Raw genomic sequence first — 57,671 nt, 5'->3', positions numbered from 1 at the left:
GTAAGGTAAATGTTGAATTTTTGACTGTTGAATTGGCATCCGTCGCAATCAGTTCCATATTGGCATCCTGGGTTACCGTGTAACTGTAGGCATACGAAGTAGCAGGCGTAGATGTTGAATTCACTACTGTTCCGTTAGCTTTCAGCTGGAAAGTAGCGTTTACATTCGTTGTTGCCGTAATATTGATTGAATTTCCCGTATTCACCGCCGTCAGGCTGTTGGCCGCAGGATTGGTTAGGGTCAGGTTTAAAACTCCTACATTCACATAGTTGTCAGATGTCTGGTGGGCTCCCGTTTTATCTTTTAATAAAAATCCCAGTCTCCCGATTCCTGTTCTTCCGTAAAAAGCAGTTGGGGTAAATGATAAGGAATACGTATCGGTTGCAGCGTTATAATTAAGCCTATTCAGTTCATTGGAACTGTTCCAGCTTCCGTTGGTAGGGCAATCCTGGCTGTTCTGGTAATTGGTATCCAGAGACCACGACCAGATGTAGATGGCGTTGTTTGAAACACCCCAGGCAGCTTCATCAATCTGATTTCCGGGAACGGTTAAGGTAACCGCATTCGTTTCATTAAAAGGGTTCGGTGCAATTGTATAGCTGATCTGGCCAAATGTAAAGGCGACCATCAGCAATAAAAGACCTGAGTAAAACTTTCTCATATCGTTTCTAATTTTTTTAGTACAGTTGAATAAAGATAATTTATTTTTCATCACTTTTTGATTTCCGTACTAAAAAAATCAATTTAACTGGCTGAAATCCTATGCTTTGAATTGTAAATATCCCTAGCGATTTAATAAAAATGAACCTAAAAAAAAACAACACTTAGAGGTGAAGTTTAATTACAGCACCGAAAGCAGGAGCAATTTTAGATATAAGAAAACAGAAGGCCCTCAAAAAGCCTTCTGTCAATCAACTATTATGAACGAAAAATTTAATCCTTAATTACTTTTTTAGAAATTCTCTGCTGTTTTCCTTTTAATTTCACTTCTATTATATATATTCCCTTCGGCAGCCCCTGCATATTGATCTGGTTTTCTGAGAACCGGGCCTCTAATTTCTGCCCTGATGCATTTGTTATGCGTACAGCCTCAATTGATGAATCCGATTTAATATATAAAATTCCATGGGTGGGGTTAGGATATACCTGATCAGGTTTTATAGTAAGGCTGATGTCGGAAGTGGCCAATGCTGAAAAATCTTTTATGCATCTTACCGATTCCCCCTGTCCTCTCGGGCCTCCGGACGCCGGCGTTACGATCGCCGATCCGATATATAAATAGCGGCCTCCCGTATTGGCGGTTCCGGAGCTCCAGAAATATCCGCGCTGCCCGACGAAGGTAAAGGCTCCGGTAGTATTGCTTCTGTATCCTCCTGCCGGCAGTTTCAGAGAACTGGAATAAGCAGTTGCCGGATTACTGATTCCTTCCGCACCAACCAAAGTTACCCATTCTGCCGAAGTAGGAAGCCTCCACCCCTGACCTGCCGCTTTACAGGGATCTGCTCCTGCTGCTGAGGTTACTGCAGATGAGGAATCTGCATTCCACTGATCACTGCCCGCGTTCGTCGCCCACCAGGAAGCGCTGCCAGTGCCGATGATGAAAGCATTGGTGCCGGCCAATCCGTCCGGCGAGTTTGCCGAAGGAGCCGCTGCTGCGGCGGAATTCCTCACCTGATGACCATCATCCCACCTCCCCCACTGGAAAAGATCCCCGTAAGAATTGGCATCATCGAAAGAGACGGCAACTTGGCTGCTGCCCAGATTCTGCTGAAGCCAGACTTTTCCGTCTGCAGCCCTTACCGTAGTATAACTTACCGTCTGCCCTCTGTAGTTGAATTTTACACAACCCAGATCTCCGGGATTGGTTCCCGGATCCGTATTATGACAGACCGGACTTAGGGAAATCCTTTTTACTTTTGTTCCGTTCTGCGAATAGGCAAGAACAAGGTAATTGTTCATGCTATCATAAGCCAGATCATTATACGCCGCCTGTCCGTCGGAGATAAAGCTTCCCCCGAATGGTGCCCATGTATGGCTCAGCTCATCAAGTTTATAAACCGTATTTTTTGAGAAATCGTCATTTTCCCAACGGCTGGCTACAACGTAAGGCGTTCCCGTCTGGGTAACGGCAATAGCGACGTGCTGCACCCTGCCACTGGAAAAATTGGCATTGCCTACCTGCACCCAGGCTGTCCCGTTAAACTTTTTAACGTTTAATTTCTGCCCGTTGGCAGAATTGGAAACATAAGCCACATAGAGATTATTATCGGCATCAATCACAATATCCGAATTGTACTGTTCCCCGGAGGATGAGGCGTCTACGATACTTCCGCCTGCCAGAGTCCAGCTATCGAAGGCGTTGGCTGTTGTGGTATTTTCATATACTTTTACGCCTCCGGATATATTGCAGGTATAGACCTTATTGTTACTCCCGATTACCATTTCCGCAAAAGCAGCTCCTCCGGAAAAGCCGTTGTTTCCTACCTGTTCCCATGCGCCGTTTACATACCTCTGAACGGTTCCCGAGTTCTGTCCGGAAAAGGTAAACAGGGTATTTGCAGGAGAAACGGCCGAAGCATGATAATTGATGGCAGTATTTACAGCATCCGGGAGCCGGCTCCATGAGGTTCCGTCAAATTTACGGACTTCCATGCCGGCACCGGGCCATCCGATCTGGTTGGTATAATACAGATTACCCAGACCATCCGCAGATAGGGAATTATAGGTAGCCGTACCTGTAGTGATTCCTGCAGTACCTCCTGCATAAGACCATGAAGTTCCATTGAACACCTGTACCGAACCTTTGCCTGCCGGAACATCGTAATATGAAACATAATACTTCCCGTTGCTGATGTGTAAATTATTATAGGCCGTTCCGCCGGCAGATATAGTTTCAGCCACGCCTACCGTCTCCCATTGCTGAGCATATCCGTAACCTCCTGCTGCAAACAGCAACCCTAATCCGGCACCGATTTTACGCGTTATAAAATATAATCTTTCAATCATGAGTAATTTTATTTTTATTTATTCTAAATTATAATTAATTTTACGCAAAAGTATCAGACATATTTAACACCGGCTTATCATTAACGAACTTTTTGTTATCCGTCCGGTTGATGAAACCACTGTACCTATTTGTAAAATCATCCGTATGACGAAGCAACCTGTAAAAGGATTATTATTCGGTTCAGAAAATATTAAGATTTATCTGCAAGAAGATTTGCATCCGGGAAAATCCAGGATAACCGAAAGTAAATCAAGTTTTAACCTGCTTTTTATCCTAAGCGGTCATGTCGTTCTGGAAGCGGAGGACTGCGGAACGGATTTTTTATTTGATAAAAACCAATACATCCTGCATTACTCCCGGAAAAAAAGTACGGCAGAACTCTGGTCAGAACGCTGTGAACTTCTGAAATACATTCATATCCAGATCAACTATGCGTATATTTCCAACCTCATCCGTCCGGAAGAAAATAAGGAAAATGCGGATATTCTGGAAGGCATGATGCAAAACCAATATATGTTCCTGCATCAGCAGACGCCTCCTCTTATGACCGTGGAAATGCACATCATTCTAAAGGAGATTATCAGCTATTCCAAAAAAGGAATTCTTCAGAAATTATTTGTTGAAGCTGAAATAATCAGGCTGCTGTTCCTGATTTTTGAACAGTTCAGTGAAAACAGTACAGCAGACAAAATTCCGAAAACCCCTTTAATGATTAAAAAATTTATAGATGAAAATTACTGCCGAAATATAAAAGCAGAGGATATCGGGAGATCGATCGGCATTAACCAGAACAAAATACGGAAGGAATTTAAAGCACATTACCACCGGACGGTAAGTAATTATATGGCCGAACTGAGAATGCTGAAGGCCAAAAAGATGATTACGGATCAGGAAATTATGATTAAAGAAATCGCAATAGAATGCGGATATGAATATGTACAGAATTTCACCCGGGCTTTCAAGAAAAAATTCAGTGTTTCACCTGAAAAACTTAGAATGGGTCATTCAACCAAAAAAACCACTTAAAAAATTAAGTGGTTTTCATATATGTTGTTTTGCTTTGATATTGCTCTTTCAGAATTTAGGTGAAAAAGCAATGACAATCATTAATGATGTCCTTTTCCGTGAACGTCGTGGCCATGACCATGATCATGAATAAACGGACCGTGGCCTTTTGGCTCGTTGTAAATCACCTCTACACCTTCCTGCTCATACACCATTTTGCTTCTGATGTCTTCGGGATTGAAAGGCTTTACTTTTCCGAAGTACTCTTTCAGACCTTCCGTTAGCCATAACGGGATAACAAATCCGAAGAACATGAAGATACACCAGAACCCCACAAGGAACATAATGATGAAAAATACGGTCCAAAGGAACTGATAAAACGGCCAAAATGCTGATAAAATCGTTATCATTTTTCTTAAAGATTTTAGGCAAAAATAGGACTTTTTATTTTTTTACACAAAAGATAAGCGTCCTATTTTATTATTTATTTTGATTTTAAACTAACTAATGCGCGAGGTTTGCAAAAAAATCATTCCCTTTATCATCCGTAATGATGAATGCCGGGAAATCCTTCACTTCGATCTTCCGTACTGCTTCCATCCCCAGTTCAGGGAAATCCACCACCTCAACGGAAAGGATATTGTCTTTCGCCAGGATGGCAGCCGGACCTCCGATAGAACCTAAATAGAACCCGCCGTATTTCCCGCAGGCATTGGTAACATCCTTGCTTCTGTTCCCTTTCGCCAGCATGATCATGCTTCCGCCGTGGCTCTGGAATTCGTCCACATATACGTCCATTCTTCCTGCTGTAGTAGGCCCGAAACTTCCTGATGCCATACCATCCGGTGTTTTTGCAGGCCCTGCGTAATAAATCGGATGATTTTTGAAATATTCCGGCATCGGCTGCCCGCTGTCTAGGATTTCCTTGATTTTTGCATGGGCAATATCCCGTGCTACAATCAGTGTTCCGTTCAGTTTGAGCCGGGTCTTGATCGGGTATTTGGAAAGTTCGGCTAATATTTCCGGCATCGGCTTGTTCAGGTCGATCTCTACAGCTTCTTCCAGGTGCGGCGGTGTTGCCGGCAGGAACCTTTTCGGATTTTCTTCAAGCTGCTCCAGGAAAATTCCGTCTCGGGTAATCTTTCCTTTGATGTTCCGGTCTGCCGAACAGGAAACCCCCATTCCCACAGGGCAGGAGGCTGCGTGACGCGGAAGCCTGATTACCCGGACGTCATGCGTCAGGTACTTTCCTCCGAACTGTGCCCCGATGGCACTTTCCTGGCAGATCTTCTGTACTTTTGCCTCCCATTCCAGGTCTCTGAAAGCCTGTCCCGCTTCATTTCCTTCCGTCGGAAGGTTATCGTAATATTTTGCGGATGCTTTTTTTACCGCAGCCAGGTTCGCTTCAGCGGAAGTCCCTCCGATGACCAAAGCCAGGTGGTAAGGCGGACAAGCCGCAGTGCCCAGATCTGAAATTTTTTCTTTAATGAATTCTTCCAGCGATTTTTCATTCAGTAATGATTTGGTCTTCTGATACAGAAAGGTCTTGTTGGCTGAGCCTCCGCCTTTCGTTAAGAATAAAAAGTCGTAATAATCTCCTTTCTTCGCATAAATATCAATCTGTGCCGGAAGGTTGGAACCGGAATTCTTTTCATCAAACATCGTCAAAGGTACTACCTGCGAATACCTTAAGTTTCTTTTCTGGTAGGTATTGTAGATTCCTTTGCTCAGATATTCACCGTCATCCACTCCTGTATACACGTTCTCCCCTTTTTTACCCATCACGATCGCCGTTCCGGTATCCTGGCAGGAAGGTAAAGCCCCTTCTGCCGCCACCGCTGCGTTCTGCAACAGATTGTAGGCCACAAAACGGTCGTTATCCGTTGCTTCAGGATCATCAATAATTCTTCTCAGGCTTTCCAGGTGAGAAGAACGGAGCATGAAAGAAACGTCTGCCATCGCCTCTTCCGCCAGTAATTCCAGCCCTTTGGGATCGACGATTAAAATTTCGCGGTCTCCCAATTGTTCAACCTTTACATAGTCTGAAGTAAGTTTCTTATATACCGTATCATCCTTCTGAATCGGGTACGGATCCTGATATCTAAATTCCATTCTCTTTTCTTTGGCTGCAAAAATAAAACATCGCGAAAAAAGCATGAGCAAAATCAGCGACCTGAAATGATATTTATAATGATTATAAATTGCGAATGTTTGAGGCAATGATTAACTTTAGGAAAACTTTTTAAACCGCAAAAGCCGCAAAAGTTTTTTTCTTTTTTTTAAGTTTAATGAAATAGTATCCGGAAGAGTACATGAATTTTTAAAATCTCCGATTTTAATTTTTGTGAACTTTACCGGTTTTATTATCAATCTTAAAATTCAAGCTGAATCTTTTGTTCTTTTTGTGGTTAAATTAAATCTATCCACACAATGAATTACAGAATAGAAAAAGACACCATGGGTGAAGTGCGGGTTCCTGCCGACAAATTCTGGGGCGCGCAGACCGAACGTTCCAGAAACAATTTCAAAATCGGACCCGAAGGCTCCATGCCGCATGAAATCATCGAAGCTTTTGCGTATTTAAAGAAAGCCGCTGCTTTTACCAATACGGACCTGGGCGTCCTGCCGGCAGAAAAAAGAGACATGATCGCCAAAGTATGTGATGAAATCCTGGAAGGAAAACTGAATGACCAGTTCCCTCTGGTGATCTGGCAGACCGGATCCGGAACCCAGTCGAATATGAATGTGAACGAAGTCATCTCCAACCGGTCACATGTAAACAACGGCGGTACATTGGGAGAAAAAGCAGAAGTTCACCCGAATGATGACGTTAATAAATCCCAGTCGTCCAACGATACCTACCCTACTGCCATGCACATCGCCGCTTATAAGAAAGTGACGGAAGTGACGGTTCCTGCAGTTGAAAAATTACGGGATACCCTGGCTCAGAAATCTCAGGCTTTCAAAGACATCGTGAAAATCGGAAGAACCCACCTGATGGATGCTACCCCATTGACCTTAGGACAGGAATTCTCCGGGTACGTAGCCCAACTGAATTACGGGATTAAAGCATTAAAAAATACACTACCTCACCTTTCTGAACTGGCTTTAGGAGGAACCGCAGTGGGAACAGGTTTAAATACACCTAAGGGCTATGACGTAAAAGTAGCGGAATATATTTCCACATTTACCGGACTCCCTTTTGTAACGGCAGAAAACAAATTCGAGGCGCTGGCTGCCCATGATGCCCTTGTGGAATCCCACGGGGCTCTGAAACAACTGGCGGTTTCCCTTTTTAAGATTGCTCAGGACATCCGTTTGCTGGCTTCCGGTCCGCGTTCCGGAATCGGGGAAATCCACATTCCGGAAAATGAACCCGGATCTTCCATCATGCCGGGGAAAGTGAATCCGACGCAGAATGAAGCCATGACCATGGTCTGCGCGCAGGTATTAGGAAACGACACGACGATTTCATTCGCCGGAACCCAGGGGAATTATGAACTGAATGTTTTCAAGCCGGTGATGGCATACAACTTCCTGCAGTCGGCCCAGCTGATTGCCGATGCCTGTATTTCCTTCAACGACCACTGCGCCGCAGGCATTGAACCGAATCATGAAAGAATCAAAGAGCTTGTGGATAAATCTTTAATGCTGGTTACCGCCCTGAATACCCATATCGGATATGAAAATGCCGCTAAAATAGCAAAGACAGCTCACAAAAACGGAACCACTTTAAAAGAGGAAGCCGTAAATCTCGGCCTTCTGACTGCTGAACAGTTTGATGAGTGGGTGAAACCTGAGGATATGGTGGGAAGCCTGAAATAATAAATCAGATTAAATAATTAATATAAACCTACTTAAAATTTTAACCACAAAAGAGACAAAAGATATTCATGCCTGATCAAAGAATCTGAATACTTTATGCTTAAAAAAGTACTCAAAAGTCTTTAAAAATCTTTGATTTTTAATTTTTTGGAAACTTTGAAACTAAGGATATCTTCTTCAACCTTTGTCGTATAATAAAACTCACATCAATTATAAAAAACGCCGGAAAAGAAATTTTTCCGGCGTTTATCATTTAAATATGAAGAATCAGACCCTTTTACCACCAAAGCGCTACTCCGAAGATCAAGGCTTTATCGTTTTCAAAAGTTGTGTTTTTAAAGAAATTTCCGAAATCTTTCTTTACAAAAATGCTGAAATCGTTATAAGAAACAGTGAACTGTCCTCCGTAAATGAATGGGCTCACCTGATAATCGCCGCGCTCCCGGTTGCTGACTCCTTCACCTTTGATGATGTTGTTGGTCGACATTTTTACCCCTCCGTAGACATTTGCTCCTACTCTGAAGCCTTTGGAATAATCCAGATACTGAACATCCATCCCGGCATTTTTCAGCTTTGAAAAATTATATTGCACTCCCAGCGGAACCATAATATAGCCGGTTCTCAGCTTGCTTTTGCTCAAACCTTTATCATAATTTTCCAGGTATACATTGGAATTGGAATCTTTTGCAACAAACATATTGTTGTCAATGCTCAGTGTCCGCCACGAAAAACCGATTCCGGAGATCAATCCCCATGGGCTTGTTCTGCCGAACTGGTAATTGAATTTAAAACCAAATTCAAAGTTTCCGGCATAGCGCAGATTATGATCCAGGGCATTGTCCGGCCTGTCATTCGTAAGGTTCATGATTCCGTAAGAAATATAGGGAGAAAGATCTTTTGTAGGCCTGAATTTTTTCAGAAGTTTCTCCTTCAGCTCCTCATTGGAGGTTACATCTGAATTCAGAAGGGAAAAGCGGACCTGTTTCTGGATCACGGCATCCATATCGAATCCCAGCGCTTCAATCCGCTGATCTATCTTTTCAGAATAACGGTCAGCTACCAACGCCTTTTGTTTATCAAATTCTGTTTTATCCAGGTTTTTCGCCTGAAGCTCCTTGAGTTCCGCCTCCATCATTTTTTTCTCTTCCTGGATAATGACATCGATTTTTTTTGCATAATCATCTACTTTTTCTTTTACGATCGGGCTTACGCCGGTATCTTCTTTCGGCTGAAGGTTCAGAACCGGTTTTCTCTGTGCATTTGCTGCTGTAGATAAAAGGCATACGAAGCCCATCATGATAAATTTCTTGATCATATTATACGTTTTAATTGTTAAAAAATAAAGGGTTAGTTTCCGTTCAGGTCGATTGTAGCGACATTGCTTTTTCCTTTGGTCTTCTCAATGACATCTTTGTGCTCCACCGAAAAAAGCAGCGTGGAAGGATCTACATACCGCTTCTTTGTCACCGGTAGCTTGGCAGAATCTGCCTGTGCCATGGTTTTTCCCGGATCCATGCTTGAAATTTCCGATATGATCTGCGCTGAATTCTGTCTGATAACAGGCACTTCTTCCTGTCCGGCAGATGCTTTGATTTCCTTTTCCTGCGCCTCACTTTTCATTCCTGCTGAAATATTTTCCGTAGCCGTATCCTGCCTGCGGTTTTCAGCAATTGATCCTGTATGCTGTTCCCGGGCAATAGGTTCTGCAGCACTCCGGGTGGCAGGCTTTGTAATGGTCTGAACGATATGTTCGGATGTTGCGCCAGGCTTTCTTTCCTGGTTAAAAAAGAGCACCGCCCCTAAGCTAAACGTTAAAATAAAGCAGGCCGCTATCAAAAGCCAGTTGTAGGACGGTTTCGGCATGCCTGCTGTGGATTGGCTTTTTATTTCAGACCACAGATCCCTTGAAGGAGCGATTTCCCTTGCTTCGATCTGTTGTTTGATCTGCTGTTCTATAGTGTTTCTAATAGTTTTCATTTTGCAGTGTTTTTTGTTGTTCGAAATAAATTTTTCTCATTTTTTCTTTAGCCCGGAACAGCTGGGTTTTGCTGACGGCCGTGGAGATTTGTAGGGCATCCGCGATTTCCTGGTGCGAATAGTCTTCAAAAACATACAGGTTAAAGACCATCCGGTAAGCATCCGGAAGCTGGTCCAGCAACTCCTGGGCATTGAAATTAAAACTCAGGTCTTCTTCGTACATTTCTTCAAGATATGCCGGATTGATATCATCCAGGTAAAAAACCGTTTTGTGGCTCTTGATAAAATTAAGGCATTCATTTACCACGATTCTTCTTGCCCAGCCTTCGAAACTCCCCTCATTCCTGAAGCTTTCCATGTTTTTAAAGATCTTGCAGAATGCTTTGATAACGCAGTCTTCCGCCTGGTATAGATCGGTAATATAACTCCTGCTGATGCTCAGGAACTTTTTCACATGCTGATCATAAAAAATTTTCTGTGCTGCCGGCTCCTGCTTTTTCAGGCGGTTCAGCAAATCATCTTTTTTATTTCCAAACAGAAGCTTCATAATTATTTTGTTTCTAATAGTAAGACAGTGAAAAACCGAAAAGGTTACAGTATCCGGAAAAATTTTATTTATTTAAACCACAAAATTAAAATAATAAATTGAAAACCAGCATTTTAAATAATTATTAAAATAAAAAAGGCCAGAAAAAAATCCTGACCGCTGATATGATATTTAATACTATTCTTAACCAAGCATCTTTTGTGCTTTTTTCACACCTTCCACCAATACATCAATTTCATTAAAAGTATTATAGACGGCAAAGCTCGCGCGTACAGTTCCTGCAATGTTAAAGAAGTTCATGATCGGCTGGGTACAGTGGTGGCCTGTTCGCACTGCGATTCCCAGTTTATCAAGAATCATCCCTACGTCCGAGGCGATTCCGATGCCTTCCAGATTGAAGGAAACAACCCCCGTCCGGTTTGCTTTCTCACCATACACTTTTAATCCTTCAATTTCCAGAAGCTGTCTCTGGGCATATTCCAGCAAGGCATTTTCATGGGTTCTGATGTTTTCGTGTCCCGTTTCCAGGATAAAGTCCACGGCAGCACCCAGCGCAATATTTCCACCGACGTTCGGGGTTCCCGCTTCATACTTGAACGGTAATCCGGCATAGGTAGTTTCTTCAAAAGAGCAGGTGGCAATCATTTCCCCGCCTCCGTGGAACGGCGGCAGTTCTTCAAGAATTTCCTGTTTCCCATATAAAATCCCCGTTCCCATCGGGGCATACATCTTATGGCCGGAAAACACAAAAAAGTCACAGTCCATTGCCTGGACATCAATGGTGAAGTGCGGTACCGACTGAGCGCCGTCGATCACGATATACGCATCGGTATTCTTACGCGTTTTTGCGATAATCTCTTCTACCGGATTGATCACTCCCAAGGCATTGGAGACCTGATTCATGGAAACGATCTTTGTTCTTTCATTCAACAACGTATCGAAAACGTCCATCTGAAGAACTCCGTTTTCATCCATCGGGATTACTTTCAATCTGGCTCCCGTCCTTTCGCAGAGGAGTTGCCACGGTACAATATTAGAGTGGTGCTCCAGATAAGAAATGATGATCTCGTCATCCTTTTTTAATTTCCGGGTTAAAATATAAGAGATAAGGTTCAATCCTTCGGTCGTCCCTTTGGTAAAGATGACTTCAAAATCGTATTTTGCATTGATGAATTTCTGGATCTTTCTTCTGGAAAGTTCCATTTCTTCCGTGGCCAGCTGGCTTAAAGTATGGATTCCCCGGTGTACATTCGCATTAAGCTCTTTGTAATAGGCATCCCAAACCTTCAGTACCGAATCCGGTTTTTGGGAAGTTGCTGCATTGTCCAGGTAAACCAACGGCTTACCGTTCACCTTGCGGTTTAATATAGAAAACTGACTTCTGATTTCCTGAATGTCAAACATTTATTAAATTTTAAATTAAAACGCTCTTATTTAGAACTCTTCAAATTTACGGCTTTTTTTCCAAAAGGAAACTGACGGTTGTTAGCAATAAACTGGATACCAATAGAAAGATTCAATGGATTCAATGTAAATCCTTTGGTACTAAATACCGGAAGAAGGATGTTTTTTTGGTGAGAATTATTAATTTAATTTCGAACACAAAGATCATAAAGATTTTTTAATACTACTTGTTTTGACGTTTCACAAAGCCGTTCTGCTTATAAAAGAATATAAAGATTTAAAAGAATATAAAGATTTTTAAAATTAATCAGGTTCATTAATTTTCTTTCTATTTTTAACAAAAAAACCTGCCAAAAATTGACAGGTTTCCATATTTTTAGATAAGAAATTCTTATTCTGCTGCAGTTTCGTCAGCTGCCGGAGCTGCTCCTTCTTCTGCTGCAACTTCTTCTTCATCTTCATCATCCATTGCTGCTGCACCTCCTTTCATTGCATTTCTAGACATCTTCACAGCAACTACTACTGCGTTGTCAGGATGCATGAAAGAGTATCCTTCCGCTTTGATACCTCCTACATAAAGTTTGTTACCGATTCTTAACGGCGTAACATCCACAACGATTTCGTCCGGTAAGTTAGCAGGGATTGCTTTTACTTTCAGTTTTCTGAAAGACTGACGAAGAACACCACCGGAAACAACACCTTTGGAACGACCTGTAATTCTTACAGGAACTTCCATAACTACAGGCTTGTCTTCTGCCAGCTGATAGAAATCAGCATGAAGGATTTTATCTGTAATCGGGTGAAACTGAATATCCTGAAGAACAGCCGGGATTGTCTGACCATCAACCTCAATAGATACCGTGTGTGCTTCAGGAGTGTACACCAAACCTTTGAAAGATTTCTCTGTAGCAGAGAAGTTCAAAGGAGCTCCACCTCCGTAAACAACACAAGGAACTAATTCAGCATCACGTAAAGCTTTTGTAGACTTTTTGCCCACGCTTTCTCTTTTTGTACCTTGAATTGTAATAGATTTCATTTATAAAAATTTAAAAAATTGTTTCAAAATTTAATTTGCAAACATTTAATTATCAATTAGATAATAAATTTACTGCTAATCGATTGGTGCTCATGGACCATCTTCATAACGTCTGCAAATAATGGGGCGCAAGATAGCACTTTTATTTTAGATGACAAATTATTTTTCACAGGAATTGAGTCAGTTACAATCACTTCCAGCAATTTTGAGTTTTCAATATTGTCATAGGCTTTGCCTGAAAGTACGCCGTGTGTAGCCATCGCTCTTACGGATTTTGCTCCTTTTTCCATCAGGATGTCTGCCGCTTTGCAGAGCGTTCCCGCCGTATCAATCATGTCGTCGATGAGGATTACATTTTTTCCCACCACGTCTCCGATCAGGAACATTTCTTCCACTACATTTGCTTTTTTTCTTTCCTTGTAGGCAATTACCACATCTGCCCCCAGGTGGCCTGCATAGTTTTTCGCTCTTTTAGCACCACCCATATCCGGAGAAGCAATGGTAAGGTTTTCCAGGTTCAGATCCCTGATGTAGTCTACGAAAATAGTGGATGCATATAAATGATCTACCGGAATTTCGAAGAATCCCTGAATCTGGTCTGCGTGAAGATCCATGGTCATGATTCTTGTGGCACCGGCTGCAGTCAGGAGATTGGCAACCAATTTGGCACCGATCGGCGCTCTCGGTTTGTCTTTCCGGTCCTGTCTTGCCAGTCCGAAATAAGGAAGCACTACGGTAATGCTTTTGGCAGAAGCTCTTTTCGCGGCATCAATAATGAGAAGAAGCTCTAATAAATTGTCTGCCGGCGGGAAGGTGGATGCAATCAGGAAAACCCTTCCTCCTCTTACGGATTCGTCCAGAACAGGCTCGAATTCCCCGTCGCTGAACGTCTGAAAGTTGATTTTCCCTAGTTCCTTCCCATAATATTGGGCAATTTTTTCTGCCAGGTCCCTGCTGGTCCTTGTGCAAAATAGATAACTTAACTGATCGGCCATTTTTACTTTTTAAAGATTTGCAAATTTAAAAAAAAACCACAAGAATTACTCCTGTGGCTTCTAAGTTTTTATTTTACCTGTTATTAAGGGAATTTAACTCCTGAATAATTGTTCGGGTTTACCTGTGGTAAAGTAGATTTGTACTTATCATTAATTGCTTTGATAAATTCATTGGCAATTAAGGCATATCCTCTTCCGGTAAGGTGTACCCCATCCAGTGAGAATGTTCCTCCGGTTACGAATTTTGCGGAATACTTTACCCCATCCCATGAAATTCCGGACTGTCCGTTCAGTTCCACCATTTTTTTATTGGCATCTACGAAAGCCAGGCCGTAAGCATCTGCCAGCCCTTTAATGGACGAATTATAAGCATCAACGGCTGTTTTTACTGTAGCTGCTTCGGTTTTCGTTAAAATATGCTGGTTCTGTAAAGGGTAAGAAATTCCGTATACATTCAATCCTGCAGGAACTCCCGTAGCTGTAGTTCCGATTACTGCCCTGGTCGTCAGAAGCACAAAATCATCAGCAGTCGCCTGTCTTGCCTGACCGTAAATCTGACCATAGGCCGTAGCCGCTGCCAGACCGATGGCCGGAGTAAGTGCAGCTCTGATCTGATCATTATAATCGGTCAGCGTTGCATCTTTAATTAAAACAGGATTTGCAGAGGTTGCAGAAAGCAGATTAAGCCTGGACCCTGCCCCCAAAGCGGTAAGCACCTGCTTCAAAGGACCGTAAATATTGGTGTTTAAGGCCGTAATATTTGAACCCAGCAATGTTGGAGTCAAAGGATTATAAGGTACCGTTGTGAAAAACGGAATGGATGTTACGTAAGGAATGTTTGCAATAACCCCTTTTGTAGCACCTCCTGCTTTTAATTTATCAAGACCTGCCTTGATGGCACCTGCCACCACATTAGGATCTGAAATATCATTAGCTCCATAAACCGCTGCATTGGTATTGCCGGTTTGGTTGATCCCTGATCCTCCGGTAGTAGCATAGCTCAATACATCATTGTTTCCGATCCAGTAAGAGAAAAACGTAGGTTTCTGCAGTACCGCATCATCAACAACGGTAGAAGTGGCACTCGTGGAGAATCTTACATAATAAGGATTCGCCGTTCCCAGTAAAATCCCTGAGGTATTCCCATATCCCGGAGCAACCAGATGGAAGGATTTTGCCCCCGGAACCCCGAAGTTATTCAGCTTCCCGGTAATTTTGGTAAGCACATTGGTTGTAGGGGTCGCCGAAACATTGGCAATATCCGGAGAACCGTTTGTAAATGACTTAATATAAAGTTTCGTTCCCTGAATCGTATTTCCCAGCAATACCAATCCGCCATTGTTATCTGCCATCAGCGGCTGTACGAAATCATTTCCTCCGGCAAGTTTCATCTGGCCGGCAATAATGTTCGGATAAGATTCGTTCTGCCCGTCCTGGTAAAGGGCTCCGTCCCTGTATCCTGAAGTCAGGGAGTTCCCGATGGAAATATAATTGGAGAAATCTGCTTCGCCTTTCGTTACCACCACATCGTTTACATCGTTATCAAATTCATCTTCGCAGCCCGTTGTAAACAGCAGTGCGGAAATAGCGAATGTAGAAATTATAAATTTTTTCATAGTCTTCAATTAAAATGGATTGTAAGATAAACCAAGGCCTAAATAGAATGCGGTAGCTTTAGCCTGTCCGTAGAACCCGAGGTTTTTGTTGTTTACATTTCTTGCCTGTGGCATGGCATAGCCTCCGGCTACATCAACACCGAACTGTTTCAGTTTGAACCCAACCCCTCCGGTTACAACATACGTATTGAAAGAAGGCGTTTCCGGAATGAAATGTTCGTCGGAGTAAGGGGATTCATCATAGTAAGCACCCAGACGTCCGTAGATCATATCGGTAAAGGCATATTGGGTTCCCAATCTGAAGGTCTTGGAATTCCTGAAATTCTTCGGCGAAACAGAAACTGTAGGATCTGCCTGGTTTCCAACCGGCGCACTGCCGAAGTCCAGGGTCAGCTGGGTATATCTGGACCATCCGTGATAGTTGAAATCTGCAGAAACCAACCATTTCGGTGTTACTTTATAGGTTAACCCGACCGTATATTCTTCCACCAGCGGTAAAGTTGCGGTAAAGCTGTCTTTTCCTGAGGTATCCAATCCCAACAGCGGGTAGATGGAATTGGTAGGAAACTTAAAGGTAGCGGTTCCGTCTTTGGCCTTCATATCAACCGGTGAACGGTAAGCCACACTCACATCAAGTTTAGGATCCGGTCTGAAATAAAACCCGAAGCCGTATCCGTGTCCGCTTGCCTTACTGTCGAGGTTAAGCTGTCCTCCGAACTGCGTTACCGCCTTGTCCCAGTTTACGCTTCCCTTAGCATAAATATAGCTAGCCCCGAATGCCAGCCAGTCGTTGAATTTATAGGAAACCATCGGCTGGAAATAGAAACTCTTGAGCTCAAGACGCTGAACCATTTCTTTCCCCTCCCAATCGCTTGGCCACTCGATGGTGCTTCCGAAAGGCGTGGAAAAGCTGAAACCAACGGATAGTTTTTCGATCGGCCTGTAAGCAATTGCCGCATAAATAGGAGTACCCATCGGATTATCCGTTTCTGTACTCTGCAAAGTATTCGTGTTCTGGAAGGTCACTTTATTGCTTGCTCCGAATCCTCCTGCCACGATGCTCAGCTTTGAAGGAATGAACGACATCCCCGCAGGGTTGAAAAACGTTACACTCGCATCTTCAGCATGCGCACTGGTATGTGCCATGGCCAATTGTTTCACCCCCTGCAGAGATACCCTGAAGCCTCCTGCGTAAGATAGAACGCCTGCCAGTAATGCAGTTGATACTAATATTTTTTTCATAGACTATTATTATATACCCAAATATAAAATTATTTTAGTTACACCTGTTAATAAATCATAAAATTTTAAACGTTATCTTAAAAGAAAATTATGTTTAAAATAACAAATGATTTATAACTCCTATAAAACGATCATTATTAAACACTTAATAAAAACAGAATCATCCAGCCGGCAATCCGTTTAACATTAAACATCACGTTTCCCGATTATTTGATTATTTTAGACCTCGTTAAGATAAAAATCATAAATTTGCAAATTAAATATATCATTATATGAGTTGTGGATGTAAAACATCCGGCGATTCGGCACATTCTTGCGGACCCAAGAAGACCGCGAATGGCTGTGAAAATGTAAATACCTGTGGTAATAGTTATAAATTAAGTGTTTTCGACTGGCTTTCTGACATCAACAATCCCGCACCGAACCGATGCGATTTTGTGGAAGTCAGATTCAAAAATGACAGAAAATCATTTTATAAAAATGTAAATAATATTCCTTTACATATAGGTAGCGTAGTAACAGTAGAATCGAGTCCCGGACACGATGTAGGTGTGGTAAGTCTCACCGGAGAATTAGTGAAAATTCAGATGAAAAAGAAAAAATGTTCTGAAGAATCGGCACTAAAAATATACAGGCAATCCAACCAGAAAGACCTGGAGGTCTGGCAGGAGGCAAGAAAAAAAGAAGATACCATTAAGATAGAAGCGCGGAAGATCGCTCACCGGCTGGGTCTTGAAATGAAAATTACAGACATTGAGTACCAGGGAGATGCTTCTAAAGTTACCTTTTATTATACTGCTGAAAGCCGTGTGGATTTCAGGCAGCTGATCAAGGAATACGCAGGGGCATTCCGTACGAAAATCGACATGAAGCAAATCGGTTTCCGCCAGGAAGCGGCAAAAGTAGGCGGTATCGGATCCTGCGGGAGGGAGCTCTGCTGCTCGACCTGGCTTACGGATTTCAGATCGGTAAATACGAATGTAGCCAGATACCAGCAGTTAAGCATCAACCCTCAGAAGCTTGCCGGACAATGCGGAAAGCTGAAATGCTGCCTTAATTATGAACTGGACAGCTACCTGGATGCCTTAAGCCATTTCCCGTCTTCTTCAACGACGCTGGACACGGAAAAAGGGCGGGCTTTCTGCATTAAAATCGATGTTTTCAAAAAGAAAATGTGGTTTGCCTATGTAGACAGTTCTATTGCCTGGTATGACTTTGATATTGATCTGGTAAAAAAATTCATCTCCAAAAACAAACGCGGTGAAAAGATACTTCCTCTGGAAGAACTGAAACAGCCGGACATTCCTTTGGCCAGCATCGATCTGATTCAGGAAAACAACGTTGACCGTTTCGAGAAGAAAAACCGGAACAACCGGAATAAAAACCAGAACCGGCCAAACAACAACAGCCAGAATCAGCAGGGCCAGAAGAGAAACAACAACAGGCCTGAAAGACAGGAACGTCCTGAAAGAAACGAAAGGTCCGAGCGTCCTCAGAGGCAGGAAAGGCCGCAACAGAACCAGAATCCAAAAGGCAATGCCAACAGCCAGCCAAGAACACAGCGGCCTCAACAGTCTCAGCAGCCAAAACCTCAGATGGAAAAGGTAGATGCAGCGCCAGGTTCTGAAGCTGAAAAGAAAACCAACTCGAACAAAAAGAAATTTAAAAAGAAGTTTCCTCCAAAAAAAGACAACAATGCGTAATATTTTAGGATTATGTACTCTTATCCTCTTCGTCAGCTGCCATTCTTCTTCGGAAGGCGAAGTCTTTATGAAGTCTGTTGACAACAAGTGGAATAAGAAAAGTGAACAAAAATTTAATCTTGAAATTTCAGATCCGCAAAATCCTAAAAATATTATATTTGTTGTAAGAAACAACAACGATTATCCTTACAGCAACATCAGGTTTATCGTGAATTTCACCGATCTTCAGAGCAAGAAGAAGCAAACCGATACGTTAAATTATGTATTGGCGAAACCTAACGGTGAATGGCTCGGCACGGGATTCGGCGATACCAAGGAAACGTTGTTTCAGTACAAACTGAATTATAAATTTCCGGCCAGAGGAAAATATGAAATCGGCCTTACCCAGGCGATGAGAAATGATATCCTTCCGGGAATTGAAGATATTGGAGTAAAAATAGAAACGGCTAAACCGTAATCATCAATGGACGTGAACAAACAGAACACAGGAAACAAAGGGAAAACCTTCCCTCTTCCTCCAAAAAAGAGAAATACTGCCTGGAAAAGATGGGTAAAATTTATCTGGATCGGATTTTTTGCTGTCGTTTTAGGTATTTCAGGACTTTTCTTCGCGGTATCCCAGGGCTTTATCGGGGAAATGCCGGATGTAAAAGAGCTTGAAAACCCGGATATTTATGTCGCCTCACAGATTTATTCTTCCGATGGGGTGCTGCTGGGAAAATTCGAGAAAGAAAAGACGCAACCCATTATTTATAAAGACCTTCCGCCTTATCTGATTTATGCTTTACAGGCAAAAGAAGACGAGCGTTTCAAAGAACACTCCGGAATTGATTTACAGTCAGTAGCAAGAGCGGTTGTATATGGCGGAGGACGTGGTGGTGGTTCAACCATTACCCAGCAATTAGCAAAATTGCTTTTTACCAATGGGGCTTCTCAGAATAAAATCCAAAGGGCATTTCAGAAACTGAAAGAATGGGTCGTAGCGGTAAGTCTTGAAAAAAGATATACCAAAGAAGAAATCATTACTTTGTATTTCAACAAGTTTGATTTCCTATACAATGCCAATGGTATTGAAATGGCCTCAAAAATCTATTTCAACAAAAAAACCTCTGAACTTACTTTACCGGAAGCTGCCATGTTTGTAGCCATGCTCGAAAATCCGGTGAAAAACAATCCGATGAGAAATCCTGAACGGGCAAAAACCAGAAGGGATGTCGTACTGGATCAAATGCTTAAAACAGGATATCTGGATCAGGCTACTTTCGATAAAGCTGTTGCAACCCCTATTAAAGTAGATTACCATCCGATTAAAAATATCAACGACGATTATTCAGCATACTATAAGTTTTATCTGAAAAAGGAAATCGACAAATATCTTGACGATTATGAAAAAGATACGGGGAAGAAACTGAATCTTTACAAAGACGGGCTTAAAATATACGTAACGCTGGATTCCAGAATGCAGAAGTATGCAGAAGATGCGATCAGAGAACACTTAACCGATCTTCAGAAAAGATTTGATGCCGAACAGAGAGGCCGGAAAAACTGGCCGTTCTATTTTCTTAACGATAAACAGGCGAATGACCTGATGATGCAGGCAATGAGAAGAACCGGCCGTTATAAGCAACTTAAAGCCGCAAATGTTCCGGAAGACTCTATTTTAATGGAATTTAAAAAGCCCATTAAGACGTCAAGATTTACATGGGCCGGAGAAGAAGAAGTAGAAATGTCGCCATGGGATTCCATCAGATGGCATAAAAAAGTAGCACAGGCAGGTCTGATGTCTATGGTTCCCGGAACCGGGGAAATCAAAGCCTGGGTAGGCGGTATCGATTGGCAGCATTTCCAGTACGATCACATCAAACAGGGAAAAAGACAGGTAGGTTCTACCTTTAAGCCTTTCGTTTATGCAACAGCAATTATGAAATTAGGCCTTACGCCCTGTTCCACCATATCCAATGCAAGCTTCAACAAAGGAACCTATCATGTTCCGGGAAGAGGAGGCATGCTTACTCTGAAAGATGCCCTGGCTCATTCACAAAACCCGGTAGCGCTTCGTCTGGCTGAAATGACCGGTACACAGAGTGTCATCCAGACCGCACGGGACCTTGGGGTAACCGAAGAAATTTCCACCAGCCTGCCGATGGCACTGGGGGCATCCGACATTACGATTTATGAAATGGTGGGCGCCTACAGTACTTTTGCCAACTACGGAAACTACAATAAGCCGGAGATGATCTGGAGGATCGAAGATGCCAACAGCAGGGTAATCAAAGAAGTGAATGTAGAACCGAAAGAAGTTATGAATCCGCTGTATGCCTACACCATGATCGAGCTGATGAAAGGGGTAGCCCAATACGGAACGGCTTCAGGGGAACTCGGCAGAAAAGGAATTTCTAAAGATATCGAGATTGCCGGTAAAACCGGAACCACGCAGAACAACTCCGACGGATGGTTTATGGGAATCGTTCCTAAGCTGGCAACGGGAGCATGGGTCGGATGGGAAGACCGGGCCACCCACTTCTTCGGAACGGGAGAAGGCCAGGGAGCTAAAATGGCATTACCGATATGGGCCATCTACATGAAAAAGGTATGGGCCGATAAAAGCCTTAAAATTTCACCGGATGATAAATTCGTGAAACCTTCGGAATGGAAAGACGGATGCTCGAATCTTAACGGATTGCGTTCGGGATACGGAGACGACGGCAGCCTGCAGACGCTGGACGAAATCAAAAATCCGAAACCGGCTGATCCGGGCGGACCGAAAAGTTCCGGAAAGAAAGAAGAAAACGTCAATGAAAATCTGAATACCGGAGAAGATATTGACTTTAATAATAAATAGATTCTTTTTTAGAAATACAAAAGACCTTTCAATGATTTGGAAGGTCTTTTCTTTTTAATTTATACCTTTGAAAGATGAATATTGAAAACATTATACAACCCTTTATAAAAAAGTTCCCGGGAGATTTTTCGGGAAACCCGATGCAGCGGAATACACCGAAAGTCCTTTTTTCCACCATTGCTCCTGCCGGTTTCGACCAACCCCGACTGATTGCTTTTAACAGGAAATTATCGGAGGAAATCGGGCTGGGCACCTTCACCGAAACAGATTTAAACTTTTTAGTCGGCAATCAGCTTCCTGAAAATATAAAGACCTATGCTACTGCTTATGCCGGACATCAGTTCGGAAACTGGGCCGGACAGCTGGGCGACGGGCGGGCCATCCTTGCCGGTGAAATTACCGGTGATTCGGGAGAAAGAAATGAAATCCAGTGGAAAGGTGCCGGGGCCACCCCCTATTCGAGGCATGCTGACGGAAGGGCCGTATTGCGGTCGTCCGTCAGAGAATACCTGATGAGCGAAGCCATGTTTCATCTGGGGATTCCCACGACCCGTGCTTTAAGCCTTGCTTTTACCGGAGAAGAAGTGGTAAGGGATATGATGTACAATGGAAATCCCGAATTGGAAAAAGGTGCAGTGGTCATCAGAACTGCCGAAAGCTTTCTTCGTTTCGGCCATTTCGAATTGATGTCAGCCCAGCAGGAATACAAAACGTTACATGAACTCGCTGATTTTACCATTGAAAATTATTATAAAGAAATCACCTCGGAAGGAGAACAGAAATACAAGGACTTTTTTGAAAAGGTATGCAGGAGAACGGCTGACCTGATGGTGGAATGGTATCGCGTAGGTTTTGTCCATGGCGTGATGAATACGGACAATATGTCGGTTCTGGGGCTGACCATCGACTACGGACCTTACTCCATGATGGACGAATACGATTTAAATTTTACCCCTAATACCACCGACCTCCCGGGACGGAGATACGCATTCGGAAAACAGGGACAGGTTTCACAATGGAACCTCTGGCAGCTGGCCAATGCGCTTCATCCGCTGATCAAAGATGAAAAATTCCTGGAAGAAATCCTGAACGACTACGGAAGCTATTTCTGGGAAACCCATGACCGGATGCTATGCAGAAAATTCGGTTTCGACCAGCTGCTGACAAGCGATGAAAAGTTTTTCACCTCTTGGCAGGGTCTGATGCAGGATCTCCAATTGGATTATACTTTATTTTTCAACCGGCTCGAAAATTACGATGAATCGACAGAGCTTAAAAAACAGTTTGAAAATGCATCCTACACTTTTCTGAATGATGAAGACCTCACCAGGCTTCAGGAGTTTATAGAAAATTATCAGCACAGACTGGAAAAAAATATCATCTCCCGCGAGAAATCCCTGGAATTAATGGCCAGAACGAATCCGAAATTTATCCTGAGAAATTATCTGCTTTATCAATGTATTGAAGAAATTAATGCAGGAAAAACGGAAATGCTGGAGAAGTTAACCCGGGCACTGGAACATCCTTATCAGGAACTTTATCCTGAATTTTCTTCGAAAAGGCCGTCCGGCTACGATGATATTTCAGGATGTTCTACCCTTTCATGCAGTTCTTAAGAAGATATTTTTAAATAAAAGCATCCGCTTTGTATCATTTCTACGACCGGATCCGGTCGTGTAAGATCCCGGATTGATTATTATCAGAGTATTTCCCGGCAATTGTATTGAATCTTGTGCATATTATAAAAACCCGTCATTTCTGACGGGTTTTATTTTTACTTTTGCAAAAAGATCCTAACGTGTCAAAGTTCAAAACAAAATTCGTCCATTTTCTTAAACTGATTTTTCCGTCGACCGGTATTGAACTGATCGTTTTTCTTTTCTTTCTCGTCGTCTACGGATATCTGGGATCGTATATCGCCATTCACCATAAGATTATTTTTGACGGCCGGATTCCCTGGGATGCCTATTTCAGCTTTGACAATAAATCCATCGTCATGACGGGAGGCAGTTTCGAGAGACATCCCCTTTCCTATTATTTTTTCAACTGGATCCGCGAACTGGCCCTGTTATTTTCAGACGGGAAAATGGATGGCAATTTCCGTTTTGCCCTGGCCTGGCTCAGCAACCTTGCCGTCAGCATGAGCATTCTCCAGGTCTTCAAATACCTGAAAAACATCATTGGCCTGCCATTGATCTTCAGCATTCCGCTGATCCTGTTTTTCGGGGGATTTTCAACAACGGTTCTTCTGTCCTTCACTCCCGAAAACTTTACCTATACCCTTTTCCTTCTGACTCTGTTCCATCATTATGCTGCGATAAAACTGAAAAGGGAACAAAAAATACCTGCGCTCGCCCTGGCATTTTCAGGAATTACCATCGGCGGACTCACGGTTACCAATATCGTGAAAGTCTTTATTCCCGTTGCTTTTGAAAAAGGTCTTTTTAAAAGCTGGAAAAAATTTGCCAATGCGGCATTCAGGGTGATTTTCACCTGTATTTGTTTTATCCTGCTCTATTTAAACCGGATCGATTTCAAATATGAAAATATATTCAGCAAAACCAATGAGCAATACGAAAAGTTCTCAAACGTAAATGCTACGCCAACATGGGATATGATTCTTTCCTACTTTTTTGGAGGGAACGTGCTGTTTTCTAACTTTATCATCCGTGATAAGCATAACATGAACGGCTATCGTTACAAAGGCATTATCATGGATGTCTATAATTCCTGGATTCCCTATGTTTTCATCACTGCATTGCTGGCTCTGATCATATGGAGTTATGTGAAAAATTTCAGGAATAAGGCAGCTCAGGTGCTGATGATTTCTTTCGTTGTGGATATCCTCATTCACTGCCTGATGAGATTCGGACTTCATACGGCTTTTATTTACGGCGGGCACTTTGCGTTTGTGTATCCGTTACTTTTGGGATGGCTGTTTTACAGCTACAGACAATCTCCTAAGACCCTGTCCTTTCTAACCGCCGCGTTCTGTATTTTATTCGCCTACCTTATGATTAATAACTATCTGAGGATGACGGAATTCTTTTGGTTTTTAAAGACCTTTTATTAAATTCGATCCGGTCAATCACCCTCTGCTGTCGTGGAGACAACAAATAGCTATATTTCACATTTTCAGTAAAATAACGTGAATCGAGGTACAAACCGTAAATAAAGACTGGAAGACGGAAGCTGGATGCCGGAAGTTTCTTTTGTCAGACATAGGATCAAAGATCCTGATCATCAAACTGAAATGTTATCGCTTTATCAGAGAAGTTTTGATTCAATACTGAATAACCGCTTTTTTTTCAATCAGGGACGGATTTCTCTTGTTTTAAAGTCCTGAAAAGACGGCTTAGTACAGGATAGGATAAAATCCTGTCAGAAGCATAAACCGTGTATTAATTAAAATCCCGAAAAAATCAGTCTCATTTTTATTCTTGAATTAAATAATCGACTGAAGATGATATTGATACGGCCGAGCTCACGCTAAATAAAATCAGAAAATTCAATAAAACTCCAAACAAAAAAGCTGAGAAAATCTCTCAGCTTTTTTTATTTATTTTATATTAAATTATTTCGCTTCAGCGCAGAAAATCCTGTACTGAACGGCCATTGCAGATTTAAAATACTCTTTGATCCTGGACAGGTCGGAAGCGGCACTCTGCTTGGTAAAATAACTTCCCGCAAGGATTTTATAATTCGGGCGTAAAGAAGCATCCGTCTCTACTTTCAGATTGGGAAACCGTTTTCTGAAATAAGCTTTTACTTCATTTGCTTCTTCATTGCTCTTCACAACGGTGATCTGGATTTTATATCCTAGAATTCTTGGATTTTTCCTGCAGATTTCCGCATTGGTCAGTTCCCGGCTCGGAACATAGATTTTAGTTGGTTTTGCAGGTACATAATCGTCATCAACGTCTCTGGAAGCTATTGAAGCAGAGCTCTTTGAACATTTATCCTCAATACTTTCAAGGGCGGCATTTACCCTGGAATCCATGGTCATCGTCAATTCCGTGCCGGCCAGGGTATCCTTTTTTACAACCTGTTGTGCGTCAATACTGTAAAAAGACAGCATCATCAGGATCGAAAATATTTTAATCAAATTTTTCATTTAAAGTTGTTTGCGCAAATTTAGGCAAATAAAAAAATTATACCAAATCCAGTTATTTAGAATAGTTACAAATTAAACGCAAATGACATTTTCCCCTTTCTATATACCGTTAAATTCCTGTTAAAAATATTATTTTTGCGGGATTGATTGAATGTTCAATATTTACTAACATAAGATAATTTAAATGATTAGTTGGAGAAAGCATTATAGACAAACGTTGATCGCAATAGGCTTATTGCTATCAACCAGTGCTTCAATTTACGGGCAGGACGGCGATCCTAAGAATGGTGAAAAGCTTTTCAAAGCGAATTGTACTGCATGTCACGCACTAGACAAACAAGTTGTAGGACCTCCCTTAAAGGGCGTTGTAGAGCGGGTAAAGACAGAAGGTGGCGTAGACAAGGACTGGCTTCACAAGTGGATCAAAAACAACAAGGAGCTCAGGGCTTCCGGAGACAAGTATGCCAATGAAATTTTTGAGAAGTTCAACAAGACGGAGATGCAGGTCTTTCCAAATCTTAGCGATAAGGACATTGACGACATCCTGGCTTACACCACTAATCCGCCGGTAGCAGAACCGGCAAAAACGGATGCTGCGAAGGATGCTACTGCTGCCGGAACGGCAAATGCAGCTCCGCAAAGCTCTACCACAACCAACGTTGTCATCATTTCCCTTTTAGCAATTGCAGGTCTTCTAGTCTGGATTCTGGTTAAACTGAGACAATTGGTAAAACTCGGACAGTCTGAGGATCTTGCCGGACTTAACGAATCAAGGGTAAAATCATTCAGTGAAATCTACGAGAAATACCACTATATCGGAAAAGGACTTATTGCCATTCTGGCCATTTTAGCGGCTTATGGTGTATGGAACTGGCTGATGTGGATCGGGGTTTACAAAGGTTACAAACCGGAACAGCCCATCTATTTCTCACACAAAATCCACGCAGGAGAACAGAAAATCGACTGTCAGCTTTGTCACTCCAGTGCCAAATACGGAAAAGTATCTGAAATCCCTTCCATGAACGTTTGTATGAACTGTCACCGGACGATTTCCGAATACAATGCCGAGCACTACATGGAGCCAGGAAAAGACAAAGCATTCTACGACGGAGAAATCCAGAAAATCTATGCAGCTACGGGCTGGGATCCTGCCAAACAACAGTACACCGGAAAAACACAGCCGGTTGAATGGACAAGAATCCACAACATGCCGGACTTTGTATACTTCAACCACGCACAGCACGTTGTAGCAGGAGAACAGGCAATCATCAATTCTTTCAACAAAAAGAATCCTAACAACAAAATCGATGTGGTATGTAAGGCCTGTCACGGAAAAATCGATACCATGAACGTTGTACAGATGGCGAACGACTTTACAATGGGATGGTGTATCGAATGCCACAGAACAACAGAAGTTGACATGAACAACGGTTATAATAAAGAATACTTCAAGAATCTACACGACAAGCTGAAAAAGCAGTACCCTAAAGACGGTGGTAAGATTACAGTAGATGCAATTGGAGGTATTGAGTGTGGTAAATGTCATTATTAATAACTAAAAATTAGAAGTATCAAATGGCTTCAAACAAAATACAATTTAGAAGTATTCACGAACTTAAAAATCCGGCTTTAAACAATAAGTTGGCTCAAAAAGAGTTCCAGGAAGAAATTCCTGTAGAAGATTTCCTTGAAGACGCGGAAAAGAACGGTTCCGGTACTTCAAGAAGAGATTTCTTAAAACTATTAGGGTTTTCTACAGCAGCCGTAACCCTGGCTGCCTGTGAAGCTCCGGTAATCAAAACGATTCCTTATGTGGTAAAGCCGCATGATATCATTCCGGGGATTCCTAACTATTACGCTTCAACCTATTTCGACGGATTCGATTTTGCAAGCGTCCTGGTAAAGACAAGAGAAGGAAGACCGATCAAAATAGAACCGAACCCGGCAGCGGGCGATTTAGGGAAAACCAACGCCAGGGCTCAGGCCAGCGTACTTTCTCTTTACGACAATGATAAAGTAAAGCAGCCTAAATTTGAAGGAAAAGACGAAACTTTCGACAAAGTCGACAGTTTTGTAATCAAAGGACTGGAAGAAGCCAAAGCAGCCGGTAAAAGAATCGTATTGCTCTCCCATTCTTTTGCTTCCCCAACATTCAAAAAACTGTTCGCTGAATTTAAAGCAAAATATCCTACTGCTGAATTAGTAACTTACGATGCATATCCTTATGCTGCAGGATTGGATGCAGCCCAGGAGGTTTTCGGAACAAGAGCATTGCCTGTTTATGACCTTAAGGGAACTGAACTGGTTGTTTCTTTCCAGGCAGACTTCTTAGGAGACTACAACGGAGGAGGTCTTGAATCTTCTTACGCTGCAGCCAGAAAGCCGGGAGCCGCTATGTTGAGACACGTTCAGGTGGAATCCAATATGTCTCTTACAGGAGCTAACTCTGATGAAAGAATCAGACTGAAGCCGAGCCAGGTGAACAAGACTTTGGTTGAAGTATATAATGCTATCGTTGGCGGCGGTTCTTCCGATAAAACAGCGAATGATATCGCAAAAGAACTTCAGACCAAAGGAAGCAAAGCAGTTGTCTTTGCTGACGGTTCCAAAGGCGCTCAGGTTTTAGCCCACTTAATCAACCAGAAATTAGGATCGGTAGCTTTCACCGGAAAAGCCAACTTCCTTAAAGATTTCGACAAGGCAAGATTCCAGGAATTCCTGGGATGGGTAAATGCAGGTCAGGTTGGCGTATTGATCGCAAACAACGTAGACCCGATTTATTCTTATTACAAAGGAGAAGATTTCAAAAAATCCTTAAGTAAAGTTCCTTATGTAATCGCCGTTGCCGATAAGAAAAATGAAATGTACAAAGCTGCGAAAGCGGTAATCCCTGTAGCCAACTGGCTTGAATCATGGGGAGATATCGAGCCTCAGAGCGGTGTCTATTCATTAATGCAGCCAACCATCCAGAAAATTTACAAATCAAGACAGATCGAAGAATCTCTTTTGGTTTGGAAAAACGGTAAAAACAATGCTGCCAACAACTATTATGATTATTTAAAAGCAAGTGCAACCTCTATCTTAGGAGCCACCTCTTTCAATAAAGCATTATATAACGGGATCAATACTTCGAATAATACAACGATGTTGTCTTATGCCGGAGGAAACGGAGCCCAGGCTGTTGCCGAAGTAAGCGGGTTCAAACCTTCCGATCTGGAATTGGTATTGTACACGAAAACGGCAATGGGAGACGGTACACAGGCCAACAACCCTTGGTTGCAGGAATTACCGGATCCGATCACAAGAATGTCGTGGGATAACTACCTGACGATGTCTCCGAAAGATGCCGAAAGATTAGGGATCGACAACGACCTTAACGCGAGAATGCAGCTTGACGGATCTATCGTTAACCTTACGGTAAACGGAGTGACTATCAAAGATGTTCCCGTATTTGTTCAGCCGGGACAGGCAGAAGGCTCATTGGGTCTTGCGCTTGGTTACGGTAAGAAAAACTCAGGAGCAACGGCAGATACAGGGGTAAACGCTTATCCTTTATTCGACGGTTCCAATCTGGCGATTTCCAACGTTAAAATTGAAAAAACGGGTGAAGACCACGAATTTGCCGGAATCCAGCTTCAGAATACCCTGATGGGACGTTACGAAATTGCAAAGGAAGTTCCTTTGGCTGATTTCTTAAACGTAGCATTCGACGACGAACACAAAGGATGGAACAGGCCTTTGGAGTACCACACCATCAGCGGAGCGCTTCCTGCAAGAAAAATCGACCTTTGGGATGCTTTTGATGATACCGACGGTCCTCACTTCAATATGTCAATCGACCTGAACTCATGTACCGGTTGCGGATCTTGTATCATTGCCTGCCAGGCGGAGAACAACGTTCCTGTTGTAGGTAAAGAAGAGATCAGAATGTCCAGGGATATGTACTGGCTAAGAATCGACCGTTATTATTCTGCAAGACAGAAAGTAGAAGTATATGAAGGATTAAAAGAAGGAATGGCCGTTCCGGAATTGTACGGAACAGCTTTCAATAAGGAAGGCGGTGCACTGAACCACCCGGCAGATAATCCTGACGTGATCTTCCAGCCGGTTATGTGCCAGCACTGTAACCATGCACCTTGTGAAACGGTATGTCCGGTAGCGGCAACGTCACACGGTAAGCAGGGGCAGAACCACATGGCTTACAACAGATGTATCGGTACAAGATATTGTGCGAACAACTGTCCTTATAAAGTAAGACGTTTCAACTGGTTTACCTATAACCTGAATGACAAGTTCGATTTCAACATGAATAACGACCTTGGAAGAATGGTACTGAATCCGGATGTTGTCGTAAGAACAAGAGGGGTAATGGAGAAATGTTCATTATGTATCCAAATGACCCAGACCACGATTCTTGAAGCTAAGAAAGAGGGCAGAATTGTAAAAGACGGAGAATTCCAGACAGCATGTTCAAAAGCTTGTACTACAGGATCCATCCAGTTCGGAGATATGAATGACAAAGAATCTGAAATCAGAAAATTATACGCTGATAACAGAAGATACTATTTACTTGAAGAGATCGGAACCAAACCAAACGTGTTCTATCACACCAAAGTAAGAAACAGAGTAGAAAAATAAAGTTTAAATAATAAATAGGTAAAAAATGTCAGGACATTACGAAGCTCCGATAAGGGAACCTCTAATTATTGGTCACAAAACTTATCACGATATTACGGAAGATATCGCACGACCTATCGAAGAAAGAGCAGGCAAATTATGGTGGGTATCACTGTATGCAGCCCTGGTTCTATTCATCTATGGATTCGGGTGTATCGCGTATACCATCGGAACAGGTATTGGAGCATGGGGACTTAACAGAACTATTAACTGGGGTTGGGATATCACTAACTTTGTATGGTGGGTAGGTATCGGTCACGCCGGAACACTAATCTCAGCGGTATTATTATTATTTAGACAGCGTTGGAGAATGTCTGTAAACCGTTCTGCGGAAGCGATGACGATTTTCGCGGTAGTACAGGCGGCCATCTTCCCGGTAATCCACATGGGTAGAGTTTGGGTAGGATATTGGGTATTCCCTTTACCGAACCAGTTCGGTTCTCTTTGGGGGAACTTCAACTCTCCTCTACTTTGGGACGTATTTGCGATCTCCACGTATTTCTCAGTATCTACAGTATTCTGGTTCATGGGATTGATTCCTGACTTTGCAATGATCAGAGACAGAGCAAAAACACCATGGACTAAAAAGATCTATACATTCCTGGCCTTCGGTTGGGGAGGTAAAGCAAAACACTGGCAGCGATTCGAAGAACTTTCTTTGGTTCTTGCAGGTTTGGCTACACCACTTGTATTCTCGGTACACACCACGGTATCTTTTGACTTCGCCACGTCGGTAATTAAAGGATGGCACTCGACGATCTATCCTCCTTACTTCGTTGCCGGAGCGATCTTCTCAGGATTCGCCATGGTACAGACGCTGTTGCTGATCGCAAGAAAAGTATGTCACCTGGAAGATTACATCACCATGTATCACATCGAAATCATGAACATCGTAATCATCTTAACCGGTGGTATGGTAACTGTAGCTTATGCTACGGAATATTTCATCGGATGGTATTCGGGATCAAGATTCGAAGACTTCACCTATCTTTCTCCGGGTGCTGCCGTAGGTCCTTACTGGTGGGCATTCTGGGCATTGATTACGTGTAACTTGATTATCCCTGCATTCTTCTGGTTCAAGAAAGTGAGAACCAACATCATTGCAACTTTCATTATTGCACTGATCATCAACATCGGGATGTGGTTCGAGCGTTTTGACATCATCGTTATTAACCTTTCAAGAGATTACTTACCTGGATCTTGGACGATGTTTAAGCCGACGATCATTGATGTAGGTGTATATTTAGGAACAATCGGGTTCTTCTCCGTATTATTCTTATTATACGCAAGAACATTCCCTGTAATCGCACAGGCCGAATTAAAATCGATTTTGAAAATCTCAGGTGAAACTTATAAAGCAAAAGAAGGAGATGAGCACCACTAAAATTGTATACGGACTTTATGCCGACGACGACGATTTGATGAACGGCGTTAAGGCATTCAACGATAAAGGAATCGCAATCAACGAAGTATATACTCCGTTTCCGGTTCACGGGCTAGACAAAGCTTTAGGTTTGAAGAAAACAAGAATTTCCGATGCCGCCTTTCTTTACGCTCTTTACGGAGTAACGATCGGAGCTACTTTAACCTGGTATGTAATGAATCACGACTGGCCGCAGAATATCGGTGGTAAACCGGCTTTCGACTGGGGACACAATATGCCGGCATTCGTAGTACCGATGTTCGAACTTATGGTATTCTGCGCGGCCCACATGATGTCATTGACTTTCCTTGTAAGAAACAAAATGTATCCGGGAGCACCGGCACAAAACCCGGATCCGAGAACAACGGACGATAAATTCATGATGGAATTCGTAACTGAGGATGTAGAGTCCGTAAAGCAGTTGCTTATTGAAACGGGAGTTGAAGAAATAACGGTTAAAGATGCTTAAAATGAAAAAGAATGTACTAAGAATTACAGCAGTTTTAGGTTTAACAACCGTTTTACTTAACTCTTGCGGACCGAAAGACAATACACCGCTGGTTTATTTCCCGGACATGTATTTCCCGGTTGCTTATGACCCTTTGATGAAAGCTCAGGATGCTTATTCGGATCATGAAAATGAAATCCCCGCTTTCGTAAGAAATAACGGAGCTACAGGGCTTACTCCTGTAGAAGGATCCGTTGCACAGAACAAAGACGGCGTATTTGAAGAAGCTTTGCTTCCTAAAACACCGGATCAGTATAATGCCGGCTATGATGCATCCAAAACCATCACCGCTTCTCCTTTGAATCCTGCGAATGCAGCAAAGGATCTTGAAAGAGGGAAAAACCTTTTCGAGAAAACCTGTGGCGCATGTCACGGAGTTGGCGGAGACGGACAGGGACCGATCGTACAATCCGGAGCTTTCTCCGGTGTACCGAACTATGCTGACAGAGAGATTACCGTAGGGTCTGTTCATTATGTAATAACAAACGGTAGAAACGCAATGGGATCTTATGCAGGACAATTGAATGCAGGAGACCGATGGAGAGTAGCCATGTATGTGATCAATGCCTTCAAGAAAGGTACTGCCGCACCTGCTGCTGCAACCGCTACGGCTACACCGGCCACGGCATCTGCTGCCCCGGCCACTGCTGCTGCGAAACCAGAAATGACTACCGAAACTAAAAAATAAGAAAAGAAATGTATAGTTTTTCACCAAAATTAAAATCAACTTCTATAATCCTTCTTGTTGTAGGTTTAGTTCTGTTTGGTATCGGTTTCTTTTTAAATAGAGGAATTTCTACGGAGAAAATAGAACAGATGATGGAAGCGGTACATGCTTCAGGTCATAATGCGCCTACACACTCAAGTGAAATGGTAGGTCCTCAGGATCATGCGGCTCATCTTGAGCACGCTGAACTTCAGGTACACAACCAGCCTTTAGCGGCCATACATTTTGTAGCTGTATTTTTCTTCGGCGTAAGCTGCTGCGTACTGTTCTTTTATTCTATTCAGCACGCTGCCCACGCAGGATGGCCGATCATTATTACCCGGGTAATGGAAGCAATTGCTTCTTACATTCCTTACGGAGGGGCAATCCTGATTATCCTGATGCTGTTGAACATTACTCACCAGGGACATCTTTTCCACTGGATGGATCCGGAACTTACCGATCCTAACTCAGCACATTTCGATGTGATCCTGTTTGAAAAGAGAATTTTCTTAAATATTCCTTTCTATGCCGTAAGAACATTCATTTATGTATTGGGTGCTTCTTTCTTCTCATGGAAACTGAAAGCTCAGTCTAAAAAAGTTGACGAGACCAATTCAAGAACCGAATACCAGATGCTTTACCGATGGGCAGTAGGATATATTGCATTCTTCGGATTTGCTTCTGCAGCCTGGGCCTGGGACTGGTTGATGTCTATCGACCCGCACTGGTACTCTACCATGTATATCTGGTATTCTATGGTAAGCTGCCTGTCGAGCGGTATCGCAGTAATCATTTTATTAAGTGTTTATCTTAAGAAAAACGGATTCCTTCCGCAATTCAACGATAACCATTTGCATGATCTGGGAGTATTCTTATTTGCTACAAGTATGCTTTGGACATATACCTGGTTTGCACAATTCATGCTGTACTGGTATGCGAACATCCCGGAAGAGGTAAACTACTTCTTCGGAAGATTCCAGCATTACTCTCCTACTTTCTTACCGATGCTGATCATCAACTTCTTATTACCTTTATTGGTATTGGTAAGCAGCAGCATCAAGAGAAATTATAAAGTGGTAACCATCATGGCCATCGTGGTGATCTGCGGGCACATCCTGGATTACTTCAATATGGTAATGCCGGGAACCGTAGGACCTTACTGGAAAACACCTGAAGTGTTCATGCTGATTCTTGGAGCCATTCTTTTTGTAGTCGGATTATTTATGTTTACCGTGCTTTCTGCACTCTCCAAACTGAAGCTTATCCCTACAGGAAACCCTTACTTACACGAATCTGAAATCTATGAGTATCCTTTCTAAGGACAACTGATTACAAGATAAAACTAAAGACTGGTCATTATGATCAGTCTTTTTTTATTCCCTTATGAAAAAACTTAGACCGGCAGTGTAACTTTTTTCCATTTTTATTGTCTTACTATTAAGAACTAATTTTTTTATAACCCGTAATTCAACCAGAATACCATGAAGAAAATTCTCTTTTTATTTTTTTATGTTTCATTATTGCCTATTTTCAATGCCCAGAGTATCACTTTTATCTCTGAAAAAACCAGTAAGCCTTTACCCAAAGTTTCAGTTTTCGGAAAAGACGGGAGCATTGTGGCTTTCTCAGATATTGACGGTAAAATCGATAAACAGCTTATAAAGCCTGAACAGGAGAAATTCCAATTGATCTATGATAACATTTCCGTAGCTACCTTATCCTATTCGGATTTTGATAAGGAAGTAATTAAAATCAATGACCGCATTAAAGACATCGAAGCAGTAATCATCAAAAATGACAAACCCGCAAAATATGTTTTTGTAAAAGGAAACTTCAATACTTATGTCACGTTGAATAACAAACTGAATTCTTACGCGGATGGAATTGCTACCTACATTTTCGACAACAAGACCAAAAAGCTGAAAGATACGCGGATCGAACAGTACAGGGTCTTCGGGCTGGAAAATGCAGAAATGGACCGTAAAAAACTTTCTTCCTGGGATTATGGAATGTTTTTAAAAGTTCCGAAGCTTAAAGATGTCGGAAATATCAATAATTACCAGAAAATGAAAAATACAGTGCTGAAAGAACTGAAGGGCACAAACAAAGATGAAATTGAAATTACAGGAGAAGCTCTTCAGGAAAAAGAATTTGCTTTTTTCGGATACCGGCTTTTCGACGTCAGATCGATTCTTAATATCGCCTATACTCAGAATTCCACAAAACAGCTGAGAGACCTTATGGAATACAATGAAATCGGATTCCTGAAGATGAAACACAAAAGCGAGCCGGAATACAATGCGGTGGTTACATACACCAATTTTTATCCTACGGAACTTGAATTCGGCAATGAGAATGATGGTGAAAAAGCCAGGTTCGACCAAAACAGCAGCCGCTACACTTCAAATTATTGGGAAGATCCTACATTTCCGAATATGCAGTCTGTTTTCAGCTCATTTTTCAAAGATGATCTGAAAGAGAAACAAAACAAAAAATAAAATCCTCTATTAATAAAGGTTTTATTATTTTTGTGCTAAACGGAAAAAAAATGAAAAAGTTTTCTTTTCTACTCATCTTCAGTCTGTTGTTATTTACAGCATGCAAAAAAGATCATGTAGATGCTACCACGACCAAGACTTTACAGTCGAGTATCAATGATATGACGGCCAGTCTGCCGACGATTCAGCAGATTAAATTCAATGAAGCCTTGTATATTCTGAAGACTTTCGGTGTGGAGGCAGACGGCGATGTTGCCGAACTGAAAGCGCTCGGCCAGCTGATCGACGGGAAAAAAGTTCCTGAAATTATGACGATGGCCGACCAGGTGGCGCAGAAAAACGGGATCGAATGGGCCAGTACCGCTCCGCCTTCTTTAGGTGAAATGAATATTTTCGGAAGTGAAGCGGCGAAAGAAACCGATCCGAACGACGTAAAAGCAAACTCGCTAAGCATTACCACCCGGCCTGCCGGCGATGACGGACTTGGTGCGCCGACCTCCATTCAGATCGTACCGCGACTGGTAGATAATACAGGAAAGCCCGTATCCTTCACGGGAGCCGGTCTTGAAGCCACTCTAGAAGTATTCAGCAACGGTGTCAAACTTTTGACGGCAAAAAACCTGATGCAGGATAACAATTTCAAAGGGTTCAATTTAAAATTCTCTTCCATTCCGGCTGCAAAGGTCATGGATAACAAGATTGATATCACGGTTTCGGTAAAAACGACCGCGAAGACATTCAAAATGACAAAAGTAGGACTGGACGTAAATCCTGACCTTCTGAAAGTTCCGGCTGCACCGAAAGTGGATTCTCTGGCTGTACCGGAAGACCCGGCCGTAATTGATCCGAACAATCCGAATGCAACGGTTCCTTCTGTTTCTGCCGATCCTAACGCCACAGGTCCGGCTACGGTACCGGCTGCGCCAAAGCAACCAACCGCTGATCCTAAAACTACGGTAGCAGGATTTCTGAACAACGTAAGCGCACAGAACCTGAAAGCGGCTTATAATGCCGCAAGCAACCCGACCTGGGGCAGCTATGAATCTTTTGCCAATCCTACGTCAGGTTTCGGTTCAATAAAGAATGTCAGCGTAAAAAATATGACCACCAATGCTTCAAACGCGAATTCAGCAAGTGTAAATGCAACGTATGACGTCACGGACAAGAGCGGTAAGACTACCGCCCTGAAAGTAACCTTCGGGCTTAAAAATGTAAACGGAGACTGGAAGATTTCCAGCTACAGAATCAATCCATAAAAACAGACATGGCATCACAAGAATTAATCAGGAAACTGGAAAAAACCATTGAAAACATCCCTGACTTTCCGATTCCGGGAATTCAGTTCAAAGACATCTCCCCCATTTTCCTGGATTCGAAACTATATGAAGAGGTAATTGCAGATCTGGCTGCAGCAAGCAGAGGAAAAGTAGATGCCGTATGCGGAATCGAGAGCCGAGGCTATCTTTTCGGGATTGCCATCGCAGTCGCCCTGGAAGTTCCGTTCATCCTGATCCGTAAGGCAGGCAAGCTGCCGCCACCGGTGATTTCAGAAAAATATGACCTTGAATACGGAAGTGCAGTAATTGAGACGCGTGAGGGACAGATAAAGGCCGGACAGAAAGTGCTGATCCACGACGACCTTCTGGCTACCGGCGGTACCACCGAAGCGGCGGCCAGACTGGTAGAAAAGCAAGGCGCCACCGTAGCACAGTTCAGCTTTCTGATTGCCCTTACCGGCCTGAAAGGGGAAGAGAAACTGAAAAAGTTCAATGCGGAAGTCTATCATATCCTGGAATACTAAACTTTTCAAAAATCAATATAAAAATGCTTTGTGAAATCTTTCATGAAGCATTTTTTCTGACAAAACCTTACCGTCCGGCAGCGTATAATTTACAATTCGTAATATTTCGTCAATAATCCGCAGAAAGTATTTTGTAAATCATTCAGAAACAATTAAATTTGCATTTCAATTTTTAATAATTTATGGCAAAACTTACAAACGAGCAAGAGGGTAAAGAAACGGTTGAGTTTTTTAAAGATCTTGACAGAGAAGCTTTAAACACGGAAAGATTCATTGAAAAATATTCAAAGCCTCTGGCAGTTATTTTCGGAATACTGGTTCTGGGTGTACTGGGTTTCTTCGGGTACAAGCAATTTGTAGTAGCTCCTAAAAATGTGGAAGCCGTAAAAGGTTTCCTGGCAGCTCAGAAAAATCTTGCTGAAGGAAAAAATAAAGAAGCGTTGGGCGGTAATTCAGCGGCGAATCCGGGATTCCTGGGAACGTATAACGAATATTCCGGGACAGCGGTAGGCGAGCTTTCTGCCTACAATGCCGGTTTATTGAAATTTAAAGAAGGAAAATTCCAGGAAGCTTACGATCTTCTTGATAATTTTTCATCTGATAACAAAACGTTGATGGCAATGAAATACGGCGCGATGGCAGATGCGAAATCGGGACTGAACAAAAACGATGAAGCATTGCAGCTTCTTGATAAAGCAGCATCGGCTTCAGATGATCCTTATACCACTTATTATTTCACAAGAAAAGCAGGGATCGTAGCTTTAGGATTAAAGAAAAATGCAGAAGCGAAAAAGTATTTTGCAACGATTGATGAAAAATACCAGGATTACGACAACGGAATGTCTGATTCTTATATCGAAATGACTAAATATTACTAAATAATGGCAACAGTTAATCTTTCCGATTACAAGCCACTTCATATAACCAATGCCGATGAGTTTTCTATCGGCATTGTTTTTTCTGAGTGGAATGATTTTGTAACCTACAATCTTCGTGACGCAGCCCTGGAAATCCTTCAGAAGGAAGGCGTAAAACCTGAAAACATCAGACTCTTTCCGGTTCCTGGCGCTTTTGAACTGAGCTATGCAAGCATGCAGCTGTGCAAGGAACGTAAATTCGACGCGGTAATTTCCATCGGATGTGTGATCCGTGGTGAGACTCCTCACTTCGATTACGTCTGTTCTGCAGTGGCCCAAGGAATCAAGGACTGTAATATTTTAACCGATACCCCGACAATTTTCTGTGTCTTAACGGATGATACCAAGGAACAGTCGATGGCAAGAAGCGGCGGGGATCTTGGAAACAAAGGCGTCGAGGCAGCCGTTACGGCCCTGAGAATGATCGACTTCAGAAAAAACCTTTCCGCTAAAAAAGGAAATATCGGTTTTGGCCATTCCTGATCCAGCAATTTTTACTTTTACCATATCGGGGACTACAAAAGCAGTCCCCTTTTATTTATTCATACCATAAAAAAACATCCAAATCAGCCTTTTAAAATATTAATTTTTTAATCTTTTTTTAACCATTTATAAAGTTTCTAATTTTTATGAGATTTTGAAAATATCGGTCAAAAAATAATCTCTTATTCTTACTTTTGTAGAAATTAATATTCAGTTTACACAGATGTTTGCTCAGAAAATCAGGCCCTTCCTTTATCTAGGGGCTCTATACCTCACCATTTCCCTGATCACAAGAATCGTTTTTTTATTTCACCCGATTACCACGGCAAGTTTCGGCATTTTTGAAATTCTGAAAATCCTGCTGACCGGGGTGCTGAATGATGTGCTGGTTTTCGTTATCACCTGCCCTTTTCTTGCTTTGTATTTTCTATTTTTATCGAATTCAAAATACCAGAAACCTTATGGACAGATCATATTAAGTTTGCTTATTCTGTTGTTTCTGTATATCCTTCTGATCCCGAACAATATCTTTAAACAATACGGAGGATCGATAGCTGAAATTGCACTGACATTTATAGGCCTGAAAATTATTTTCTTTGCCTTAATGTTTTTCCTTCCGGAAAGGCGGCTGCAGATAAGAAACAGCCTCTATTTCGTCACTCTTTTCCTGTATGTACTGCTCATTGTTTTCAATGCGGTAAGCGAATATTTCTTTTATAATGAATTCGGACTGAGATATAATTTTATTGCCGTCGATTACCTCATCTATACCAATGAAGTCATCGGAAACATCATGGAAAGTTATCCCGTGATTCCTCTATTCCTGGCGATTGCCGCAGTAACCCTTACCATTACGGTTCTTATTTACCGGAGAACAAAAACCGAATTGTCGGACCTTCCCAACCTGAAGCAGAAAACCATTCTGATGGGTTCCTATCTGGTTTTATGCGGAATAAGCCTGCTGGGTCTGAATTTCACCACAAAAATCAAAAGTAACAATGTTTTCGGAGAAGAAATCCAGGCCAACGGGTTGCCGAAATTCTATTGGGCATTTACCCACAATGAGCTTGATTATTTCCAGTTTTACCCTGAGATCAATCAGCAGCAGGCAGAAAAAAGCTTTTTAAGCCAGTTTACTCCGCCTGTGTTGCAGAGAAATATCATTCCGGCAGCACCTGAACTGAAAAAGAATGTCGTTTTGATCTCGATTGAAAGCTTATCTGCAGATTTTCTGGCCCATTATGGGAATACGCAGAAAATTACGCCATTCCTGGACAGCCTGGCCGATCAATCACTGATATTCACCAACCTTTATGCTACCGGAAACAGAACGGTGCGCGGGCTTGAAGCACTCACCTTATGTATTCCGCCGACGGCCGGGGAAAGCATTATTAAAAGAGAAAACAATAAAAATAAATTTACCACGGGCAGCGTCTTTAAATCGAAAGGCTATGACGTGAAATTTTTATACGGTGGCTACAGCTATTTCGACAATATGGAGGATTTCTATAAAGGGAACGGCTATGACATCGTAGACCGGAACAACTTTACTCCGGAAGAGATTACCTTTGCCAATGTCTGGGGTGTAGCAGATGAAGATATGGCCAGAAAAGCCATCAGTACCATGAATGCGGAAGCAAGATCCGGCAAGCCGTTCTTCAACCATTGGATGACGGTTTCCAACCACCGGCCATTTACCTACCCGAATGGAAAAATTGATATTCCGGGCGACGCGAAATCCCGTGAGGGCGGCGTGAAGTACACGGATTACGCCCTGAGAAAATTCTTTGAAATGGCTAAGCAGCAAAGCTGGTACAGGAATACCGTATTTGTGATTATTGCCGACCACTGTGCTTCCAGCGCAGGCGACACCGAGCTTCCGATGGACAAATACCGGATTCCGGCAATGATTTTCTCGGAAGGATTTATCCGGCCGCAGAAGTTTACCCAGACCATGTCCCAGATTGATGTAATGCCTACCCTCTTCGGCCTCCTGAACTTTAAATACCAGTCGAAATTCTTAGGCCAGGATGTGATGACCAGACAATTCCAGCCCAAGGCCTATGTAGCGACCTACGAAGACCTTGGTCTTATCAGCGACAACCATTTAACGATTATCTCCCCGGTACGGAAAGTGAAGCAGTACGCATTGGTTCAGCAGAAAAACAATCTCTCTCCCGAATTCAATCTTTATTTTGACGAAAATCCGCTGAAAGAAAAAGATCAGAATAAAACCCTGATAAATGCAACCATCTCAGCGTATCAGTCGACTTCGTACTGGCTGAAAAACAATAAGCTTAACCGCTGATTAAATGCGGAACGAAACGGCTCTGGTTATTGGTAATCCGGTGAACACTTTCCCTGATACCGATGCCGGCAGCTTCCTGACCGATCACCCAGCTTCCGACTACGGGGTAATTCCCATCGAAATCCGGAAGGTCAAACAACTGCTGGTAAATAAAGCCTTCTTTGCCATAGGCTCCGAAATTTTCTTCTACGGGTTTGCCGTTCTTATACAGAATGATATTCGCGCCTTCCCTGGAATAGACCGGTTTTTTAGCGAAATCTTTCAGGCCTTTCTGTTCAAAATAAGCAGGCAGCAGATACGGATGACCCGGATACATTTCCCAGAGGACAGGCAAAATGGCTTTTGAGGAAAGCAGCACCTTCCAGGCCGGCTCGATCCATTGGGAACGGAACCCGTTTTCAACCAGTTTTTCCCCAAAGCCGTCCTGTAGGATCCATTCGTAAGGATACAGCTTGAAAATATAATCCATTACGGAACCGTCTCCGGCAATAAATTCTCTGATCTCTTCCGCCCAGCCGATGTCCTGAATGGGAATAAATTCCGTCTCGAAGCCCGCCTGCGTTGCACAGTCGCGAAGGTATTCCACATTCGTAACGTCTTCAATATTCGTCAATGAAGCGAAATGAATATAACGCGGGTTCATATATTGGGTGAGGTACTTCCAGTAGTCTACCAGCTTTTCATGAATGGAGTTGAACTGGTCTTTCTCGGGAAATAATTCCTGCAGCCAGTACCATTGGATCACGGAGGCTTCATACAGTGAAGTCGGCGTATCGGCGTTGAACTCCAGCAGTTTCAGGTTGGTCCCGTCAAATCCGAAATCGAATCTCCCGTAGATCGAAGGATGGTCTTCTTCCCAGCTGGTGACGATATAATTCCGGAACCATTCGGGAATACTGAAATGGTCCCAGAGGTTTTTCTCAATAATATAGTCTACCGCTTTCAGGCACATCTGCCACAATTCGGCAGTGGCTTTTTCAAGCGTATCCACTTCTTGCATGGAGAATTCATAATAATGGCTTTCATCCCAGTAAAGTCCTTCCAGGGAATGGTAGCCGAAGCCTAAATTTTCGAGCTTTTCTTCCCAGTTTTTCCGGATGGGTGATGCTGTTCTTTTCATATTTATGATGATGCCCTGAAGCCGCTTCTTCCGAGTCCGCCTCTGATTACACTTCCCTTATAAGAACTTCTTCCGATATTCGATTTCGAACTGATGGCATCACTGTAGTAGCCCGTCCGGTGGTAGCCTCCGTTGCGGTATGCACCATAGGGCCGGAATGCGTGATACCAGAAAAATCCAGGCATAAAACCGTGTGTCCTCGAATAGGAAGCCGTGGTATCGGATCTCATATAGACCTTTTTCTCATTCTTCCACTCGTCTTTGGGCTTCTCCTGCGAACAGGCCGCCAGGATTCCCGTTACGAAAAGCAATTTTACAGAACCCGACTTTTTCATTATTGTACCGTAATATAAAATTCGTAATCCTTTTTTGTGATGTCCTTATGAACAACTCCGTCCTTATCTTCAGATTCCATCAGCGTATCGCCAAGAGCCGGGATCGTATCCCGTTTTATAATTTCTTTAAAAAGCTTTTTATCCTTCCAGATTTTGTGCCGGGTCACCAACACATCTGCCGTATCGATATGCTCTACTGAAAGTTCCGTTTCTATTGATGATTTCTTGTCTATCCTGTTGACTTCATCTTCCCTGTATTCTTTTTCGTTGCAGGAAAAAACACCTGCTAAAAAGATCATGAAAGAGATTTGTTTAATTCTTCTCACTTTGGCATAATTTTTCACAAAAGTAATTATTTAATAAGATAATAATTTTAAATTTAACGTAATAAAAAAATTAGACTATGAGATGGACTGACGACAGAAGCGATAATGTGGAAGACAGGCGTGGGCTTGGCGGTGGAGCCGTGGTAGGCGGCGGGCTGGGAACACTGATTATTGCTGCTATTATATTTTTCTTAGGAGGAGATCCCTCTTCCATTCTTTCTTCAGGTGCAGGTTCCGGCGCAGCCAGAACCGAACAGCGCGAACTGAGCCAGAATGAGCTGAAAATCCGTGAATTTGTAAAGATGGTAACTGCCGAAAACGAAGAAACCTGGACTAAAATTTTTGCAGAAAACGGCATGCAGTACAAGCCGGCAAAAGTAATTCTTTTTGAAGATACAACTCAGTCGGGCTGCGGCGTAGCACAATCTGCCATGGGGCCATTTTATTGTCCGGCAGACCAGTCGGTATACATGGACATGAGTTTCTTTAAGGAGCTTGAATCGCGTTTCGGTGCAAAAGTTACCGAATTTTCGATTGCTTATGTTATGGCCCATGAAATGGGACATCACGTTCAAACATTATTGGGGACTACGCAAAAAGTGGATGAACTGAGAAGAAGCGGCAGATATTCCGAAGCTGAAATGAATCGGGTTTCAGTAGCGACAGAGCTTCAGGCAGATTTTTACGCGGGTGTATGGGCAAAACAGACCGACAGCAGAGAGCATATTCTGGAACCGGGAGACATCCAGTCGGCGATTGAAGCGGCGGAAGCTGTCGGAGACGACAATATCCAGAGAAGGTCTCAGGGGTATGTAAATCAGGAAAGCTTTACCCACGGATCATCTGCACAGCGTAAAGAATGGTTTATGAAAGGATATGAAACCGGCGATATAAGACAAGGAGATACATTCAACCAGCTTTTGAAATAGTGTATTTATTATCCGATCATTTATAAATAATACTACAATTACACAATGAGAAATAAAATATTAATCATTACGGTTTGTTTTTTATGCAGTCTTGTGTTTGCCCAAAACAATCCGGTAATCAAAAAGACGATTCGCAATTTTCCAGAATAAGAAAAGCAGCTGTTCAGGATTATGATAAAAAGAAAATGAAATATTATCATTTTGGACTGCTTCCTTTATCCGAAAAAACAAAAAGGCTGCTGGCAAAGAATAACATCAAAATTATTAATAAAAATTGCATCGTTATTCCGGAGCTGGCATATTATAACAAAATTATTTTAGAGAAAACTCATGTAAAAATATAATCCTGAAGAAATTCTTCAGGATTATATTTTTATTGCAATTCTATCGGGTTGCTGTTTTTCTTCGCTTCATCTTTCACCCTCTCCTCCATTCTCTTTCTGAAATCAGCCGGAGGATTACCGCCACCGCCACCACGGGGACCACCATCACCGCCGATTCTTATCTGTGTACCGCCACCCTGTGTCATGAAAGACATCGGATCTTCCTGAAATTTTTTCTGTTGTTTTACATAATCTCCCCTTTTTACCTTAATGGTATTTCCGAACTGGTTCATGGCAGGGAAATCATCGATTTTATAGTTCTTCATTAAATCGAAGGAATAATCGCCTTTATCATCTTCTGCCTTTACGATAAGCCCGGGAAGTCCTCCGAATTTATACGGGCCGTCCTGATATGGCAGATCTGTGGTGAACCACGCCGTCCATTTCCTGCCGCCGAAATCCGTTTCCGCTTTCTGGACTTTATAATCTCCGATCTTCGTCGTTTCCGACAATATTTTCCAGTTAAGCGGGCGGTCTTCCTCATACGTATAGACATCCCTTCCGATCCGGTCTTTAAAAGTCATTTTCTGGCTTTTTTTATCTTTTTCGACGGAGTAATTGATGTTTGAGCGCAGGCCTTGCATCTGCTCCCTGTTGAAGCTCCGGGCACCTCCGCTTTGGAAAGTTGCCTGCATCACAGAATCCCGCTTGATCCTGTTTTCGGAATAGAACACCGATTTTTCCGGGGAAATATCCAGATAGGCATTTTCGGTTTTTACATCGCTTTTGTTTGATGCATCCGGTTTCATCGTCACCTGGTATACAAACCTATTCACCTGTGCGAAGGCCGTCTGTATGAATAACGCCAAAGCAATGATTGCTAATTTTTTCATTTCTATTATATTTTATTGTAATTCAATTGGATTCCGGCTTCCTATATCAGAAGGAACATTTATAGTTCCTGGGCTTTGTATTGGAAAATTATTTCCGGCATCCATCCCGCCGCTCCGGCTTCCGTGATGGCCACCTCCCTGCATGCCGCCTATATTCCCATTCATTCCGCCCATTCCGAAATTCTGCATTCCGGTTCCATTATTTCCTGTCACAGACTTTCTGTTTTTCATCAATTCCAGTTCCAAAGCCGCTTTATCGCGATGAAAACCAACTTTTGTACTTTGTTTTGCATCAGAATATACGGGTTCTTCAAATGAATTTTTAAGGATTATTTTTTTAACCAAATCAAATTTATAATCCCCTCTATCATCTTCCAGCCTAACAATCAGTCCCGGCAGTCCCGAAAACTTGTAAGGCCCGTCGGAAACGGCAATCTCTTTCGTAAACCAGGCAGTCCAGGTTCTTCCCCCGAAATGGACTGTTGCTTTCTGGGCCTGATGGCCGTTCTGCTTTTCCGCTTCCTGGGTTATTTCCCATTGTACAGGCTTTTCTTCTGCATAATAAATCTGTTTTCCTCCTACCCGGTCATAATAATATATCTTCTGTTCAGGAATATTTTTAATGATAAAATATTCAAAGAAAGTAGGCTCGAAATGTTTCCTGTTTCCCGCTTTGGAAAAATCTTTTTCCTCTTTTTTCCGGGTTTCTTTTTCTTCCGGTTTAAAAGAAGCGGTAAGAGAATCCCTGATCAGTTTGTTTTCACTGATAAACAAGGAATGGTTTCCTTTTACATCCAAAAAAGTGCGTTCCGTCTTCATACTTACCAGGTTAATTGAATCCGGATTCACAGATGTTTCATAAATATACCTCGTTGTCTGAGCGTAGGAAAATGTTGTAAAAAACAACACCAAAAAACCAAGTAATTTTTGTTTCACTGTTCATTTTCTTTATAGATAAAAAATGTATTTCAAAGTTAAATCAAAAACGTATACCAAAGGCTCCGGACATGAATTTTAAGGACTTTTAACAATCACTTAAGATAAAAACGAACGGTATAAAGAAGAGAATCATTAAAATAGACATCTTCGATTTGAGATTGCGGAAATTAGTTCGTATTTTTGCATTATTAAATCATTCTAAATAAATACAATGATAAAAGTATCAGATCAAGCGAAGGCAAAAGCAATTCAGCTGATGACAGAAGAAGGCTTTAACCCGGTAGAAGACTTTGTAAGAGTGGGGGTAAAAAGCGGAGGATGTTCTGGTTTAGAATATGTTTTAAAGTTTGACAACCAAAAAACAGACACTGATCAAATTTTTGAAGACAATAACATCAAAATTGTTGTAGATAAAAAATCCATCCTCTATTTGGCAGGAACAACTCTTGAATATTCGGGAGGATTAAACGGAAAAGGATTTGTTTTTAACAATCCGAATGCATCCAGGACGTGCGGATGCGGTGAAAGTTTTTCTCTTTAAAATTCAATATTTAAAATTTAAAACTCGGTATTGGCAACGTATAAGAGTTCAGAGATTTGGAAATCCGGTAACTTTCGAGAGAACTTTGTAATGATATTATCGAAAATTCCGGTCTTAAAAATATTTTTCGTCTGGCCAATCAGATTGATGGATCGATTTTCAGACTTAATAATGGATATTATTGCTGAGAGGTTTGAAGGAAACGGCAATAAAGAATTATACAACTCTTATATATTTCCAAAGCATCTTGTGGAGAAAATATCCCAGTTGGACAGGGTTTTAGATAGAAATTTTATTTCAAATGAAAAATTTGAAGTTTTAAGAAATAAAACGACGGATTTAAGCAGGAAAAATAGGAGGCTTTATATTTTACTTGCAAAACAGTGATCTTAAAGGCTCAAAATATAAATGATAATTAAATTAATTCGGAGAAGCAAAATTTTGAATTTCGGATTTTGAATTTTTGAATATTAAATATGAATAAATATACTGAAGACGATCTAAGAGTTGATCTAGAAAATAAAAAATACGAATTCGGCTGGGAAACCAAAATCGATTACGAAGACTTCCCGACCGGTTTGAACGAAGATATCGTCCGGGCCATCTCTGCTAAAAAAGAAGAGCCGGAATGGATGACCGAATGGCGTCTGGAGTCTTTCAGGATCTGGCTGAAAATGACGGAACCCGAATGGGCCAACATTAAATATGAAAAGCCGGATTTCCAGGCTATTAAATATTATGCTGCCCCAAAAGCCAAGCCCGAACTGGAAAGCCTGGATGAAGTAGATCCTGAACTGCTGGCAACATTTGCAAAACTGGGCATTAACATTGAAGAGCAGAAAAGACTTTCCGGTGTCGCCGTGGATATTGTAATAGATTCTGTTTCCGTGAAGACCACCTTCCAGGATACCCTGATGGAAAAAGGAATCATCTTCTGCTCGATTTCCGAAGCGATCAAGAACCATCCTGACCTGGTAAGAAAATATCTCGGAAAAGTGGTTCCGAGAGGCGATAATTTTTATGCAGCCCTGAACTCCGCGGTATTCTCCGACGGAAGTTTCTGCTATATCCCGAAAGGTGTAAGATGCCCGATGGAGCTTTCTACTTATTTCCGTATCAACCAGGCCGGTACCGGACAGTTTGAAAGAACGCTGGTGATTGCCGATGAAGGAAGTTATGTTTCTTACCTTGAAGGCTGCACGGCACCGTCAAGAGACGAAAACCAGCTTCACGCTGCCGTCGTGGAACTGATTGCGATGGATGATGCCGAAATTAAATATTCAACCGTTCAGAACTGGTATCCGGGGAATGAAGAAGGAAAAGGCGGGGTTTTCAATTTTGTGACGAAGAGAGGGCTTTGCGAGAGAAACGCAAAAATTTCCTGGACTCAGGTGGAAACCGGTTCTGCCGTAACCTGGAAATACCCTTCGTGTATCTTAAAAGGAGACGGATCAATCGGTGAATTCTACTCTATTGCCGTAACCAACAATCATCAGTATGCCGACACGGGAACCAAGATGATCCATATCGGGAAGAATACGAAATCAACGATTATTTCCAAAGGAATCTCTGCCGGAAAATCACAGAACTCCTATCGTGGACAGGTAAAAGTAATGCCTTCTGCAAAAGGAGCACGAAATTTCTCACAGTGTGATTCCCTGCTGATGGGTAACGAATGCGGTGCCCACACATTCCCTTATATTGAGATCAAGGATCCTTCTGCCCAGCTGGAGCATGAGGCAACCACTTCAAAAATCGGGGAAGACCAGATCTTCTACTGCAACCAGAGGGGAATCGACACGGAAAGAGCCATTGCTTTGATCGTGAATGGTTTCAGCAAAGAAGTTTTAAATAAACTACCGATGGAATTTGCCATTGAAGCCCAGAAATTACTGGAGATTTCTTTGGAGGGTTCTGTAGGATAGATGTTTAAACATTAAGAAATTAGGGTTTTTAAATTCTTAATGCGTAAAAGTTAAGGAATTGATAAATCAATTCTTGTAAAGAAAATTAAGATGACAAAAACACAAATAACACAGCTTTCCTATGATATTATAGGTTGCGCAATTAAAGTTCATAAAGAACTTGGGCCTGGCTTATTGGAAAGTGTTTATGAAATGTGTTTGGCATATGAATTAAAAGAGAAGGGATTTATAGTAAATCAACAGATCAGTACCAAAATCAATTATGGAAAAATTGAAATTGAAACTCCGCTAAAGATTGATTTACTGGTGAATGATACAGTTATTATTGAAATCAAAACGGTAGAAAGTCTATTACCCGTTCATCAGGCACAACTGATGATTTACATGAAAATATTGAGAAAGCCTCAAGGTCTCTTGATTAATTTTTATACGGATAATATTTCGAAATCGATGATTCCTTTAGTCAATGAATATTTCACTAAACTCCCGGAATAATTAATATTGATGAAGTTAAAAACAGAAACACCTTAACTGATCTTAATTAAAATCAATTTATTGATTTCCTTAAAGAAAATAATACATTAAAAATTGCTTAAATTCTTAATGTTTAAAATAAAAATAGTATTTCATTCGCCGGCGTTAATGCCTTTGTAATGGTTGTTTAGTGTTACAGAGGATATACTCAAAGTCTAACCTTGCGATAAACTAAAATATATGTTAGAGATAAAAAACTTACACGCCAAAATTGAAGACGGCGACAAAGAAATTTTAAAAGGAATTAATCTTGAAATAAAGCCGGGCGAAGTTCACGCCATTATGGGACCGAACGGGGCCGGTAAATCTACCCTGTCCTCTGTGATCGCAGGAAAGGAGGAGTATGAAGTAACGGACGGTGAAATCATTTTCAGCGGCGAAAATATTATTGAAGATGCGCCTGAGGAAAGAGCACATAAAGGGATTTTCCTTTCTTTCCAGTATCCGGTGGAAATTCCGGGGGTTTCCGTAACCAACTTCATCAAAGCGGCGATGAATGAAAACAGAAAAGCCAACGGATTCGGAGAAATGCCTGCCAAGGAAATGCTGGCGATGATCCGTGAGAAATCCGAAAAGCTGGGCATTAAAAAAGATTTCCTTTCAAGATCACTGAACGAAGGCTTTTCAGGAGGTGAAAAGAAGAGAAACGAGATCTTCCAGATGATGATGCTTAACCCGAAACTGGCCATTCTTGATGAAACCGATTCCGGACTGGATATCGATGCCTTGAGAATCGTGGCAGATGGGGTAAATGCTTTTAAAAACGAAGGAAATGCAGTGCTTCTGATTACCCACTATCAGCGACTGCTGAATTATATCCAGCCTGATTTCGTTCATGTTTTAGCCAACGGAAAAATCATCAAAACAGGTGATAAATCCCTTGCTTTAGAACTTGAGGAAAAGGGCTATGACTGGCTTCTAAATTAAGTTTATATACTTAATTCCTCATCAATTAAATATTGAATGTATTCAAATTTGATAATGAAATACCCCATTAAGGTTTGGCTTTTCACTAATTTGGTTCCTGTACTTGGATTATTAATTAAATTTTGTTTTTTTAAATTTAACAAAATTTTTGATCCTTTTATTTTAAAGCTTTTACTTTTGGGATTTATTTTTTCAGGTCCGGCAATGATTGGATTTCGGATACTGGATAAAAGAATTGAAAATATCTCGATTGTTAAATCAAAGATCATTTTAAGTATATATTCTTTTGTATCTGTTTGGATTACATTATTTATTTTAAATTTGATAATTTCCTGGATTCCTGTAAGTCGTTTTTTAGGAGGATATTACGGAATGGCTTTGTTTTACATACTTTTCATGATTTTAGGAATTTGGGGATTTAAGAGGTCTAAATCATTACAACTAAATTAGTGATACGATGTTTCACTTAATTAGAAAAACATAATTAAAAATGAGTAGCGAAAGCATCAAAATTATGACTTTAAAAGAACAAATTATAGAAAACCATAATGAATTCCTGGAGAGTCTTCGTCACCGATTTTTGGATGAAGACCGGAAAGCAGCACTGCAAAGATTTGAAAGCATTGGTTTTCCTACAAAGAAAGACGAAGAATATAAATATACCAGCTTAAAGGAAATCACTGAAAAAGCATACAACTTTTTCCCGAAAGAAAACCATAATATTACCAAAGAACAACTGGATCAGCTGCACCTGGGTGAAGAAAACTTCGACTGGATTACTTTCGTAAACGGTAAGCTTCGCAAAGAATTATCCAAGGTTTCTATTGAAAACGTTGAATTCCTTTCCTTTAATTATGCTTTGAATGATGAAAAGCATAGGGATGTTTTCGATCAGTATTTCAATACGATTGCTTCTGATCAATCAGCCTTTACCAATCTGAACCAGGCCTACTGCAAGTATGGTTTTTTCCTGAAGGTCCCTAAAAATGTGGTCATTGAAAAACCGATCCATATTTTTTATATTTCCCAGAATCAGGAAGAAAATACCTTCTACAATACAAGGAATTTATTAATTGTCGATGAAGGTGCCAAAGTGGAAATTATCGAAAGCCATCATAATTTTGACAGCACTTATGTATTGACCAATTCGGTAACTGAAATTTTCACTTATCCAAATGCAAAGGCAGACTGGCATAAACTCCAGAATGACAACGATACTTCTTATCTGATTGACAATACCTTTGCAAAACAGGAAAAAGACAGTTTAACGACCGTAAATACATTCTCTTTCGGAGGCAAACTGGTGAGAAACAACCTGGATTTCATTCAGAACGGATCGAATATCAATTCATTCATGAACGGAATTACGATCATTGGGAAGGACCAGCTGGTAGATCACCATACGGCGGTTCATCACAACCAGCCGAACTGCGAAAGCTATCAGAACTACAAAGGGATTTTTAACGGGAATTCCCACGGGGTTTTCAACGGGAAGGTATTTGTGGATAAAATAGCGCAGAAAACGAATGCTTACCAGCAAAACAACAATGTGCTCCTTAGCGAAGGTGCTAAAATCGATACGAAGCCGCAGCTGGAGATTTTTGCTGACGATGTAAAATGCTCACACGGCTGTACCGTCGGGCAGCTGAATGAAGATGCCCTTTTCTACCTTCGGGCAAGAGGAATTTCCAAGAAAAAAGCGCAGGCTCTGTTGCTTTATGCGTTTGCCAATGATGCGATGCAGAATATCGATATCGAGCCTTTAAAAGAAAAAATCTCAAAGGTTCTGGCAGAGAAATTAGAAGTAGATATAGAATTTTAACACTATATAGTTGATAAATATGAACGGCCGTTTCTGAGGAAACGGCCGTTTTTTATTTTTTTACAAACCCAATTTTTAAGGATGTGCCTTATCACTTTTTATTTTGCCTATGAAAATACTGGTAGATTATGGACTTAGTAATGTAACGTGAATTCGACCGTATTGAAATTATATTCAGCTATTTTTGCTTAATTCAAAAATAAAATTTAAACTGATTTAGTCAGGATTTTAAATGGAATTCCTCCTGGCAGAACAAATAAACAGTCACACACCAGACAGGACTTCATCTTATCCGGTAGTAAGCCATCCCTTCGGGACTTTAAAAACAATATAAATCAGGCATTGAAGATGAAATAAGAACACTCTTTGGTGGAGTGAAAAAAATACTTGGTTTCAAAATCAAAGCCTTTCCTATCCTGACAAGATCAACTTCCGGCATCCGGCTTCCTGCTTCCAGCCTATTAATCCAGATCCTTCTTCGAGTTCGCGTTAATGTAGGGGGTTTCCGATTCTGATTTAAATAAAAATAATCCAAAAAATTCACTTTCAGGAAATCATTATGCCTTTTAAATTTTTTGTTTTAAAAATTATTATTTCATTAATAAAAGAATTAAAATTTTTAAAAGGATTTAAATATTCAATGAATGTTGAAACAAAATCCGTTAATTATAAATTTTCTACATTTACGGCAAACACGAAAAAATGCTGATCAAAGTTTACGGAAGTGCCATCCATGGCGTTGCGGCACAGACCATTACCATTGAAGTCAATGTAGATACCCGCGGTGTAGGCTATCATCTGGTAGGCCTTCCCGATAATGCCATCAAGGAAAGCAGTTACCGGATTTCTGCCGCCCTTAAAAATGTGGGCTTTAAAATTCCCGGTAAGAAAATTACCATCAATATGGCGCCTGCCGACCTCCGGAAAGAAGGCGCGGCGTATGACGTGAGCATTGCCATCGGGATCCTGGCCGCCTCGGATCAGATCCTGGCCGAAAATATCCATGAATACATCATCATGGGGGAACTTTCCCTGGATGGAACCTTACAGCCGGTTAAAGGGGTATTGCCGATTGCGATCCAGGCGCGTGAGGAAGGGTTTAAAGGGATTATCCTTCCGAAGCAGAATACCCGCGAAGCAGCTATTGTCAACAGCCTGGAGGTCTATGCGGCAGAAAATATCAAAGAGGTCATCGACTTTTTCAACGAAGGAAAACCGCTTCCGAAGATCGAAATCGATACCCGGAAGGAATTTCAGGAAAAGATCAACGATTTCCCTTTCGACTTTTCCGAAGTAAAAGGCCAGGAAACCGCCAAGAGAGCGATGGAAGTCGCCGCTGCGGGAGGACACAACATCATCCTGATCGGACCGCCCGGAAGCGGAAAAACGATGCTCGCAAAAAGGGTACCGAGCATTTTGCCGCCACTTACCTTAAAAGAAGCGCTGGAAACAACCAAAATCCATTCGGTAGCCGGAAAAATGGGAACGGAAACTTCCCTGATGACCGTCCGCCCTTTCCGCTCTCCTCACCACACCATCTCCGATGTGGCCCTGGTAGGGGGAGGAAGTTATCCCCAGCCCGGCGAAATTTCACTGGCTCACAACGGTGTCCTGTTTCTGGATGAAATGCCCGAATTCAAAAGAACCGTTCTCGAAGTGATGCGCCAGCCGCTGGAAGACCGCGAGGTCACCATTTCCAGAGCACGGTTTACGGTAAATTATCCCGCCAGTTTTATGCTGGTGGCTTCCATGAACCCAAGTCCAAGCGGATTCTTCCCAGACGATCCCAATAATACATCCTCCACTTTCGAAATGCAAAGGTATATGAGTAAATTGTCCGGGCCGCTCCTCGACCGGATTGACATTCACATTGAAGTGCAGAAGGTGGAATTCGAGCAGCTGGCAGAACGCCGTAAGGGGGAAAAAAGCGAAGATATCCGGAAAAGGGTTCTGGTTGCCCGTGAGATCCAGAGAGAGCGTTATAAAGACTTAAAAATAAGTTATAATGCGCAGATCGGCCCGAAAGAACTTGAAAAATTCTGTCAGCTGGATGAATCGTCTTTCAGCCTGATTAAAACAGCTATGGAAAAACTTAATCTTTCCGCCCGCGCTTATGACCGGATCCTGAAAGTTGCCCGCACCATTGCCGACCTCGAAGAATCTGAAAACATCTTATCCCACCATGTTTCGGAAGCCATTCAGTACCGAAGCCTGGACCGGGAATTCTGGAATGCGTAAAGGCAGATGTTGAATGGTGAATTCCTGCAGATCGGTCCGCTCCGCTAGCAATTTTATATTTTTCCCCGATTAACGATTCACTTGAAAAGCAAAATTGACTTACAGAGCAAAATTCATAATTAACCAATCCGGTTCAATCTTTTTAGAAATTAAAATATAATACGTCGAGTTTTGTCGCATTAAGATTTCATATTTGCGGAAAACATCCGTTTATATGAAAACATCTGCAGAAATATTTGTCCGTCATCCAAAACAGGATAGGGTAAATAACCTACTATCTAAAAGCTTTGCTCCTTACGAAAGTGCTGTGGTAAGCATTGAATTTTCAGGTTTAAAAAATGATTCGAAAGTATTGATGATAAAAAATGACAAAGACCAGTCGGCTCAGTTTTTATGGCAGCAGAATATTATTTCGGCACATATTGAGAAAGGGTATTTTAAAGAAATTATAAATGATTTGGGCGTTACCGTTCATCATAATGAAGATTCAATTACGGTGATTAACGGGGGAGCCCGGCAATTCCTGACTGCAGAGCTGAAATATACAAACCTTCATTAAATTCTTTTTTGCCAGATATAATCATTGTGAGCATTTCAGCTTCAAGGTTTTCTTCGGTTTCCGGTTTCTCAGCTTCTTCAATCCTTGAAGCCATACTTTTTATGAGGGTGGCTCATTTTTGTCAAACAAAACTTTTGCTTCCGGGTTTTCGATAAAATGAAGACAATATCATCAACGATTTCGATAGTCTGCTATTCTTTGTTTTCTCCTAAATAAACCGAAACTCCGCAGGCGAATTATGTTCCCAGCTGTTTCGCATGTCTTACGTTAAGCCTAAAATATAAAATTCTGATTTCATTTTGTCAGACTGCAGTGGTACCCGATTTTAACATCAGAGAGCGTTTTGGTTTTATTTGATGTTTTTTGTTGAGCAGTTGCTCCTTGGAAAATAAAAATTCTTTGAAAGCAGCTTTATTATTCTGTTTTGCGTGATGACTGCTTTAAACTGGATAGTGCTGTTTCATAATTGGTCTTATATCATTGGCATTTTACATAAATTGAATTTTAATATATATATACTAAAATCAGTACAATTTTATCAATAAAAAAACCGCGAAAGAAAACTTTCGCGGCTCTTATAAATATTGATAAAGATTATTTCTTTTTTCCTTTGGCAGGAGTTGCCTTAGGCATTTTTGTTTTGGTATCGGCTGGCGTATTTTCGTCTTTTACCAGCTGTAGTTCATCGATCAATCTTCGGGCACCGGCATATTTGTCGATGGTCCAAAGCACGAAACGAACGTCTACGTTGATGGTTTTCTGCCATTCCGGTTCGAAAACGATGTCTCCGCTTAACGCTTCGCTGTTTCCGTCGAAAGCGATCCCGATCAGGTTTCCGTCGGCATCGATTACCGGAGAACCTGAGTTACCACCGGTAATATCATTATTGGAGAGGAAGTTTACCGGCATATAACCTTTTGCATCGGCATACTGCCCGAAATCTTTCAGGTTGTAAAGATCGATTACCCTTTGCGGAAGATCAAACTCTTCGTCTCCTTTCTTGTATTTTCCTACAAGGCCGGTCATATCGGTATAATAGTTATCGGTAACTCCGAAATAGTTACGGTCTGATCTGATCGGTAATTTATCTACAGTTCCATATGTTAATCTCATAGTGGAGTTTGCATCCGGATAGAACTTTTTCTCAGGCATTGCCTTCATCAGTCCTGCTAAGAACAGCCTGTTGTTTTTCGCAAAATTATCATCGATTTTCACAAATCTTTCGGCAGAAGCTCTTTGGTCGGCTACGATTCCGTTCGCAATCTTCCAAAGCGGATCGGCATCCAGTTTTAAGGCATCAGGATTCAGCACGAAATTCGTTGCCGACGTCTTGTTGGCAAAAATGGAAGAATAAGCGATATTGGAAAGATTGTTGGCATCCAGTCCCATAATGGTTTCGGAAGCCACATCCTTGTTTACTCTGGTTTTGTAAAGATTAACCATCGAATTCATCATCTCGCCTTCCAGCTTGGTATTGATGTTTTCGTAAGCGCTTTTCAGAGCGGCATCCACTTTCGGCTTCATAGCCAGCCTTCCGGCCATATCCTGCTTAGCATAAGCCTGAAGCAAACTTCCTACCTGCAGAGCCAGAGTGAAATATTTGGAATTTCTTGAAAGCTGGGTCATATACATCCTTTCCACATTACGGTCCGAAGTCTGCTTGTAATAGATCCCGATGTCCTCCAGTACATTCTCATTTTCTGCTACATTAGCCGGCTGCACCGCCCATGTCTTGAAACGCTCTTCCTCTTTTTGCTTGTCTGCAATGGTTCCGTTCTTAATAACGGCATCAATGGTTCCCTGTCTGTTTTTCCAGTAGTTGGCTACGGATGCGTATTGGGAAGCATAATTGAGCTGGGTCCCTTTATCTTTGTCCATATACTTCTTCATCACATCCATGGCAAGCTTTGAAGCCTCTACCCACGCCGGATAGTCTTTGTTTACCATTTGCTGGATTCCATAAGAAGTCAGATAACGGTTGGTTCTTCCCGGATACCCTAAGATCATAGAGAAATCGCCCGGCTTAACCCCTTTAAGGGAAACCGGCAGGAAATGCTTAGGCTTCAGGGGAACATTGCTTGGAGAAAATTCTGCAGGGTTTCCTGCTGCATCGGCATACACTCTGAAAACCGTAAAATCTGCCGTGTGTCTTGGCCACTCCCAGTTATCGGTATCTCCGCCGAACTTACCTAAAGCGGAAGGCGGAGCTCCTACCAACCGGATGTCTTTGTAATCCTGGTATACAAAATAATAGAACTCGTTTCCGTTAAAGAAATCCCTTACCACAACCGTATACTTCCCGTTCTCAGAGTTTTCAGACTGGATCGCTTTTGTTTCAGCGTCGATCACGGCCTTACGCTCTGCAGCGGACATATTGTTATTCAGTTTGGAGTTGATTCTCTGGGTAGCATCATCCATTCTTACCAAAAACCTTACGTAAAGATCTTTTGCATTGAATTCATCTTTTTGCTTCATTGCCCAGAACCCGTTTTTCAGGTAATCTTTCTCCGGAGTTGAAGCTGCCGCCACGGCACCGTAACCGCAGTGGTGATTGGTAAAAATAAGACCCTGATTGGATACTATTTCCCCGGTACAGAAGCCTCCGAAACTTACAATAGCATCTTTAAGACTTGAATTGTTAACCGAGTAAATTTCTTCCGGGGTAAGATGCAATCCTTCTTTTTGCATATCTACCCCGTTGAGTCTTTTGACGAGCATTAACAACCACATTCCCTCGTCTGCCCGCATCTGGACAAAGCTTAAAAGGAAAGTGAATAGCAGTAATATTCTTTTCATTGTATTAAATAATTTTTGTGTCGCTAATTTACTAAATTTTTACGGTTCCGCGTCCCGGATGGTACGAAAATGGGTTTAAAGGGTTTATGAAAAGGATGGGGCCTGCTATTTTAAGTATCTTTTGCCTGCAAATATTGCTGAATTGTTCTTCTGCTACTATTTCCGGTTACCCGATTACGAGGGAATGGATGCTGGTTTCTTTTAAAGATTATACAAAAGAAAATCTGATCAGCCATCAGGCTAAAATTAATCTCACGGCCCCTGTTCAAGATGGTAAGATAAAAGGCACTGCTTTTTTGGGTTGTAATAAAACCATTTTTACGGCAGCATTTAAAAAGAGCGGAACCGTTACATTTTCCGACATTGGCTCGACGCAGGCGGCCTGCCAGGAGATGGAATTTGAAGATGAGTTTTTTATCAGCTTTAAAAAGATGCACCGTTACCTTATAGAAGGCCATTTTCTGATATTGAGAGACCGTCAGGGAAACAGTATGCAGTTTATTGCTTCAGACTGGGATTGAAGTTAAAGAATGTTTTACATTTGAATGGTCCTTGATTTACACTAAAATCCACATCATCATTATTTATCGAGGGCTGGTAGCAAAAAGAAAGTCAATCAATGAGTTTTCCCATAGGAAAGAGAGTATGATAGGCTTATCTGTCGTAAGACCATCAGAATTTTGAGAGGCATCATTTAATTTACTTCTGCTATTTCACCAGAGCACACTTTTTACAGAAAGATTTTTTTCAGGAGCTTGATCCCGCTATCCACTGCTACTCCTCACGCCTGCGCTTTGCCATTGCTGATGCCTGCGCCGGGCCTACCC

At 41.9% G+C, this 57,671-nt stretch carries 49 protein-coding genes (1 of these 49 running past the window's edge); 30 read left to right on the top strand and 19 right to left on the bottom strand.

The features are described 5' to 3' along the window. Both CHA01nite_RS07520 and CHA01nite_RS07515 read right to left on the bottom strand, forming a co-directional pair. A protein-coding gene (locus tag CHA01nite_RS07520; protein WP_146940697.1) for an alpha-amylase family glycosyl hydrolase crosses the window boundary here: on the bottom strand, positions 1-661 show its beginning. The gene continues 2,177 nt to the left of window position 1, outside the view; the window shows 661 of its 2,838 coding nt (coding positions 1-661); its start codon is at positions 659-661; its stop codon lies off the left edge, out of view. A gap of 272 nt (positions 662-933) precedes the next feature. Further along, positions 934-3,006, bottom strand: coding sequence for a T9SS type A sorting domain-containing protein (locus CHA01nite_RS07515; protein WP_146940696.1), 2,073 nt, complete (start codon positions 3,004-3,006; stop codon positions 934-936). Between the two features lie 145 nt (positions 3,007-3,151). Here CHA01nite_RS07515 and CHA01nite_RS07510 point away from each other — a divergent pair, with 145 nt between their 5' ends. After that, the gene (locus tag CHA01nite_RS07510; RefSeq protein ID WP_146940695.1) at positions 3,152-4,033 is read left to right on the top strand and encodes a helix-turn-helix transcriptional regulator; all 882 of its coding nucleotides are present in this window, start codon (positions 3,152-3,154) and stop codon (positions 4,031-4,033) included. A gap of 80 nt (positions 4,034-4,113) precedes the next feature. Here CHA01nite_RS07510 and CHA01nite_RS07505 read toward each other — a convergent pair whose 3' ends face one another. Next, positions 4,114-4,422 (bottom strand): hypothetical protein, encoded by a 309-nt coding sequence (locus tag CHA01nite_RS07505; protein WP_174771812.1) that lies wholly within the window; start codon positions 4,420-4,422, stop codon positions 4,114-4,116. A 94-nt stretch (positions 4,423-4,516) separates the two neighbouring features. Next, positions 4,517-6,124 carry a fumarate hydratase gene (locus CHA01nite_RS07500; protein WP_146940694.1) on the bottom strand — a complete coding sequence of 536 codons (1,608 nt, stop codon included), beginning with the start codon at positions 6,122-6,124 and terminating at the stop codon, positions 4,517-4,519. A 318-nt stretch (positions 6,125-6,442) separates the two neighbouring features. Between CHA01nite_RS07500 and fumC the strand changes: the two genes are divergently transcribed. Then, the gene (gene fumC / locus CHA01nite_RS07495) at positions 6,443-7,837 is read left to right on the top strand and encodes a class II fumarate hydratase (protein WP_146940693.1); all 1,395 of its coding nucleotides are present in this window, start codon (positions 6,443-6,445) and stop codon (positions 7,835-7,837) included. 277 nt (positions 7,838-8,114) lie between these two features. On the opposite strand, the gene CHA01nite_RS07490 is transcribed toward fumC, so the two are convergent. From CHA01nite_RS07490 to CHA01nite_RS07455, 8 genes are all read right to left on the bottom strand, one after another. Then, complete coding sequence (locus CHA01nite_RS07490; RefSeq protein WP_146940692.1) at positions 8,115-9,152, bottom strand: outer membrane beta-barrel protein; 1,038 nt, start codon at positions 9,150-9,152, stop codon at positions 8,115-8,117. 32 nt (positions 9,153-9,184) lie between these two features. Continuing rightward, a complete protein-coding gene (locus CHA01nite_RS07485; protein WP_146940691.1) occupies positions 9,185-9,814 on the bottom strand; it encodes a hypothetical protein in 630 nt (209 codons plus the stop codon). Further along, positions 9,801-10,361, bottom strand: a complete 561-nt coding sequence (locus CHA01nite_RS07480; protein ID WP_146940690.1) for an RNA polymerase sigma factor — start codon at positions 10,359-10,361, stop codon at positions 9,801-9,803. The genes CHA01nite_RS07485 and CHA01nite_RS07480 overlap by 14 nt, the downstream gene beginning before the upstream one ends. A 183-nt stretch (positions 10,362-10,544) precedes the next feature. Continuing rightward, a complete protein-coding gene (locus CHA01nite_RS07475; protein WP_146940689.1) occupies positions 10,545-11,765 on the bottom strand; it encodes a cysteine desulfurase in 1,221 nt (406 codons plus the stop codon). Between the two features lie 391 nt (positions 11,766-12,156). After that, positions 12,157-12,801: a 50S ribosomal protein L25/general stress protein Ctc gene (locus CHA01nite_RS07470; RefSeq protein ID WP_146940688.1), complete on the bottom strand. Its 645-nt coding sequence runs from the start codon at positions 12,799-12,801 to the stop codon at positions 12,157-12,159. Between the two features lie 56 nt (positions 12,802-12,857). Further along, the gene (locus CHA01nite_RS07465) at positions 12,858-13,796 is read right to left on the bottom strand and encodes a ribose-phosphate pyrophosphokinase (RefSeq protein WP_146940687.1); all 939 of its coding nucleotides are present in this window, start codon (positions 13,794-13,796) and stop codon (positions 12,858-12,860) included. Between the two features lie 83 nt (positions 13,797-13,879). Further along, positions 13,880-15,412: an SGNH/GDSL hydrolase family protein gene (locus tag CHA01nite_RS07460; RefSeq protein WP_146940686.1), complete on the bottom strand. Its 1,533-nt coding sequence runs from the start codon at positions 15,410-15,412 to the stop codon at positions 13,880-13,882. A 9-nt stretch (positions 15,413-15,421) separates the two neighbouring features. Further along, entirely contained in the window at positions 15,422-16,654 is a 1,233-nt protein-coding gene (locus CHA01nite_RS07455; protein ID WP_146940685.1) for an OmpP1/FadL family transporter, read from the bottom strand. 272 nt (positions 16,655-16,926) lie between these two features. Between CHA01nite_RS07455 and CHA01nite_RS07450 the strand changes: the two genes are divergently transcribed. The 5 genes from CHA01nite_RS07450 to CHA01nite_RS07430 all read left to right on the top strand — a co-directional run bounded on the left by CHA01nite_RS07450 (position 16,927) and on the right by CHA01nite_RS07430 (position 24,272). Further along, on the top strand, positions 16,927-18,357 hold the full coding sequence (locus CHA01nite_RS07450; RefSeq protein WP_146940684.1) for a PSP1 domain-containing protein: 1,431 nt from the start codon (positions 16,927-16,929) through the stop codon (positions 18,355-18,357). Beyond that, the gene (locus CHA01nite_RS07445; RefSeq protein WP_146940683.1) at positions 18,350-18,814 is read left to right on the top strand and encodes a gliding motility lipoprotein GldH; all 465 of its coding nucleotides are present in this window, start codon (positions 18,350-18,352) and stop codon (positions 18,812-18,814) included. Before CHA01nite_RS07450 ends, CHA01nite_RS07445 begins: the two co-directional genes overlap by 8 nt. A 6-nt stretch (positions 18,815-18,820) precedes the next feature. Continuing rightward, the gene (locus tag CHA01nite_RS07440; RefSeq protein ID WP_146940682.1) at positions 18,821-21,199 is read left to right on the top strand and encodes a transglycosylase domain-containing protein; all 2,379 of its coding nucleotides are present in this window, start codon (positions 18,821-18,823) and stop codon (positions 21,197-21,199) included. A gap of 74 nt (positions 21,200-21,273) precedes the next feature. Then, on the top strand, positions 21,274-22,815 hold the full coding sequence (locus CHA01nite_RS07435; RefSeq protein WP_146940681.1) for a protein adenylyltransferase SelO: 1,542 nt from the start codon (positions 21,274-21,276) through the stop codon (positions 22,813-22,815). Between the two features lie 182 nt (positions 22,816-22,997). After that, positions 22,998-24,272, top strand: coding sequence for a DUF6080 domain-containing protein (locus CHA01nite_RS07430; RefSeq protein WP_228458365.1), 1,275 nt, complete (start codon positions 22,998-23,000; stop codon positions 24,270-24,272). Positions 24,273-24,773: 501 nt separating this feature from the next. Here CHA01nite_RS07430 and CHA01nite_RS07425 read toward each other — a convergent pair. Next, positions 24,774-25,313: an SPOR domain-containing protein gene (locus tag CHA01nite_RS07425; protein WP_146940679.1), complete on the bottom strand. Its 540-nt coding sequence runs from the start codon at positions 25,311-25,313 to the stop codon at positions 24,774-24,776. Between the two features lie 184 nt (positions 25,314-25,497). On the opposite strand from CHA01nite_RS07425, the gene CHA01nite_RS07420 reads away from it, so the two are divergent. The 12 genes from CHA01nite_RS07420 (at position 25,498) to CHA01nite_RS07365 (ending at position 40,637) form a co-directional block, all read left to right on the top strand. After that, entirely contained in the window at positions 25,498-26,865 is a 1,368-nt protein-coding gene (locus tag CHA01nite_RS07420; protein WP_146940678.1) for a c-type cytochrome, read from the top strand. Between the two features lie 23 nt (positions 26,866-26,888). After that, positions 26,889-29,951, top strand: a complete 3,063-nt coding sequence (locus CHA01nite_RS07415) for a TAT-variant-translocated molybdopterin oxidoreductase (RefSeq protein WP_146940677.1) — start codon at positions 26,889-26,891, stop codon at positions 29,949-29,951. Between the two features lie 25 nt (positions 29,952-29,976). Next, on the top strand, positions 29,977-31,374 hold the full coding sequence (nrfD, locus tag CHA01nite_RS07410; protein ID WP_146940676.1) for an NrfD/PsrC family molybdoenzyme membrane anchor subunit: 1,398 nt from the start codon (positions 29,977-29,979) through the stop codon (positions 31,372-31,374). Beyond that, positions 31,361-31,882 (top strand): DUF3341 domain-containing protein, encoded by a 522-nt coding sequence (locus CHA01nite_RS07405; RefSeq protein WP_034691794.1) that lies wholly within the window; start codon positions 31,361-31,363, stop codon positions 31,880-31,882. The genes nrfD and CHA01nite_RS07405 overlap by 14 nt, the downstream gene beginning before the upstream one ends. Then, the gene (locus CHA01nite_RS07400; protein WP_146940675.1) at positions 31,875-32,609 is read left to right on the top strand and encodes a c-type cytochrome; all 735 of its coding nucleotides are present in this window, start codon (positions 31,875-31,877) and stop codon (positions 32,607-32,609) included. Before CHA01nite_RS07405 ends, CHA01nite_RS07400 begins: the two co-directional genes overlap by 8 nt. A gap of 8 nt (positions 32,610-32,617) precedes the next feature. Continuing rightward, a complete protein-coding gene (locus CHA01nite_RS07395; RefSeq protein WP_146940674.1) occupies positions 32,618-33,949 on the top strand; it encodes a quinol:cytochrome C oxidoreductase in 1,332 nt (443 codons plus the stop codon). A gap of 162 nt (positions 33,950-34,111) precedes the next feature. After that, on the top strand, positions 34,112-35,128 hold the full coding sequence (locus CHA01nite_RS07390; protein WP_146940673.1) for a hypothetical protein: 1,017 nt from the start codon (positions 34,112-34,114) through the stop codon (positions 35,126-35,128). A 50-nt stretch (positions 35,129-35,178) separates the two neighbouring features. After that, positions 35,179-36,384, top strand: a complete 1,206-nt coding sequence (locus tag CHA01nite_RS07385) for a hypothetical protein (protein ID WP_146940672.1) — start codon at positions 35,179-35,181, stop codon at positions 36,382-36,384. A gap of 8 nt (positions 36,385-36,392) precedes the next feature. Next, the gene (locus CHA01nite_RS07380; protein ID WP_146940671.1) at positions 36,393-36,929 is read left to right on the top strand and encodes an adenine phosphoribosyltransferase; all 537 of its coding nucleotides are present in this window, start codon (positions 36,393-36,395) and stop codon (positions 36,927-36,929) included. A gap of 182 nt (positions 36,930-37,111) precedes the next feature. Continuing rightward, entirely contained in the window at positions 37,112-37,807 is a 696-nt protein-coding gene (locus CHA01nite_RS07375; RefSeq protein WP_146940670.1) for a YfgM family protein, read from the top strand. 3 nt (positions 37,808-37,810) lie between these two features. Next, entirely contained in the window at positions 37,811-38,329 is a 519-nt protein-coding gene (gene ribH / locus CHA01nite_RS07370) for a 6,7-dimethyl-8-ribityllumazine synthase (RefSeq protein WP_146940669.1), read from the top strand. Between the two features lie 223 nt (positions 38,330-38,552). Then, positions 38,553-40,637 carry an LTA synthase family protein gene (locus CHA01nite_RS07365; RefSeq protein ID WP_146940668.1) on the top strand — a complete coding sequence of 695 codons (2,085 nt, stop codon included), beginning with the start codon at positions 38,553-38,555 and terminating at the stop codon, positions 40,635-40,637. On the opposite strand, the gene CHA01nite_RS07360 is transcribed toward CHA01nite_RS07365, so the two are convergent. Genes CHA01nite_RS07360 through CHA01nite_RS07350 form a run of 3 tightly spaced genes read right to left on the bottom strand, consistent with a single transcriptional unit; the run spans position 40,627 to position 42,391 of the window. Beyond that, the gene (locus CHA01nite_RS07360; RefSeq protein ID WP_146940667.1) at positions 40,627-41,757 is read right to left on the bottom strand and encodes a glutathionylspermidine synthase family protein; all 1,131 of its coding nucleotides are present in this window, start codon (positions 41,755-41,757) and stop codon (positions 40,627-40,629) included. The genes CHA01nite_RS07365 and CHA01nite_RS07360 overlap by 11 nt on opposite strands. A 2-nt stretch (positions 41,758-41,759) precedes the next feature. After that, positions 41,760-42,092, bottom strand: a complete 333-nt coding sequence (locus CHA01nite_RS07355; RefSeq protein WP_146940666.1) for a hypothetical protein — start codon at positions 42,090-42,092, stop codon at positions 41,760-41,762. Further along, complete coding sequence (locus tag CHA01nite_RS07350; protein WP_146940665.1) at positions 42,092-42,391, bottom strand: hypothetical protein; 300 nt, start codon at positions 42,389-42,391, stop codon at positions 42,092-42,094. Before CHA01nite_RS07350 ends, CHA01nite_RS07355 begins: the two co-directional genes overlap by 1 nt. A 104-nt stretch (positions 42,392-42,495) precedes the next feature. Here CHA01nite_RS07350 and ypfJ point away from each other — a divergent pair, with 104 nt between their 5' ends. After that, positions 42,496-43,347, top strand: a complete 852-nt coding sequence (gene ypfJ, locus CHA01nite_RS07345) for a KPN_02809 family neutral zinc metallopeptidase (RefSeq protein WP_146940664.1) — start codon at positions 42,496-42,498, stop codon at positions 43,345-43,347. 373 nt (positions 43,348-43,720) lie between these two features. On the opposite strand, the gene CHA01nite_RS07340 is transcribed toward ypfJ, so the two are convergent. Beyond that, positions 43,721-44,563: a GLPGLI family protein gene (locus CHA01nite_RS07340; RefSeq protein WP_146940663.1), complete on the bottom strand. Its 843-nt coding sequence runs from the start codon at positions 44,561-44,563 to the stop codon at positions 43,721-43,723. 12 nt (positions 44,564-44,575) lie between these two features. Then, positions 44,576-45,499: a GLPGLI family protein gene (locus CHA01nite_RS07335; RefSeq protein WP_146940662.1), complete on the bottom strand. Its 924-nt coding sequence runs from the start codon at positions 45,497-45,499 to the stop codon at positions 44,576-44,578. Between the two features lie 214 nt (positions 45,500-45,713). Here CHA01nite_RS07335 and CHA01nite_RS07330 point away from each other — a divergent pair, with 214 nt between their 5' ends. The 9 genes from CHA01nite_RS07330 to CHA01nite_RS07290 all read left to right on the top strand — a co-directional run bounded on the left by CHA01nite_RS07330 (position 45,714) and on the right by CHA01nite_RS07290 (position 54,048). Further along, positions 45,714-46,043, top strand: coding sequence for a HesB/IscA family protein (locus CHA01nite_RS07330; protein ID WP_146940661.1), 330 nt, complete (start codon positions 45,714-45,716; stop codon positions 46,041-46,043). A gap of 171 nt (positions 46,044-46,214) precedes the next feature. Then, positions 46,215-46,430: a hypothetical protein gene (locus CHA01nite_RS20825; RefSeq protein WP_228458364.1), complete on the top strand. Its 216-nt coding sequence runs from the start codon at positions 46,215-46,217 to the stop codon at positions 46,428-46,430. A gap of 89 nt (positions 46,431-46,519) precedes the next feature. Continuing rightward, positions 46,520-47,968, top strand: coding sequence for a Fe-S cluster assembly protein SufB (gene sufB, locus CHA01nite_RS07320; RefSeq protein WP_146940660.1), 1,449 nt, complete (start codon positions 46,520-46,522; stop codon positions 47,966-47,968). A 90-nt stretch (positions 47,969-48,058) separates the two neighbouring features. After that, positions 48,059-48,463: a GxxExxY protein gene (locus CHA01nite_RS07315; protein ID WP_146940659.1), complete on the top strand. Its 405-nt coding sequence runs from the start codon at positions 48,059-48,061 to the stop codon at positions 48,461-48,463. Positions 48,464-48,682: 219 nt separating this feature from the next. Then, entirely contained in the window at positions 48,683-49,429 is a 747-nt protein-coding gene (gene sufC, locus CHA01nite_RS07310; RefSeq protein WP_146940658.1) for a Fe-S cluster assembly ATPase SufC, read from the top strand. 54 nt (positions 49,430-49,483) lie between these two features. Next, positions 49,484-49,879 carry a hypothetical protein gene (locus tag CHA01nite_RS07305; protein ID WP_146940657.1) on the top strand — a complete coding sequence of 132 codons (396 nt, stop codon included), beginning with the start codon at positions 49,484-49,486 and terminating at the stop codon, positions 49,877-49,879. A gap of 64 nt (positions 49,880-49,943) precedes the next feature. After that, positions 49,944-51,251, top strand: a complete 1,308-nt coding sequence (sufD, locus tag CHA01nite_RS07300) for a Fe-S cluster assembly protein SufD (RefSeq protein WP_146940855.1) — start codon at positions 49,944-49,946, stop codon at positions 51,249-51,251. Positions 51,252-51,953: 702 nt separating this feature from the next. Then, positions 51,954-53,489, top strand: coding sequence for a YifB family Mg chelatase-like AAA ATPase (locus CHA01nite_RS07295; RefSeq protein WP_146940656.1), 1,536 nt, complete (start codon positions 51,954-51,956; stop codon positions 53,487-53,489). Between the two features lie 214 nt (positions 53,490-53,703). Continuing rightward, positions 53,704-54,048: a hypothetical protein gene (locus CHA01nite_RS07290; protein ID WP_146940655.1), complete on the top strand. Its 345-nt coding sequence runs from the start codon at positions 53,704-53,706 to the stop codon at positions 54,046-54,048. A gap of 594 nt (positions 54,049-54,642) precedes the next feature. Here the strand turns inward: CHA01nite_RS07290 and CHA01nite_RS07285 are convergent. Then, positions 54,643-56,844 (bottom strand): S46 family peptidase, encoded by a 2,202-nt coding sequence (locus tag CHA01nite_RS07285; RefSeq protein WP_146940654.1) that lies wholly within the window; start codon positions 56,842-56,844, stop codon positions 54,643-54,645. A 134-nt stretch (positions 56,845-56,978) separates the two neighbouring features. On the opposite strand from CHA01nite_RS07285, the gene CHA01nite_RS07280 reads away from it, so the two are divergent. Beyond that, positions 56,979-57,365, top strand: a complete 387-nt coding sequence (locus CHA01nite_RS07280; protein ID WP_228458363.1) for an META domain-containing protein — start codon at positions 56,979-56,981, stop codon at positions 57,363-57,365. Positions 57,366-57,671: the final 306 nt, after the last annotated feature.

The organism is Chryseobacterium hagamense (genome assembly GCF_007991455.1).
GTDB lineage: Bacteria > Bacteroidota > Bacteroidia > Flavobacteriales > Weeksellaceae > Chryseobacterium > Chryseobacterium hagamense.
The sequence above is the reverse complement of the archived record's forward strand: the minus strand, read 5'-3'. Positions and strand labels throughout refer to the sequence as shown.

Excerpts from the sequence above, each read along its gene's own strand:
- CHA01nite_RS07515 (WP_146940696.1), bottom strand. The coding sequence starts at position 3,006 with ATGATTGAAAGATTATATTTTATAACGCGTAAAATCGGTGCCGGATTA.
- CHA01nite_RS07510 (WP_146940695.1), top strand. The coding sequence starts at position 3,152 with ATGACGAAGCAACCTGTAAAAGGATTATTATTCGGTTCAGAAAATATT.
- CHA01nite_RS07505 (WP_174771812.1), bottom strand. The coding sequence starts at position 4,422 with ATGATAACGATTTTATCAGCATTTTGGCCGTTTTATCAGTTCCTTTGG.
- CHA01nite_RS07500 (WP_146940694.1), bottom strand. The coding sequence starts at position 6,124 with ATGGAATTTAGATATCAGGATCCGTACCCGATTCAGAAGGATGATACG.
- fumC (WP_146940693.1), top strand. The coding sequence starts at position 6,443 with ATGAATTACAGAATAGAAAAAGACACCATGGGTGAAGTGCGGGTTCCT.
- CHA01nite_RS07490 (WP_146940692.1), bottom strand. The coding sequence starts at position 9,152 with ATGATCAAGAAATTTATCATGATGGGCTTCGTATGCCTTTTATCTACA.
- CHA01nite_RS07485 (WP_146940691.1), bottom strand. The coding sequence starts at position 9,814 with ATGAAAACTATTAGAAACACTATAGAACAGCAGATCAAACAACAGATC.
- CHA01nite_RS07480 (WP_146940690.1), bottom strand. The coding sequence starts at position 10,361 with ATGAAGCTTCTGTTTGGAAATAAAAAAGATGATTTGCTGAACCGCCTG.
- CHA01nite_RS07475 (WP_146940689.1), bottom strand. The coding sequence starts at position 11,765 with ATGTTTGACATTCAGGAAATCAGAAGTCAGTTTTCTATATTAAACCGC.
- CHA01nite_RS07470 (WP_146940688.1), bottom strand. The coding sequence starts at position 12,801 with ATGAAATCTATTACAATTCAAGGTACAAAAAGAGAAAGCGTGGGCAAA.
- CHA01nite_RS07465 (WP_146940687.1), bottom strand. The coding sequence starts at position 13,796 with ATGGCCGATCAGTTAAGTTATCTATTTTGCACAAGGACCAGCAGGGAC.
- CHA01nite_RS07460 (WP_146940686.1), bottom strand. The coding sequence starts at position 15,412 with ATGAAAAAATTTATAATTTCTACATTCGCTATTTCCGCACTGCTGTTT.
- CHA01nite_RS07455 (WP_146940685.1), bottom strand. The coding sequence starts at position 16,654 with ATGAAAAAAATATTAGTATCAACTGCATTACTGGCAGGCGTTCTATCT.
- CHA01nite_RS07450 (WP_146940684.1), top strand. The coding sequence starts at position 16,927 with ATGAGTTGTGGATGTAAAACATCCGGCGATTCGGCACATTCTTGCGGA.
- CHA01nite_RS07445 (WP_146940683.1), top strand. The coding sequence starts at position 18,350 with ATGCGTAATATTTTAGGATTATGTACTCTTATCCTCTTCGTCAGCTGC.
- CHA01nite_RS07440 (WP_146940682.1), top strand. The coding sequence starts at position 18,821 with ATGGACGTGAACAAACAGAACACAGGAAACAAAGGGAAAACCTTCCCT.
- CHA01nite_RS07435 (WP_146940681.1), top strand. The coding sequence starts at position 21,274 with ATGAATATTGAAAACATTATACAACCCTTTATAAAAAAGTTCCCGGGA.
- CHA01nite_RS07425 (WP_146940679.1), bottom strand. The coding sequence starts at position 25,313 with ATGAAAAATTTGATTAAAATATTTTCGATCCTGATGATGCTGTCTTTT.
- CHA01nite_RS07420 (WP_146940678.1), top strand. The coding sequence starts at position 25,498 with ATGATTAGTTGGAGAAAGCATTATAGACAAACGTTGATCGCAATAGGC.
- CHA01nite_RS07415 (WP_146940677.1), top strand. The coding sequence starts at position 26,889 with ATGGCTTCAAACAAAATACAATTTAGAAGTATTCACGAACTTAAAAAT.
- nrfD (WP_146940676.1), top strand. The coding sequence starts at position 29,977 with ATGTCAGGACATTACGAAGCTCCGATAAGGGAACCTCTAATTATTGGT.
- CHA01nite_RS07405 (WP_034691794.1), top strand. The coding sequence starts at position 31,361 with ATGAGCACCACTAAAATTGTATACGGACTTTATGCCGACGACGACGAT.
- CHA01nite_RS07400 (WP_146940675.1), top strand. The coding sequence starts at position 31,875 with ATGCTTAAAATGAAAAAGAATGTACTAAGAATTACAGCAGTTTTAGGT.
- CHA01nite_RS07395 (WP_146940674.1), top strand. The coding sequence starts at position 32,618 with ATGTATAGTTTTTCACCAAAATTAAAATCAACTTCTATAATCCTTCTT.
- CHA01nite_RS07390 (WP_146940673.1), top strand. The coding sequence starts at position 34,112 with ATGAAGAAAATTCTCTTTTTATTTTTTTATGTTTCATTATTGCCTATT.
- CHA01nite_RS07385 (WP_146940672.1), top strand. The coding sequence starts at position 35,179 with ATGAAAAAGTTTTCTTTTCTACTCATCTTCAGTCTGTTGTTATTTACA.
- CHA01nite_RS07380 (WP_146940671.1), top strand. The coding sequence starts at position 36,393 with ATGGCATCACAAGAATTAATCAGGAAACTGGAAAAAACCATTGAAAAC.
- CHA01nite_RS07375 (WP_146940670.1), top strand. The coding sequence starts at position 37,112 with ATGGCAAAACTTACAAACGAGCAAGAGGGTAAAGAAACGGTTGAGTTT.
- ribH (WP_146940669.1), top strand. The coding sequence starts at position 37,811 with ATGGCAACAGTTAATCTTTCCGATTACAAGCCACTTCATATAACCAAT.
- CHA01nite_RS07365 (WP_146940668.1), top strand. The coding sequence starts at position 38,553 with ATGTTTGCTCAGAAAATCAGGCCCTTCCTTTATCTAGGGGCTCTATAC.
- CHA01nite_RS07360 (WP_146940667.1), bottom strand. The coding sequence starts at position 41,757 with ATGAAAAGAACAGCATCACCCATCCGGAAAAACTGGGAAGAAAAGCTC.
- CHA01nite_RS07355 (WP_146940666.1), bottom strand. The coding sequence starts at position 42,092 with ATGAAAAAGTCGGGTTCTGTAAAATTGCTTTTCGTAACGGGAATCCTG.
- CHA01nite_RS07350 (WP_146940665.1), bottom strand. The coding sequence starts at position 42,391 with ATGATCTTTTTAGCAGGTGTTTTTTCCTGCAACGAAAAAGAATACAGG.
- ypfJ (WP_146940664.1), top strand. The coding sequence starts at position 42,496 with ATGAGATGGACTGACGACAGAAGCGATAATGTGGAAGACAGGCGTGGG.
- CHA01nite_RS07340 (WP_146940663.1), bottom strand. The coding sequence starts at position 44,563 with ATGAAAAAATTAGCAATCATTGCTTTGGCGTTATTCATACAGACGGCC.
- CHA01nite_RS07330 (WP_146940661.1), top strand. The coding sequence starts at position 45,714 with ATGATAAAAGTATCAGATCAAGCGAAGGCAAAAGCAATTCAGCTGATG.
- CHA01nite_RS20825 (WP_228458364.1), top strand. The coding sequence starts at position 46,215 with ATGGATATTATTGCTGAGAGGTTTGAAGGAAACGGCAATAAAGAATTA.
- sufB (WP_146940660.1), top strand. The coding sequence starts at position 46,520 with ATGAATAAATATACTGAAGACGATCTAAGAGTTGATCTAGAAAATAAA.
- CHA01nite_RS07315 (WP_146940659.1), top strand. The coding sequence starts at position 48,059 with ATGACAAAAACACAAATAACACAGCTTTCCTATGATATTATAGGTTGC.
- sufC (WP_146940658.1), top strand. The coding sequence starts at position 48,683 with ATGTTAGAGATAAAAAACTTACACGCCAAAATTGAAGACGGCGACAAA.
- CHA01nite_RS07305 (WP_146940657.1), top strand. The coding sequence starts at position 49,484 with ATGAAATACCCCATTAAGGTTTGGCTTTTCACTAATTTGGTTCCTGTA.
- sufD (WP_146940855.1), top strand. The coding sequence starts at position 49,944 with ATGACTTTAAAAGAACAAATTATAGAAAACCATAATGAATTCCTGGAG.
- CHA01nite_RS07295 (WP_146940656.1), top strand. The coding sequence starts at position 51,954 with ATGCTGATCAAAGTTTACGGAAGTGCCATCCATGGCGTTGCGGCACAG.
- CHA01nite_RS07290 (WP_146940655.1), top strand. The coding sequence starts at position 53,704 with ATGAAAACATCTGCAGAAATATTTGTCCGTCATCCAAAACAGGATAGG.
- CHA01nite_RS07285 (WP_146940654.1), bottom strand. The coding sequence starts at position 56,844 with ATGAAAAGAATATTACTGCTATTCACTTTCCTTTTAAGCTTTGTCCAG.